We start from the raw sequence: 55595 nt of genomic DNA, 5'->3' as shown, positions 1-55595 counted from the left end.
GAGAGGGCACGTCATGAACACCGGCGTGAAGATCACCGTTTTCGCTGCCGCGCTCGCGGCCACCTTCGGTACTGCCTACGGGGTCGGCGCGGCGATCGACCCCGCCGCCGGAGACCAGGAGCCGGCAGCGCACGCGAAGCACGACCGCCCGGCACCGTCCGGCCACGGCGGCCACGGCGGCCACGGCGGCCACGGCGGCCACGCGAACGCCACTCCCGCGGGCCTGCAGATCTCCGAAGCGGGATACACCCTGGACCTCAAGACACCTCGCGTGACCGCAGGTGAAGAGAGCGAACTCCGCTTCGCCATCCGCGACCAAGACGGACACCAGGTGACGTCCTTCCGGCGCGAGCACGGCAAGGAGCTCCACCTCATCCTCGCCTCACGCGACCTGGTCACCTACCGCCACCTGCACCCCACCCGCGCAGCCGACGGCACCTGGAGCACCCCCGTCGACCTGCCCGCCGCCGGCACCTACCGCGTCTTCGCCGACTTCACCCCGGACGCCGAAGACGCCACCAACCTCACCCTGGGCGCGGACCTCGCAGCCTCCGGCGCCTACAAGGCGGCGGCCCTGCCCGAGCCCGCGGCCACCACAACGATCGACGGCTACACCGTCGCCCTGAACGGCGCCCTGCGCCCGGGCAAGGCGGGCGAGCTGACCCTCAGCGTCAGCCGCGACGGCCGCCCGGTCACCGACCTGGAGCCCTACCTCGGCGCCTACGGCCACCTGGTCGCCCTGCGCTCCGGCGACCTCGCCTACCTCCACGTCCACCCCAACGGCGAACCCAGCGACGGCACCACCAAGCCTGGCCCCGGCATCTCCTTCACCGCCACGGCGCCCAGCGCCGGGACGTACCGCCTGTTCCTCGACTTCAAGCACAACGGCACCGTCCGCACCGCGGCCTTCACCGTCCCCACCGGCAAGTCGACTCCCGCCGACGCACCGAAGCCGGCAACCGGCGAAGAGCACACCGACAGCAACCACCAGCACTGACCCCGCGAGAAGAAGGGAGAAGAGGCCGATGGCCAGCTACAGCAATCGAAAAGAGGACGTACTCAAACGACTGCGGCGGATCGAAGGGCAGGTCCGAGGTCTGCAGCGCATGGTGGAAGAAGACACCTACTGCATCGACGTCCTCACCCAGGTCTCCGCCACCACACGCGCCCTGCAGTCCTTCGCCCTGCAGATGCTCGACGAGCACATGGACACCTGCGTACGCACCGCCGTGGCGGACGGCACTGACAGCGGCGACATCGAGCTGAAGGAAGCCAGCGACGCCATCGCCCGCCTCGTGCGCTCCTGACGAAACAGGCCCATGCGCGATAACCGCACGTTCAGAATGGCCGATGGGGCGGAACTCGTCGGCCAGCAAGGCGCCTTGTCTTAGATGCGGATCAGCACCCCTTCAGACGACAACGGGTTCTTCGACCGTCGGTGAGGGCGTCGAGGACGGCGTCGTCGGGCCCGCCATCCTCGCGGTGGTCTCCACGGTCGGCAACCAGCCGGTGTCCTCGGCGGCCTTGAACGCCTTGTGCTCGGTGACGCCCGCGGCGATGCGGAAAGGTCCGCTGCTTCATTTGCTCGCTTCTGATCCATCGCCCGAGGTACACCCTGCCGGGACACAGTCGCAGGCCGACCTTCCCTTCAGAGGAACGGCACCGATCGACTCTCGATCCCAACACCCCCTTCACAGAACACCTGTTCGAAGTGAAGTATGGGAGCGATCGCGTGTCAGTTCGGCACGTCGCTCGTTAGGCAGCGCAGTCGAAGCGCCGGGTGGGAAAGACGCTGGTGACCGGCGTCCACCCGCTACGGGAGGGGACCCATGGGCGATCGCAGCACAATCGAGTGGACCGAGGCGACCTGGAATCCCACCACGGGATGCGACCGGATCTCCCCCGGGTGTGACAACTGCTACGCCTTGACGTTATCCAGGCGTCTCAAGGCCATGGGTGTTGCCAAGTACCAGACTGACGGGGATCCCAGGACATCCGGCCCGGGCTTCGGCCTCCGCCCTCACCCAGACGCATTGGCCATTCCCCGCCAGTGGAAGGCCCCACGGATGGTCTTCGTCAATTCCATGAGCGACCTCTTCCACGCCAAGGTCCCCCTGGACTTCGTCCGACAGGTCTTCCAGGTGATTGCCGAGACTCCCCAGCACACCTACCAGCTACTGACCAAGAGGGCCCGCAGGCTGCGGCGCGTTGCCGACGAACTCGACTGGCCCTCGAACCTGTGGATGGGCGTCTCCGTCGAAGACGCAGAGCGCATGGATCGTGTCGACGACCTTCGACAAGTTCCCGCTGCCGTGCGCTTCCTGTCCTGTGAGCCTCTTCTCGGTCCGCTTACCGGTCTGCAACTGGACGGCATCGGCTGGGTTATCGCCGGAGGCGAGTCCGGGCCCCACCATCGCCCCGTACAAGAGGAGTGGTTGGTGGACATCCGCGACGCCTGCAACCACGCCGGAGTGCCCTTCTTCTTCAAGCAATGGGGTGGCCGCAGCCCGAAGTCAGGGGGCCGCGAACTCGACGGAGCGACCTGGGACGAGATGCCACCCCGACTGCCTGTCGCAGCCCAATAACGGCCAAAGTCCAGCAGACGCCGTACGCACTCTGGTGGCATATGGCAACGATGTGTGACCCTCTCCCCAGCAAGGCCGACGGGAGCAGGGGGGACCGAAGGTGGCCGTACCGAAGGATGCCGTGTGGGAACGCGATCCGCACACGGCGGCCAAACATGACTTACTCAAGCAGTACTTGGCGGCATGGGCGCCGATTCTGCTGTCACGACGCGACGTGATCACTTACGCCGAAGGCTTCGCGGGTGCCGGCATCTACAAACAGGGCGAGCCCGGCTCCCCGGTCATCGCCTACGAAGTCTTCGCCGACGCTCTGCACAGGTTCCCGAAACGTATGCGCGTGATCCTCATGGAGGAGGACACCCGGCGCGTCAAAGAGTTACAACGTCAGATGGAGCTCGCCCGCTCCCGGCAAACGGATGACATCACCAAACGAATAGCGGTCGACGTACATCACGGTGATTTCCACCCGGCCCTCCTGGAGAAGCTGCGGGGCATCGGAGGGCTGGGGAAACCCCTCTTCGTCCTGCTGGACAGCTTCGGCGGACCCGACATCCCCTTCTCGCTCCTCCAAGAGCTGGGGCGCCATCCCAGCACCGAAGTGATGGTGACCTTCGAGCCCAGCTTCCTCACCCGGTTCGCCGAGAAGCACGACGGTCACCGCCAGCTCGGCGACCAAGCCTTCGGGAGCCCGGAGTGGCAAGGCGTCTTCCAGCAGTCCCCCTCGGGCAAGTTCACGTTCCTGCGCGAGCAGTACCGGAACACGCTGCGCCAGGCCGGCTTCACGCACACGCTGTACTTCGAGATGGTCGACGAGGGCGGCAGGATGCTCTACCTGATCTTCGGCACCCAGCACGAACTGGGGCTGGAGAAGATGAAAGACGCCATGTGGAAGGTGGACCCTTCCTACGGCATCCGCTACCGCGACCCCAGGGACACCCAGCAGCAGATGCTTGATCTCGTATTCGAACCGGATACAGCCCCGCTGCGTCGGATCCTGCACGACTTCATCTCCGAAGCACCCGACGGGCGAACCATCCCGGAGCTCAAGCGATACGCCCTCTTGGAGACCGTCTACCGGCCCGCCCAAGTGATCGAGGCCGTCCGTCAGCTGCGTGAGGCGGGCGCCGTGACGACGCAACCTCGTGCCATCAACGCCAAGACGAGAGTGAGCCTGGCGGCGACGCCGCCCACTACCCGTCCATCAGCCGAGCAACGTGCCCTCTGGTGAGAGGCTGCGAGGGCACATCCAGGGCACATGAGCCTGGGAAACGGCGTTGACCCGTGAGAACTACCGAAAGGTGTTTTCCCAGGTCAACGCACATTCCCGTGCGAAACACCAGGTCAGCACCCTCCCACCCCCAATCGCTGCACGAGTGGCAGGACTTCAGCCACCGGCTGCACGAGGCGGGGCATCAGCCGTACTGCCTGGTGTGGCCCTGAGCGGGGGTTCCGCAGGGTCGGCGAGGTCCGGGGTGCCCCCATGTGTTTGGTCAAATCACGATCAAGCTCACGAGTGACGAGGCACTGGTGCCGTCGCACTGACTGGAGAAGCTCCAGATGACGGGCCTCAGTCACCTTGTCGACGATCCGGCGGTCTGGGCGCCGATCCGTCGGATCGCCGGAACGCTCGACAAGGCGCTTCCCGAGCTGTTCGCGCCTGACTATGACCAGCGGCTTGAGGCCGCTCGGCAGAGGCTGCGGCCGGAGGACTGACCGAGCGGTCTGGATTCCTCACCTGGCCGCAGCTGGTTGGGGCTCGTAGAAGGTTCCGTCGCACCCTCCCCGCCGTGCGGGCGAACGATTCGTTGACCGTCCGGCAGGGCCACCCCGGTCACCCGCCATGCCGGCAGGACGGCGGCCGGATCGCCGGCCGCCTCGCCGGATCAACCCGCCGGGTCAGCCTCGGACGATGTTCTGCGCCTGCGGGCCCTTCTGTCCCTGCCCGATCTCGAAGGTGACGTGCTCCCCTTCTGTCAGCTCGCGGTACCCACTGCCGCTGATCTCGGAGTAGTGCGCGAAGACGTCAGGGCCTCCGCCGTCCTGCTCGATGAAGCCGAAGCCCTTTTCGGCGTTGAACCACTTCACGGTGCCGCTGGCCATACTGTCGATCCTTCATTCATTCCCGGGAACAGCTCTGCATCCGAGCGTGCCCCAGCCCCTGGGCAACAGGAGCCGGAACTTCGTGTACCCCTCTCCGTGCCGCCTATCCGGCACAGATGTGAAATCGGCATCGGGCGGAAGCCACTGCGGCCTTCCGGTGATCGACGGCCGGACGGAAGAGCGGGCCGGTACCTGAGACAGTGGGGGTATGGATATCGAACGCCGGAACAATGTCACCGTCACTGGCAACCCCAGGGGCCGGGCCGTGGTGCTGGCTCATGGGTTCGGCTGCGATCAGAACATGTGGCGTCTGACCGTGCCCGCCCTGGCCGAGGACTACCGGGTGGTGCTGTTCGACTACGTCGGCGCGGGCCGCTCCGACCTGTCCGCGTTCTCGGAGAACCGTTACGCCTCGTTGGACGGTTACGCCCGTGACGTGGTGGAGGTGTGCGAGGCGCTGGATCTGCGCGACGCCGTGTTCGTGGGCCACTCGGTCAGCGCGATGATCGGCGTGCTGGCCACCGCAATGGCCCCGGAGCGCATCGGGGCGCTGGTGATGGTCGCCCCGTCTCCGCGGTACATCGACGACGCGGGCTACCGGGGCGGGTTCAGCGCCGAGGACATCGATGAGCTGCTGGAGTCCCTGGAGTCCAACTATCTGGGCTGGTCGGCGACGATGGCACCGGTGATCATGGGGAACGCGGACCGGCCGGAACTCGGTGAGGAACTGACGAACAGCTTCTGCGCCACCGACCCGGACATGGCACGGGTCTTCGCCCGCACCACGTTCCTGTCCGATTCGCGGGGCGACCTGAAGGCTGTGACGGTGCCGACACTGATCCTGGAGTGCACCCAGGATGTGATCGCCCCGCGGGAGGTCGGGGCCTTCGTCCACCAGACGATCGCGGGCTCCGAGCTGGTCACGCTCGACGCCACGGGGCACTGTCCACACCTTTCCGCGCCCGAGGCCACCAACGGGGCGATCACCGACTTTCTTGCGCGCCTGCGGTGATGTGCCGCAACGGGCCGGAACCCGACTGCGAGCAGGGGTCGACCCCGTCATTCGCCGCCCTGCTGGAGGACAGCGTCGAGGAGCTCTACGAAAACGCGCCCTGCGGATATCTGTCCACGCTGATGGACGGCACCATCGCCAAGATCAACGCCACTCTCCTGCGCTGGCTCGGCCTGAAGGCCGATGCGGTGGTGGGCCGGATGCACTTCACCGACCTGCTGACCGTGGGCGGCAAGCTGTACCACGAGACGCACTTCGCGCCCCTGCTGCGGATGCGAGGCGAGATCAGCGGCATAGCCCTGGAGATCAAGCAGGCCGGAGGCGGCCGTATACCCGTGCTCGTGTCCTCCGTCGTCAAGCACGGCGAGAACGGCGAGCCCATGCTGATCCGCACCACGGTCTTCGACGCCCGGGACCGCCGTGCGTACGAGCAGGAACTCCTGCGGGCCCGTAGAGCAGCCGAGCAGGCGCACAAGCAGGCGGAGGCCGACCGGGCCCGACTGCAGGACGCCCTCGCGGTACTGCAGCAGTCACTGCTGCCCGCCACCCTGCCGACGGTGCCGGGGATGGAAGCGGCTGCCCATTACCGCACCGCCTCTCCCGACCGGCTCGGCGGCGATTTCTACGATCTCTTCGCCATCGAGGGCGACCGTTTCGCCTTCTTCCTCGGCGACGTGTGCGGCAAGGGCCCACAGGCTGCCGCCGTCACCTCACTGATCCGCTACACCCTGCGGGCCGCGGCCCTGCACGACCCCGATCCGGTGGGCGCCCTGACGACGCTCAACCACGCACTTCACGAGCGCTACACGGGTGACGACCCGCGCTATTGCACCACCATCTTCGGCATCCTCGAGCCTCACCCCACGAGGGGGGAGGTCACCGTCCGCATCGCCTCCGGCGGCCACCCGCCGGCGCTCGTCCTGCGCGCCGACGGCAGGGCCGACTTCCTTTCCACCCCCGGCGGGCTCCTCGTCGGCGCCCTGCCGACCGCGCCCTTCACCGCCGCCGCCACCACGCTCGGTCCCGGCGACACCCTTGTGCTGTACACCGACGGCCTGACCGAGGCCCGCACGGGCGAAGACCGTACCTCCCTCTACGGGGACGAGGCCCTGCTCGCCTTCGCCGCCCGTCACGCGGGCCGGTCCGCGCAGGCCGTCATCCGCGCGTTGACGGACTTGCTGGACGACTTGGGTGAGGGCCTCGACGACGACACCGCCCTCCTCACCCTCGGCGTGCCCGCCTCACTTTCACAGACAAGAAAAGCCGCATGAGCCCGCTGAGGATCACCACCCAAGACGCCGCCACCGGTCCCGTACTGAGCATCTTCGGGGACCTCGACTACGCCACCGTCGCCCAGCTGCGCGAACGGCTCACCGGCCTCACCCTCCGGCCGGGCCAGCGCCTCGTCGTCGACCTGGCCGGGCTGACGTTCTGCGACTCCAGCGGCATCACCGCCCTGATCGCGGCCCGCAACCACGCCGACGCCTTCCACGCGGACATCGCGCTCGCCGCCGTTCCCGCCCACACCCTCCGTGTGCTGCGCATGGTCGGCCTCGACCAGATTTTCCCCGTTCACCCCGACAGCGACGCCGCCACTCGGCCCTGAACCGCGAAGGACGGCGCGCTGAGTCCGTCGGTCGGCGCGGCTGGAGCAACCGAGTGCGATGGCCGTAGAAGTGGTGAAGGAACCCGGGGATTCGGCCGTGTGTTCCGTCTTTCGGCGGGCACGAGGAGCGGCGGAGGTTGATAGACATGGTTCCCTTGCTTCTCGTTCTCCTGCTTGCCCTCGTCCTCTTCGGCGCGGGCTTCGCGCTGAAGGCACTGTGGTGGGTCGCAGTGATCGTGCTGGTGGTCTGGCTGCTGGGCTTTGTCGTCCGTTCCGCCGACAGCGGGGGCCGGCGGGGCCGCTGGTACCGCTGGTAGGACAAGCAGCGCATTCGGACGTGAGCCGCCGGTGGGTCCCGGACGTCCGGGACCCACCGGAATGCTCCGTACCGGAGCCAGAGCCCCAAGGGCGGGCCCGTCCTGCCCGCACGGCGGGGGGTCCGCGCTCTCCGCGCTCACGCATACGCGGTGCGGGCCGTGCGGCAACGGAGGGGGCCCCGTCAGCCGCTGCGGCGTGCGTCGCGCGTCACGCGTCCGTCAGGATTCGGGTCGGACGACCACCGCCAACACCTTCACGCGTCCGCTGTGTTCGAAGCGGAGCGTGAAGAGCACCAGGTCGCCAGCCTCCCAGCGGACCTCGACCCTGCCGCCCCCGTCATCGCCGTCCTGGCCGTCAAGAGGGGCGCGAGACCTGACAGGGCAAGGGCTGCGTTTCCCTCTGGACCGGATACCCCCTAGGGGTATAGGTTTTCCGTCATGGACCACAGCGCGCACCACCACTCCGGTCATGGGCATGGGCATGGGCACGGTGCCACCTGGACGACCGCGACGCGGGCGACGCTGCACTGCCTCACCGGATGCGCCATCGGCGAGATCCTCGGCATGGTCATCGGTACCGCGCTGATGTGGGGCAACGTGCCGACCATGGTGCTGGCCATCGCCCTGGCCTTCGTCTTCGGCTACTCCCTCACCCTCTTCGCGGTGGTGCGCGCCGGGGTGTCCATGAAGGCCGCGGTCAAGGTGGCGCTGGCCGCCGACACCGTCTCCATCGCCGTGATGGAACTGGTCGACAACGGCATCGTCGCCCTCGTGCCGGGCGCGATGGACGCGCACCTGTCCGACGGACTGTTCTGGTACGCCCTGCTGGGCGGCTTCGCCGTGGCGTTCGTGATCACCACGCCGGTCAACAAGTGGATGATCGGCCGCGGCAAGGGCCACGCCGTCGTGCACGCCTACCACTGACCGCGGCGTGGGTATGCTCCCCGCCGTGGCCGTCCGCCGACCGAGAGCAGCGAGAAGAGCACTGTGACCCCGTACGACTCCGAGTACGAGTACGAGAAGGACGGCGCGGCCATCTACCGCCAGTCCTTCGCCACCATCCGCGCGGAGGCCGACCTCTCCGGCCTGCCCTCCGACGTCGGCCGGGTCGCGGTCCGGATGATCCACGCCTGCGGCATGGTCGACCTGGCGCGCGACCTGTCCTGGTCGCCCGGCGTCGTCTCCCGCGCCCGCGCGGCCCTGAAGGCCGGGGCGCCCGTGCTGTGCGACGTACGGATGGTGGCCAGCGGGGTGACGCGCGCGCGGCTGCCCGCGGACAACGACGTCGTGTGCACCCTGTCCGACCCCGCCGTCCCCGAGCTGGCGGCCCGGCTCGGCACCACGCGCAGCGCCGCCGCGCTGGAGCTGTGGCGCGACCGGCTGGACGGTGCCGTGGTCGCCGTCGGCAACGCGCCCACCGCGCTCTTCCGGCTCCTGGAGCTGATCGACGCGGGGGCGCCCCGTCCGGCCGCCGTCATCGGCGTACCCGTCGGCTTCGTCGGTGCCGCCGAGTCGAAGGACGCGCTGGCCGCCCACCCCTCGGGCGTGGAGCACCTCGTCGTACGGGGCCGACGCGGGGGCAGCGCGCTCGCCGCCGCCGCGATCAACGCGATCGCCAGCGAAGAGGAGTGACGGCGGCCCGGCGACGGCCGGGCAGGTGACCTAGTAGTACGGGAGCCCGCGTCCGGCCTCGGCCTCCCGGACCCATCGCGCCGCCTCTTCGGGTGCGGCCACGACCGGCACTCCCGCGGGCACCGGCGGCCTGCGCACCACGACCACGGGCAGCCCCGCCTCACGGGCGGCCGTCAGTTTCGGTGCCGTGGCGGCGCCCCCGCTGTCCTTGGTGACCAGGACGTCGATCCGGTGCCGGCGCAGCAGCTCGCGCTCCCCGTCGAGGGTGAAGGGGCCGCGGTCCAGCAGGACCTCCATGCGGGGCGGGCAGGGCGCCTCGGGCGCGTCCACGGACCGGACGAGGAACCACGGGTCGGCCAGATCCGCGAAGGCCGCCAGGCCCATGCGGCCGGTGGTCAGGAAGATCCGTCGGCCGAGGGAGGGCAGCAGTGCGGCGGCTTCCGTCAGGGAACCGGCCTCGTGCCAGACGTCCCCCTCGCCCCGCCGCCAGCCGGGCCGGCGCAGCACGAGGAGGGGGACCCGGGCGGTGGCGGCGGCGCGTGCCGCGTGGGAGGTGATGGTGCCGGCGAAGGGGTGCGTGGCGTCGACGAGCAGGTCGACGCCGTGTTCGCGGAGCCAGGCGGCGAGTCCCTCGGCGCCGCCGAAACCGCCGACGCGCACCTCGCCCGGCGGTGTCCTGGGCGCGGAGACCCGTCCCGCCAGGGAGTTCGTCACCCGCAGCACCGGCAGCGGTCCGGCAGGTCCCGCCGGGCCGGGCGCCAGCAGTTCGGCGAGGCGGCGGGCCTCCGTGGTGCCGCCGAGGATCAGCACGTGCACGGCGGTCCGGCTCCCTTCCCGCGGTTCTCGCTGGTTCTCGCTGGTTCTCGCTGTCGGTCGTGGCCCGTCGAGCCAAGCACATCCGCCGGCCGAGGGGGAGCGACGGGGGCGGGCAGCGGCCCGTCACCGGCCGCGGCGGGCCATACCGGAAGCCGATCGGAAGCGCATCGGAACTACAGAAATCTGGTTCCGGAAGCGCCGCCACTGGTCGGATCGGTCGATGCACATGGCACATCGGCCCACTCGGGACGCGTGCCGTATCCGCCCGGCCGGATACCGGCGGCAATGAGGTGACAGATGAGCAGTACACGCTTCCCGTCCGGCGCCCGGGGTTCCTACCCCGCACCGGGGCTCGCACTCACGCCCGGTCCCGTACGCAACCAGGCCCTGACCTTGATCGCGATCCCGTTCGTCCTCATAGTCGTGCTGGCCGTCGTGCTCGCCACGACCGGCCCGGACGACGGGGCACCCTCCACCGACGGGCTCTACGGCAGCGGAGCGCTGCCGGACTGGGGGTCCGACACGACCGACGACGGCACGACCGACGACGGCACATCCGACGACGGCACGACCGGCGACGGCACCGGCCCCGACGGCACGTACGGCGACGGCCCGTACGAGGACGACACCTACGACGGCGGCACGTACGGCGACGACCCGTACGGCGACGGCTCCACGGACGCCACGCCCACCGACACCCCCACGGACGACACCGCCACCGACGGGGCCACCACCGGCGAGACCGGGCCGGAGGCGACCGTGACGGCGTACTTCGACGCCATCAACAACCGCGACTTCGCCGCCGCGTGGGAGCTGGGCGGCAAGAACCTCGACCAGGACTACGACTCCTTCGTCGCCGGCTTCGCCACGACCCAGCGGGACGACGTCACCGTGACCGGCACGTCCGGCGACGACGTCTCGGTCACGGTCGTGGCCTGGGAGACCGACGGCTCGCAGACGACGTACGTGGGCACCTACACGGTCGGCGGCGGCGTCATCACCGCGGCCGACATGCGGGAAGGGAACTGAGCCAGCCATGACCACCCACGCCGCGCCGCCGCCCCCGGACGCGACCAGCAACGCCACCCGCCTGATGTGCGCGGGCACCTACCTCGACCCCGTCTACCGCAAAGGGGTCATCCGGGAGCTGCTGACCCACCGCTACCGCGTGGTGGCCCCCTCCTACGGCTACGACGCCGCGCCCGTCCTGGCGCACGCGCTGGCCGCCCACAACCTGCGCCGCAACCAGCTGATCGCCCTCGGCGCGGGCGCGGCCGTCGTCGCGCTGCTCCTGGCCGCGGACGTGCTGGGCGGCTGGACGGCCGCCCTGTTCGTCTTCTGGCTCGCCTGGGCCACGATGTTCCTGCGCCGGCTCGCCATCCTCCAGACCCTCGCCGAGCACCTGGCGCCCCCGGCGGACGACCGCACCGGGTTCGACGGCTCCCACCCGGTCACCTCGCGCCTCACCCCGGAACTGGTCGGCAAGATCAACCGCGAGCAGGCCTCGGACACCGTGTACTACGGCGGCTACAAGCCGTTCGTCGGCGCCGGCCACTCGATCAAGCGCTGGGCCAACGCGGAACTGCTGCTCGGCGTCCCCAAGTCCCGGGCCGGCGCCTTCGGCCAGGGCCTGCTCAACGGGCACGTCCCGGCCCAGCACGGCCCCGCGGACGACGCGGACGGCACGGACGGGACCGGGCGGACGGAACGCAAGCCGATCATCCCGTTCACGGTCGACGACATCACCACCCGGGTCTGCGAGGAGATGCTCGCGGAACTGCGCGACAAGCCCGCGCCGAGCCACCGCGTCGAGCTGCTCTCCGTCGACCGGCGCCGGTTCACCAAGGCGGTGCGGACCGCCGAGGGCAGCGATCCCGTCGCGGTGCTCCTGGACACGCCCGACCCGGACCGGCCCGACCACCACGCGGGGCACTGGCGGGAGGACTACGACGCCCGCCGCGAGTACCTGTGCGTCCGCATCGGCGCCTGGCAACAGGAGCTGGTCACCTCGGTGTTCATCGGCTTCGACATCAAGGGCAGCACCCTGCACACCGAGTTCTACACCTACGTGCTCGGTCCCCTGCCGGAGAGCTTCCACCTCGCCGACCGGCTGCCGGCCGCGATCGACGGCAAGCTCATGCTGCGCATCGCCTGGGACGTGACCCGCAGCGCGCCCGGCGAACTCCTGCGGCTGATCGCCAACCCGCTGCGCGAGCGGCTGCCCAGCCGCTTCGGCACCGACACCGTGCGCAAGCTGGTGGGCCAGCCCGCCGACACCAGCGAGTTCCGGCTCGGCCGCTACGCCCTGACCGCGGTGGACTGCGGCGCCCTCACCAGCGTCCGCGAGCTGGCGCCCCATCACGACTTCCACCACTTCTTCCAGGAGTCGGACACGATCAAGTACATCCAGATCATCGAGCGCCACCTGCTGCAGATCGTCGGCGACTTCCTGCGCGACCACGACGTCGACACCCGCGAGCACGACGCGAACCAGACCAACATCCTCCAGCAGAACTTCGGTGCCAACAGCACCAACAACTTCGGCGGCAACCAGAGCGTCGGCAACACCAACACCACCCAGACCTTCGGGAACAACTCCGGCGTCACCAGGGAGGCACGGCAGGCATGAGCGGGCAGCGGTTCCACGGCAACAGCTTCGGCCAGGGCAGCACCAACAACTTCGGGGGCAACCAGAGCGCCGGCAACACCGACACCACCCAGACCTTCGGCGACGACTCCCCCGTCCACGCCGCGCCGCCCGCACCGTCCACCCCGCCCGCCCAGCCGTACGCCGACGGATGGCGGCGCCCGGCCGCCGCGGTGCCCGGGGACGCCGAGCGGGCCCGGAGCGTCTTCGTCGTGCACGGCCGCGACGACCAGGTGCGGCGCGAGATGTACGAGCTGCTGCGCCGCCTCGACCTGCGGCCCAAGGAGTGGGAGGACCTGGTCCGGGCGACCGGCCAGGCCTCCCCCTTCCTCGGCGACGTGGTCGCGGGAGCCCCCGCGCAGGCCCAGGCGGCACTAGTCCTGCTCACCCCGGACGACGTCGTCACCCTCCACCCCGAGCTGCGCGGCCACCACGAACCCGACTACGAGACCCGGCCGGTGGGCCAGCCGCGCCCCAACGTCCTCATCGAGCTGGGCATGGTGCTGATGGCCTACCCGGAGCGCACGCTGATCGTCGAGGTCGGCGCGATCCGGCCGATCGCCGACATCGCGGGCCGCAACGTCATCCGCTTCGACGGCTCCGAGACGGCGCTCGGCAAAGTCGTGGAGCGGCTGAAGCTGGCGGGCTGCACGGTCAACGACACCGGCTCCGACTGGCGCCAGACCTACCCGTTCAAGCACCTGTCCGCCTACCACCGCCGGCCCTAGGGGGCATCGTTTGGATCTTGCCGGGGCCCCGGGGTCGGCAACAAGGCGCCGTCGACCGGAGTCGGCCTGATCCAAACGACACCCCCTAACCGTCCGGCGGATCCGGCGCCGCTCGGGGGACCGGCGCAACCGGCCCCCGGGGCACGTCCCGTCACCGCGGTACGTGTCCCGGGGGCCGGCGCCGTCCCCGGACCGGGGCGCTACGCGGCTCCGCCCGAGCCGGCCGCCGCCAGCACCCCGAGGAACGCCGCCACCTCCGTCAGGTCGACCCGCTCCAGCTCGGCGGGGCGCAGCACGACCCGCAGTTCGCGGCAGATCACCCGCTCCCGGGAGTGGGTGATGAAGGACAGCAGGATCAGGCGCAGCAGGCTCTCCTCGTCGAGCCCGTGCAGCCGGGACAGGCCCGAGCCGATCAACGGCACGGCGACCCGGTCCAGTTGCCCGTGCCGGTAGACGGCGTCCCACACCCGGCCGAGGCTGAGCCACAGCTCCTCGGTGCTGGAGCGCGCCACGCAGTCGTTGCCCAGCCGGCTGTGCGCCACCGCGAAGACCAGCCGCGGCCTGCTGCCCAGCACCGCCACCGTGCCCACCGGGTAGCGGTCGAGCTTGCCGTACGGCTTGTCCGCACGCGTCTCCCGGGCCACCGGCACCGCCGCGGCGAGGGCGGCGTCCAGCTCGTCGTCCAGCCGCCGCACGTCACCGTCGTACCGGCGCTCCAGCAGTTGCCCCTGCACGCTGCCGGCGCTGATCACCACGCCGTCGCGGACGTCCGTGTCGAAGGTGTCCGAGAACCCGACGACGAGGTGGGCGGACTCGTCGAAGAGGTCGCCGGGACCGACGGTCACGGACATCCGCGGCCGCCCGAACTCCTGGCACACGGCCACCGTGGGCCTGCTGCGCACCACGGCCCAGGCCAGGCACAGCAGCACCGACGCCGCGGCCACCGGCGCCGGGCCGGGAAGGGCCCCGGGCCACAGCTGCCCCACGAACTGCAGCACCGCCGACACCCCGCCGAAGGCCGCCATCACACTGCCGACGAACAGCCGCCGGGTCCGCGCGCCGCCGAACGCGCCGCGCCGGCCCCGGCGGCTCAGCCGCCCGCTCCCCCGCGGCGGACGGACGACCGGACCGGTCCCGCGCGAACCGACCGAAACCACAACTCCCCCAAACGGACAATTGATACGCTGCCGAAACCTCCCCCGCGACCACCGGTCGGGGCAGGGCGAAGCGAGTGGAGACCACTTGTATGGCGCGTATCCGTGTGAGCGTCCTGGGCCCGGCCAGGCTCGAAGTCGACGGCGTACCCGCCCGGTTGACCCCGCTGACGACACGGCTGCTGGTCCGCCTGGTGGCGGCGGACGGCGAGCCCGTCCCGGTGCGCCGGCTGCACCGGGACGTGTGGGCGCTCGACGGCGAGCAGCCGCACGCGGCCCAGCGCCACCGCAACGAGGTGCAAAAACGCGTTCTCGAACTGCGCCGCGCGCTCGATCCCGCGCAGCGCGGTGACGGCGCCCGGGTGCTGCGCACCGAGCAACTGCTGTCCGGCCCGGCGCCCGAGACGGCGTACCGGCTGGTGCTCGGACCCGACGAGCTGGACTGCGCGGAGTTCACCGAGCTGGTCGACTCCGCGCTGCTCGCGGCCCCCGCGTCGGCCGCCGACCGGCTGGCGGCGGCGCTCGCGCTGGTGCGCGGCCGTCCGCTGGCCGAGGCGGGCGACGCGGACTTCGCCCGGCCGCTGGTCCGCCTGCTCACCGCGCTGTACGAGACCGCCCGCCGCCAGCTGATCCGCAGCCGGATGGACCTGGGCCGCCACGACCTCGCGCTGCCGGTCGCCGAACGGATGGCCCGGGAGCGGCCGGACGACCAGGACGTCGCCGAACTGCTCGGCGCCCTGCGGGCCCGGCTGCGCGAGCGGCACGGGCGGGAGCTGCTGCGGCAGCCGTTCCCCGGCGCCGGTGACCTCGTGGTGGTGCGCGGCGACCTGTTCGACCAGGAGGACGCCAATCTGGTGGTCGGGTTCACCGACACCTTCGACACCGCCACCGAGCAGGATCTGGTGATCAGCCGGGAGAGCGTCCAGGGCCAGCTGGTGGAGCGGCTGTTCGGCGGCGAGCGCAAGCAGCTGGACGACCGGCTCCAGGCCGGTCTGAGGGCGTTCAGGCCGCTGCGCACCGAGCGGGTCCAGGACAAGCCGCGCGGCCGCCGGGTCCGCTATCCGCTGGGCACCACCGTCCCGCTGACGGTGGACGGCCGCCGGGTCTTCGCCGTGGCCTACTCCCGGCTCGGCAACGACCTCGTGGCCCGCTCCGGACCGGCCGACCTGCGGGCCAGCCTGGACACCCTGTGGCCGGCCGTCGCCCGCTACGGCATGTACCGGCCGGTCGCGATCCCCCTGATCGGCTCCGGTCTCGCCCGGATCGTGGAGCTGGACCGCACCCGGCTGCTGCTGATGATCGTGGAGAGCTTCGCGGAACACTGCCGCCGCGACCCGGCGACCGCCCCGGAGCTGCGCGTCGTGATCCGCCCGGCCGACCTGGAGCGGACCGACCTGTCGGTGCTCGGCACCTATCTGCGCACCGCGCGGCTCCCCGGCGCCCGCACGGGCACCGGCAACGGCACCAGCGCCGACGTCGGCGCCGGCACCGGGAGCCAGGACACCGGTGCCGGCGCCGGCGACAGCGGTGGGGCGTACGGCCGCCGGTGACGTCGACATACCTCTACGGCACCAGCGACGCCGCTTCCGGAACCAGCGGCGCACCGCTTCCGAACCGCTTCCGATCAGGATCGCGGCGCTGATCGAGCGCCGGTCCGCGACCGCACGGCGGCGCCGGTGACGCCTCCCGGGCCCCGTCCCGACCGGCATCGCCCGATCCGGTGAACCGGGCCGTCCGGGGCCCGCCGACGGCCGTCCTATCAGGGCCGCGGCGCTGATCGGGCGCCGGTCCGCGACCGCACGGCGGCGCCGGTGACGCTTCCCAGGTCCCCGTCCCGACCGGCATCGCCCGATCCGGTGAACCGGGCCGTCCGGGGCCCGCCGGCGGCCGTCCTATCAGGGCCGCGGCGCTGATCGGGCGCCGGTCCGCGACCGCACGGCGGCGCCGGTGGCACGTCCCGGGCCCCGTCCCGACCGGCATCGCCCGATCCGGTGAACCTGGGCTGTCCGGGGCCCGCCGACGGCCGTCCTACGGCGCCGGGCTCGGGCCCGGGACGCTGAGCGCGGCGAGCCGCTCCGCGAAGGGCGTGACCTCCTCGAAGGAGTCCCGCTTCGGCGGCGGGGTGTGCCCCTTCGACAGTCCCGACGACCCCGACGGCCCCGACAGCCCGGCCATCAGCGCCGCCAGCTCGGTCGCGGCCCGCTCGATCCGGGCGTCGAGCCCCGGCGCGCCCCAGTCCTCGGAGGCGGCGTACACCCCGGTGGGGACGACGACCGCCTTCAGATAGGCGAAGAGCGGCCGCAGCGCGTGCTCCAGCACCAGGGAGTGCCGGGCGGTGCCACCGGTCGCGGCGATCAGCACCGGCGTGCCGGTGAGGGCGTCCTCGTCGGTGACGCTCAGCGCGTCGAAGAACGACTTGAACAGTCCGCTGTACGACGCCGAGAACACCGGCGTGACGACGATCAGCCCGTCGGCCGCCGCGACCTCGGTGAACGCCTCCGCGAGCGCCGGTGCCGGGAAGCCGTTGGTGAAGGTGTGCGCGATCTCCACGGCGAGGTCGCGCAACTCGACCACCCGGACGTCGGCCGGAGCGGGCTCGGGTGCGGTGGCGGCCGGGGCGGCGACCGCGGCCAGCCGGTCGGCGAGCAGCCGGGTGGACGACGGCACGCTCAGCCCCGCGGAGACGACGACGAGCTTCATGCGCGTACTCCTTCCTCGGTCGGGGCGGCCTTCCGGGAGGCCAGCAGGGACGCGTGGGTCGGCGCGTCCGGCACGTCCGCCGGGCGGTCCTTGGCGAACTCCGCGCGCAGCACCGGCACGACCTCCTCGCCGAGCAGGTCGAGCTGCTCCAGGACGGTCTTCAGGGGCAGCCCGGCGTGATCCATCAGGAACAGCTGGCGCTGGTAGTCGCCGGCGTAGTCGCGGAAGGCGAGCGTCTTCTCGATCACCTGCTGCGGCGAGCCGACGGTGAGCGGGGTCTGCGCGGTGAAGTCCTCCAGCGAGGGTCCGTGCCCGTAGACCGGCGCGTTGTCGAAGTACGGCCGGAACTCGCGGACCGCGTCCTGGCTGTTCTTCCGCATGAACACCTGGCCGCCGAGGCCGACGATGGCCTGCTCGGGCGTGCCGTGCCCGTAGTGCGCGTACCGGGCCCGGTACAGCTCGATCATGCGCCGGGTGTGGTCGGCGGGCCAGAAGATGTTGTTGTGGAAGAAGCCGTCGCCGTAGTACGCGGCCTGCTCGGCGATCTCCGGGGAGCGGATGGAGCCGTGCCAGACGAAGGGCGCGACGCCGTCCAGCGGGCGCGGGGTGGAGGTGAAGCCCTGGAGCGGCGTGCGGAACTTGCCCTCCCAGTTCACCACGTCCTCGCGCCACAGCCGGTGCAGCAGGGCGTAGTTCTCGACGGCGAGGTTGATGCCCTCGCGGATGTCCTTGCCGAACCAGGGGTAGACCGGCCCGGTGTTGCCGCGTCCCATCATCAGGTCCACCCGGCCGTCGGCCAGGTGCTGGAGCATCGCGAAGTCCTCGGCGATCTTCACCGGGTCGTTCGTGGTGATCAGGGTGGTGGAGGTGGACAGCACCAGCCGCTCGGTGCGGGCCGCGATGTAGCCGAGCATGGTCGTCGGCGACGAGGGCACGAAGGGCGGATTGTGGTGCTCGCCGGTCGCGAAGACGTCGAGCCCGACCTCTTCGGCCTTGAGCGCGATGGCGACCATGGCCTTGATGCGCTCACGCTCGGTCGGCGTACGGCCCGTGGTCGGGTCGGGCGTGACGTCGCCGACGGTGAAGATGCCGAACTGCATGATCGCTCAACCTCCAGGTTGTTTAGTGTTCAACTATACCCCTGGAACGGAGCACCTCCGACCGTTATTCCGCAGGTCCGCCGCCCGGCGGGGACGCGGCGCGTGCGAAGCTGCCCGCATGTTCGTGCTCCGCTCCGCCGCGCTCTTCGTCGTCGCCGCCCTGTTCGAGATCGGCGGCGCCTGGCTGGTGTGGCAGGGGGTGCGCGAGCAGCGCGGCTGGTTGTGGGCGGCGGGCGGGGTCCTGGCCCTGGGCGCCTACGGCTTCGTCGCCACCTTCCAGCCCGACGCGCACTTCGGCCGCATCCTCGCCGCGTACGGCGGGATCTTCGTGGCCGGCTCGATCCTGTGGGGCGTGGTCGCCGACGGCTACCGCCCCGACCGCTGGGACATCGCGGGGGCGCTGGTCTGCCTCGCCGGGATGTCCCTGATCATGTGGGCCCCGCGCGACGCCGGCTGACCACGGCGCTGACTAACCTGGGCGGCGACCCGCACCACCGACCGAGGAGCAGCCCATGGCCACCGCAGCCGCCGCCCCGTCCGCCGCCTCCCGTATCGCCGTCGTCACCGGTGCGAGCAGCGGCATCGGCGCCGCGACGGCCCGGCAGCTCGCCGAGGCCGGGTACCGCGTGGTCCTCACCGCCCGCCGCAAGGACCGTATCGAGGCGCTGGCGGAGGAGATCCGGGCGACCGGCCACCAGGCGACGGCCTACCCCCTGGACGTCACCGACCGCGCGGCCGTCGACGAGTTCGCCTCGGCCTTCAAGACCGTGGGCGTCCTGGTCAACAACGCGGGCGGCGCGCTCGGCGCCGACCCGGTGGCCACCGGCGACCCGGACGACTGGCGCCGCATGTACGAGACGAACGTCATCGGCACCCTCAACCTCACCCAGGCCCTGCTCCCCAAGCTGGAGGCGAGCGGCGACGGCACGGTCGTGGTCGTCTCCTCGACCGCGGGCCTGTCCACCTACGAGGGCGGCGCGGGCTACGTCGCCGCCAAGCACGGCGAGCACGTCCTGGCCGAGACCCTGCGCCTGGAAATCGTCGGCCGCCCGGTCCGGGTCATCGAGATCGCGCCCGGCATGGTCAAGACCGACGAGTTCGCCCTGACCCGCTTCGGCGGCGACCAGGACAAGGCGGCCAAGGTCTACCAGGGCGTCGCCGACCCGCTGACCGCCGACGACGTCGCCGACACCATCACCTGGGCGGTCACCCGCCCCGCCCACGTCAACATCGACCTCCTGGTCGTCCGCCCCCGCGCCCAGGCCTCGAACACCAAGGTGCACCGGGAGGGCTGACGTCGGTTGGTAACTCACAGGACCTGTGGCTGAACACGAGCCTAGCGGTCATCAGTTCATGGACCTGAGGGTCCCCGAGTACGCGTACCTGTTCGGCTTCCTGCAAGCGGACGGACATCTCTCTCAAGGCTCAGGTCAAAAAGGCCGCTTGTCCGCGGAGATCAGCGTGCGTGACATCGATCTTCTCCGCCAGTTCCAAGAGCTGACGCCGTTCTACAGCAGTGTCAGTGAGCGCACACGGTCAACCAACTTCGCCGAGACCTCTCACACGGCGGTGTGGTCGCTGTGCTCACTGGAAGCCAGGACCCTGCTCAGCAAGCTCGGCCTTCCATACGGCCGCAAATCGCGAACCATCTCACCGCCTCACGGTGAGTTCGCGGGCCGCGACTACCTCCGAGGTGTCATCGACGCAGACGGGTCGGTGGGTTACACCGGAAAGGGCTTCCCTTTCGTCTCCCTCACCACGGCCAGCAGTGCCATCGGCCACTATTTCTGCGACTACGGCACGCAAGTAGCCGGCGTACAGCGCACGATCAAGCGCAACGCACGAGAGGGCATCTACAACGTCCTCTACGCTATGGAGGCGGCCCAGCGTCTGGCAGCAGACCTGTACTACCGCGGCTGCCTGTGCCTGAAGCGCAAGCAGGCTGCCGCCGAGTCACTCGCCGCATGGGTGCGGCCGACCGAAATGAGGTCCGCGTACACCGCGCGACGCTGGACCGCGACAGAAGACCGGATCCTGCTGAAGCTCAACAGCCCGACGGCGGCCGCCGAGGCGCTCGGGCGAACTCCGCAGAGCTGCAATCTCCGCATGTGGCGTCTTCGCTCCGGCCAAGTACCCAGGCCCAGCCAACAGTGACCAGCTGAAGGAGGCCCCCGGACTCGCCGGGGGCCCCGCTCAGCCCTTCACGCACACGAACTGCTTCAGCTTGGCCACGACCTCGACGAGATCACGCTGCTGCGCCATCACCTGGTCAATGTTCTTGTAAGCCCCCGGAATCTCATCCAGCACACCGGAGTCTTTCCGGCACTCCACCCCGTTGGTCTGGGCCTCCAGATCCCGCACCGTGAACCGCCGCTTCGCGGCATTCCGGCTCATGCGCCGCCCGGCCCCGTGCGAGGCGGAGTTGAATGCCTTCTCGTTACCGAGGCCCTTCACGATGTACGAGCTGGTCCCCATGGAGCCCGGGATGATCCCGTACTCGCCAGAGCCCGCCCGAATGGCGCCCTTGCGGGTCACCAGGAGGTCCATCCCTTCGTACCGCTCCTCCGCCACGTAGTTGTGGTGGCAGGAGATCTCCGGCTCGAAGACCGGCTTGGCCTTCTTGAACTCCTTGCGGACCACGTCCTTCAGGAGCGCCATCATGAGCGTGCGGTTGTACTTCGCGTACTCCTGCGCCCAGAACAGGTCGTTGCGGTACGCGGCCATCTGCGGAGTGTCCGCGACGAACACCGCGAGGTCGCGGTCGACCAGACCCTGGTTGTGCGGGAGCTTCTGGGCGACGCCGATGTGGTACTCGGCCAATTCCTTGCCGACGTTCCGGGACCCTGAGTGCAACGTGATCCACACAGCACCCTCTTCATCGAACAGGAGTTCGAGATAGTGGTTGCCCCCGCCTAGCGTCCCCATCTGCTTCCCAGCCCGCTCCAGCCGGAACCTGACCGCCTCCGCGACCCCGTCGAACCGCCCCCAGAAGTCGTCCCACCCGGCCGTCGCCAGCCCGTGGAAGCGGCCCGGGTCGACCGGGCTGTCGTGCATGCCCCGCCCCACCGGAATCGCCTGCTCGATCTTCGAGCGCAGCCGGGACAGGTCGCCCGGGAGGTCGTTCGCCGTCAGGGACGTCTTCACCGCCGACATCCCGCAGCCGATGTCGACGCCCACCGCCGCCGGGCACACCGCGCCCCGCATCGCGATCACGGAGCCGACCGTCGCGCCCTTGCCGTAGTGCACGTCCGGCATGACCGCGAGGCCCTTGATCCACGGCAGGGTCGCGACGTTGCGCAGCTGCTGGAGCGCGCCCTCCTCGACCGTCGCCGGGTCGGCCCACATCCGGATCGGCACCTTCGCGCCCGGCATCTCCACGTACGACATATCGTCCTCATTCCCCCGGAAAACAAACAGAAGTCTCAAAGCGCAAAACCGGCGCCAAGGGCAGCCAAAGGGACGGCTGACCGGCGTTCACGGCGGCGCGTGCGATACACATTGTCTCCAGCGGACGCCCCCGCGCGGCAAGCGAATAACCAGCGGGGACACTGGAGTACCGACCACAGCCACACCGGCGAGAGGAGCCGCATCGTGCAGCGGAAGGCCTACGTACCCGGCGTCGCCGCCCTCCTGGCGGCGTTGCTGGCCGGCTGCACCGGCGGCTCGGACGGCGGTGCCACCTCGGACGACTCGAAGGCGGGCGAGCCCGGCGTCGTGACCGAGGCGGCCGAGCCCGGCAAGTACCGCACCCTTCCGGAGCCGTGCGGCGCGGTCGGCACCAAGACGCTCGACTCCCTCCTGCCCGGCATCGAGGAGATCACCGACGAGGAGCAGCGCGAGAAGGCGTACGCGGGCGAGCCGACGCTCGCGTACGACACCGACCGCAAGGTCGGCTGCCGCTGGAAGGTGGAGTCGGCCGAGGCCACCGACCATCTCTTCGTCGGCTTCGAGCGGGTGGTGTCGTACGACAGCGCCGTGAGCGACGACAGCGAGGCCGAGCAGCTCTTCGCCCAGCAGGTGGAGGCCGCCGACCTGCCCGAACCCGTCGTCTCGGAGTCCGGGTCCGCCGAGGACTCCCCGTCGTCCTCGTCCGGCAGCCCGTCGGCGTCCGCGGGAGGCTCCGGGGACGCCGAGGACTCCGGGGAGCCGCCCACCGGCGCGGGCGGTACGCCCTCGTCGTCCTCCTCCGCCGCCGCGTCCTCCTCGTCCTCGTCCTCGTCGAGCGCGTCCTCCGACGCCACGCCCGCCGAGGTCCAGCCCCGGCTCCTGGACGACCTGGGCGACGAGGCGTTCGTGGACGACGCGCTCAGCAGCTCCGGTTCGACGGCGAAACGACGCACGGTGACTGTGGCGTTCCGCACGTCGAACGTCATGGTGACCATCGAGTACGCGGAGCAGTCGGCGACGCTCGGCGTCGTGCCGGACAGCGAGGAAATGCAGGACATGGCGCGGAAACTGGCCTCTCAGCTGGCGGATTCGCTGAGCGGCTGAGTCCCGCCGGGGCTCCCCCGCGCCCGCGCGCGGTGCCCGCGATGCGGGACCGCACGACTTCTTCACCGCGTACCGTGGCCCCCCGGACCCGTTCCGAACGCAGGAACCACGAGTGCCATGAGTGAAGGAACCATGCAGCTACGAGCCCAGCGTGACCAGCGAGACCCGCAAGCGAAGCGAGCGAAGCGACTCACCCGCGTCCTTGTCGGCGCGGCCGCCGTACCCGTGATGCTGGTGGCAGCCGGCTGCTCCTCGGACTCCGGCTCCGACGACGGCAAGGACAAGGCCGCGGAGGAGTCCGCCGCGTCCCAGTCCGCGAGCCCTTCACCGACGGTGCGGGCGGCGGCGTTCCACAAGCTTCCCGAGCCGTGCTCGGTGGTGACCGAGAAGACGCGGAAGGACCTGGTGCCCAAGGCCGACTCCGGCAAGGAGGGCACGTCCAACGACACGGCGTCCCGGGCCAGTTGCTCCTGGGACAGCCTGGACGACAACGGCGTGAAGGGTTCTCAGTTCCGCTGGCTGAGCGTGTCGATGCTGCGCTTCGAGTCGGATGTGACGCGCGGCGAGGGCAACAAGCTGGCGCACGACTACTACGAGAAGCAGCTGAAGGACGTGCAGAGCGCGGAGGGCGCGAAGAAGCTCAAGACCGCGCCGGTGAGCGGCACGGGCGACGAGGCCTCGCTGGTGCGCTACGACCTGAAGAAGAAGGAAGGCACCTTCAAGCAGCAGACGGTCGTGACCCGGGTGGAGAACGTCGTCGTCACGGTCGACTTCAACGGCGCGGGCCTGGCGGGCGACAAGACCCCGGACGCCGACGACCTGGCGAAGGACGCGCAGAAGGCGGCCAAGGAGGCGGTGGCCGCGGTGACGAAGGCCAACGGCACCGCCGGCGACGGCAAGTCGAGCGCCACGCCGTCGCCCTCGAAGTCGGACTCCAAGTCGGGCTCCAAGGCGCCCTCCGAGGGCTCGTCGAAGTCGCCGTCCACGTCGTCCTCGAAGGCGCCCGCGAAGGACAGCTGACGGTCTCTTCGGCCCACCGGCCACCCGTCCCCCGCACACATGTGCCACTCTGTTGCGCGCAACAACACGCAATGGGAGGGGAGTACGGGTGGCCGCGCCACTTCAGCTGACACGGACGCACCGGGTCCTCATCGGGATGGTCGTCTTCGGTGCCGTCGTCATCGCCGGGATCGGCTTCGCGGGGTCGTACGCGGCGGTGCGCGAGCTGGCCCTGAAGAAGGGCTTCGGGAACTTCAGTTACGTCTTCCCGATCGGCATCGACGCGGGCATCTGCGTACTGCTCGCCCTCGACCTGCTGCTGACCTGGATCCGCATCCCCTTCCCGCTGCTGCGGCAGACGGCGTGGCTGCTGACGGCGGCGACGATCGCGTTCAACGGCGCGGCGGCCTGGCCCGACCCGCTGGGCGTGGGCATGCACGGCGTGATCCCGATCCTGTTCGTGGTGTCGGTGGAGGCCGCCCGGCACGCGATCGGCCGGATCGCCGACATCACCGCCGACAAGCACATGGAGGGCGTCCGCCTCACCCGCTGGCTGCTCTCGCCGGTGCCGACGTTCCTGCTGTGGCGCCGTATGAAGCTGTGGGAGCTGCGCTCCTACGAGCAGGTCATCAAGCTGGAGCAGGAGCGGCTGGTCTACCAGGCCCGGCTGCGCTCCCGCTTCGGCCGCGCCTGGCGCCGCAAGGCGCCCGTGGAGTCCCTGATGCCGCTGCGGCTGGCCCGCTACGGCGTCCCGCTGGCGCAGACCGCCCCCTCCGGGCTGGCGGCGGCGGGCATCGAACCGTCCCTGCTCCCGCCGGCCCCGCGGCCCCAGGAGGCGGCCCCGCAGGCGGCGCCCCCGGCCGGGCAGCGGGCCGAGCTGGTCGGCGCCCGGGAGGCGGAGCCGGTGCGGGAGGACGGGCCGCCGGTGGAGCAGAACCCGTGGCTGCACGCCAGGGACCCGCAGTCGGTCGAGTACCACGGCGACTACGACCCGACGTACGACCCGGACCAGTACGCCCAGTGGGAGGCGGAGCAGCGGCAGGCCGACCAGTACCGGCAGCAGTTCGAGGAGGAGCCGCCCCCGCAGGAGCCCGCCCCGGAGGAGACCGGCGGCTTCCCCATACCGGTCGGGCCGCACCGCACCCGTGAGCTGGGGGAGGGCGGTGGCACGCCGGAGCCCGAGGGCCCGGGCGAGGACGACTACTACCAGGTCTTCAAGCAGTCGCTCAACAACGGCAGCGGCTACCCGACCCCGCGCGAGTTCGCGTACGACGTCGAGGCCACGTTCGGCGTCTCCCTGCTGGACGCCGACGCCAAGCGCATGGTCCTGCGGTTCCAGGAGCGGCACGGCGCGGAGCTGGAGGAGGAGCACATCGCCTGACGGCACCGCGTACGGCGAAGGGGGGCGCCCGGTCCTGGACCGGGCGCCCCCCTTCGCCGTACCGGCGGGTCCTACTCGCCGAGCAGGGTCCGCACCCGGTCCTGTCCCACCGCGAGCAGCAGGGTGGGCAGGCGCGGGCCGGTGTCGCGGCCGACGAGCAGGTGGTACAGCAGCGCGAAGAACGTCCGCTGGGCGGTCTTGATCTCCGGCGGCAGTTCCTTGGGCGTGGCGTCGGCGGGGAAGCCCGCCTGGACCTTGGGGACGCCGTAGACGTGGTGGGTGAGCCCGTCCAGGGACCAGTGGTCGGCCAGCCCGTCGAGCAGCAGCCGCAGCGACTGCCGGCTCGGCTCGTCCAGGGACTTGAGCAGCTCGGCGTCGGGCTCCTGGCGCACGATGGTGCGCTGTTCGGCGGGGACGTGGGTGTTGATCCACGCCTCCGCCTTGTCGTAGCGCGGCCGGGTCTCGTCCAGGGACGCGATCGGGTGCGCCGGGTCCAGCTCGCCGAGGATGCGCAGCGCCTGGTCCTCGTGCCCGGCGGTGATGTCGGCCACGGAGGCCAGCGTCCGGTACGGCAGCGGCCTGGGCGTGCGCGGCAGCTCACCGGCGGCCGTGCCGACGGCGCGCGCGTGCGCGGCGGCGTCGGCGGGGAGGGCCGAGCCGTCGGCGACCTTGGCGTCGAGGCGGTCCCACTCGTCGTACAGCCGCTGGATCTCCTGGTCGAAGGCGATCTTGAAGGACTGGTTGGGCCTGCGGCGGGCGTACAGCCAGCGCAGCAGCTGCGGTTCCATGATCTGGAGCGCGTCGGCCGGGGTGGGCACCCCGCCCTTGGAGGAGGACATCTTGGCCATGCCGCTGATGCCGACGAAGGCGTACATCGGGCCGATCGGCTGCTCGCCGCCGAAGATCCCGACGATCTGCCCGCCGACCTGGAACGACGACCCGGGCGAGGAGTGGTCCACGCCGCTGGGCTCGAAAACGACGCCCTCGTACGCCCAGCGCATCGGCCAGTCGACCTTCCAGACCAGCTTGCCGCGGTTGAACTCGCTCAGCCGCACGGTCTCGGAGAAGCCGCAGGCGGTGCAGGCGTAGGTCAGCTCGGTCGAGTCGTCGTCGTAGGCGGTGACCGTCGTGAGGTCCTTCTCGCAGTTGCCGCAGTACGGCTTGTACGGGAAGTACCCGGCGGAGCCGGAGCTGCCGTCGTCCTCGGCGGCGGCGCCGGAGCCCTCGGCGGCCTCCAGCTCGGCCTCGTCGACGGGCTTCTGCGACTGCTGCGGCTTCTTCGCCGGGGCCTTCTTGGTGCGGTACTGGTCGAGGATGGCGTCGATGTCCCGCCGGTGCTTCATGGCGTGCAGGATCTGCTCGCGGTAGACACCGGAGGTGTACTGCGCGGTCTGGCTGATCCCGTCGAACTCGACGCCCATCTCGGCGAGCGAGGCGACCATCGCGGCCTTGAAGTGCTCCGCCCAGTTCGGGTGCGGGGAGCCCTTCGGGGCCGGGACGGAGGTCAGGGGCTTGCCGATGTGCTCGGCCCAGCTCTCGTCGACGCCGGGGACACCGGCCGGGACCTTGCGGTAGCGGTCGTAGTCGTCCCAGGAGATCAGGTGCCGGACCCGGTGGCCACGGCGGCGCACCTCGTCGGCGACCAGGTGCGGGGTCATGACCTCGCGCAGGTTGCCGAGGTGGATGGGGCCGGACGGGGAGAGTCCGGACGCGACGACCACAGGTTTGCCCGGGGCACGGCGCTCCGACTCGGCGATGACCTCGTCCGCGAAACGGGAGACCCAGTCGGTGGTCTCTGTGCTCTGAGCCACGATCGGCACGTCCTCTTCCCTGAAGCTTCTGCTGAGCAGCCGGTACGGTCGCACGGCTGGCCGCTCCATTCTCCCAGCCCGGCCCGCATCCGCGAAAACCGCTTTTCACCGCATGGGATACTCGGTTTCTGTACTACCTCCAGGAACCCGAGCAGAACGGCAGCCACTCCATGGCCTCGGTCACGTCCCTCACCGCCTCCGTCCAGCAGCAGCTCGCGTCCGCCCTCACGGCCACCCGGCCGGAGGCCGCCGGCGCCGACCCGCTGCTGCGACGTAGCGACCGGGCGGACTACCAGGCCAACGGCATCCTCGCGCTGGCCAAGAAGGCGAAGGCCAACCCGCGGGAGCTGGCGGCGGAGGTCGTCGCCCGCATCACCACCGGTGACGAGCTGATCAAGGACGTCGAGGTCTCCGGGCCCGGCTTCCTGAACATCACCGTCAGCGACGGCGCGATCACCCGGAACCTCGCCGCGCGGCTCGCGGACGGCGAGCGGCTCGGCGTGCCGCTGAAGCAGGACGCGGGCACCACGGTCGTCGACTACGCCCAGCCGAACGTGGCGAAGGAGATGCACGTCGGCCACCTGCGGTCCGCGGTCATCGGCGACGCGCTGCGCGGCATGCTCGACTTCACCGGCGAGCGGACCATCGGCCGGCACCACATCGGCGACTGGGGCACCCAGTTCGGCATGCTCATCCAGTACCTGTTCGAGCACCCCGGCGAGCTGGCCCCGGCCGAGGACGTCGACGGCGAGCAGGCCATGTCGAACTTGAACCGGGTGTACAAGGCGTCTCGGGCGGTCTTCGACGCGGACGAGGAGTTCAAGGAGCGGGCCCGCAAGCGGGTCGTCGCCCTCCAGTCCGGCGACAAGGAGACGCTGGAGCTGTGGCAGCAGTTCGTGGACGAGTCGAAGGTCTACTTCTACTCCGTCTTCGAGAAGCTCGACATGGAGATCCGCGACGAGGAGATCGTCGGCGAGTCCGCGTACAACGAGGGCATGCCCGAGACCGCCCGCCTCCTGGAGGAGATGGGCGTCGCGGTGCGCTCCGAGGGCGCGCTGGTGGTGTTCTTCGACGAGATCCGCGGCAAGGACGACCAGCCGGTCCCGCTGATCGTGCAGAAGGCCGACGGCGGCTTCGGCTACGCGGCCTCCGACCTGACCGCGATCCGCAACCGGGTCCAGGAGCTGCACGCCACCACGCTGCTGTACGTCGTGGACGTACGTCAGTCGCTGCACTTCAAGATGGTCTTCGAGACCGCACGCCGGGCCGGCTGGCTCGGTGACGAGGTCACCGCGCACAACATGGGCTACGGCACGGTGCTCGGCGCCGACGGCAAGCCCTTCAAGACGCGTGCGGGCGCGACCGTGCGGCTGGAGGACCTGCTGGACGAGGCCGTGCAGCGGGCGGCGGAGGTCGTGCGGGAGAAGGCGCGGGACCTCACCGAGGACGAGATCCAGGAGCGGGCCGCGCAGGTCGGCATCGGGGCCGTGAAGTACGCGGACCTGTCGACGTCGCCGAGCCGGGACTACAAGTTCGACCTGGACCAGATGGTCTCGCTCAACGGCGACACCAGCGTCTACCTCCAGTACGCCTACGCCCGGATCCAGTCCATCCTCCGCAAGGCCGGCGAGGTCCGCCCCGCCGCCCACCCGGAGCTGGCGCTGCACGGGGCGGAGCGCGCGCTGGGCCTGCACCTGGACGCGTTCGGGGACACGGTCTTCGAGGCGGCGGCGGAGTACGCCCCGCACAAGCTGGCCGCGTACCTGTACCAGCTGGCGTCGCTGTACACGACGTTCTACGACAAGTGCCCGGTCCTGAAGGCCGAGACGCCGGAGCAGGTGGAGAACCGTCTCTTCCTGTGCGACCTCACGGCCCGCACCCTGCACCGGGGCATGGCCCTGCTGGGCATCCGGACGCCCGAGCGGCTCTGAGCGCCCTCATCGCAGCAGCGTGAGGCCCGCGGGGGCGTCGATGCCGAACTCCTCGGCCAGGACCCGGCGGGCCTGCGTCTCGTCGGACAGCTTCCGTTCGGTGACCGTGCCGTCGTCGCCGCGCGTGACGGTGACGCGGTCGCCGTCGAGGAGCAGGTGCGCGTCCGGGGTGAGGCGCTGGACGTAGGGGCGCCGGGCGAACGGGGACCGCGGGTTCGTGGCGATGTGCCAGTTGATCACCTCGTAGTCGGACGGCTCGAACGGCTCCGGGGTGAAGGCGTACTGCGCCTCCCAGCCGCCCGCCGTGTGTGCCTGGAGCACCCAGGTCTCCAGCGGCCCCCGGCGCGGCGCGTGCACCAGCCGGTGCCGGCGCCCGGCGTCGTGGAACTCGGTGTCCGCCAGCAGCGGCACCGGTTCCAGGAGGGAGCCGAGGGCGCCGAAGCCGACGTCGGCCAGGTGGGGCCGCGGGTCGCCGGGCAGCTCGGCGAGGAGGGCCATGTGCGTGCGCGGACGGTCCTCGAAGCGGTCCGCGCCGACGACGACCCGCGCGGCCAGCCGGGTCACCCGGGCGCCGAGCGCCTCCAGGGCCGCCGCGAACAGGGTGTTGTGCTCGTAGCAGTAGCCGCCGCGCCGACGGCCGTGGACCAGCTTGGCCATCAGGTCGCCGAGGTCGAGGGAGGGGGCCCGGCCGCCGAGGGCGTCGAGGTTCTCGAACGGGATGGCCCGCAGATGGGCGAGCTGCACCCCGCGGAGCGTGGCCGCGTCGGGCCGCCGCCCGCCCTGCCAGCCGATGCGCTCCAGGTAGGCGTCGAGGGAGAAGGGCGTCGTCGTCCGTGCGCTGTCGGGCATGGCCTCACCGTACGTGCGGCGACGGCGCCCCCGCCCTCGGTCATTGGTCCTACGACGTCATCGGTCCTACGACGGAAGCCGCGTCGCCCGGCGCGCCGTGCCCAGTCCCTCGCCCAGCCTGCGCAGTCCCTCCGCGATCTCGTCCGGCGTCTGCGTGACGAAGCACAGCCGCAGCGTGGCGCGGTCGGGCTCGCCGGCGTGGAAGGGGGCGCCGGGGACGTAGGCCACGTCGTGCCGGACCACTTCGGGGAGCAGGGCGGTGGTGTCGTACCCGTCGGGCAGCCGGGCCCACAGGAACATGCCGCCCTCGGGGCGGGTCCACACCGACCCCGCCGGGAGCGCGTCCGCGAGGCCCGCGAGCATGGCGTCCCGGCGCTCTCCGTAGACGGCGGCGACGCGGGCGACGTGGGCGTCCAGGTCCCGGTCGGCCAGGTAGCGGGCGGCGGCGAGCTGGTTGACGGTCGGGGTGTGCAGGTCGGCGGCCTGCTTGGCGACCGCGCAGGCCCGCAGCAGCTCGGCGGGCCCGCGCAGCCAGCCCAGGCGCAGGCCGGGCGCCATGACCTTGGAGAAGGAGCCCAGCAGCACGGTCCGGTCCCGGGCCCCCTCGTAGGAGGCGATCCACGGCACCCGCTCGCCCTCGAAGCGCAGTTCGCCGTACGGGTCGTCCTCGACGATCCACAGCCCGCACCGCCCGGCGACCTCGGCGACGGCGGCGCGGCGGGCGGCGGGCATGGTCCGGCCGGTGGGGTTGGAGAAGGTGGGGACCGTGTAGAGCAGCTTGGGGCGCTCGCGCAGCACCAGCTCCTCCAGTGCCACGGGGTCGATCCCGTCCTCGTCCCCGGGCACCGCCACCACCCGGGCGCCGGCGAAGCCGAAGGCCTGGAGCGCGGCCAGGTAGCAGGGGCGCTCGACGAGGATGGTGTCGCCGGGTTCGAGCAGCGCGGTGGCCAGGAGCGACAGGGCCTGCTGGGAACCGGTGGTGACGAGGAGGTCGTCGGCGCCGGTGGCCAGTCCGCGCGCCGAGGTGCGGGCGGCGAGCGCGGCCCGCAGGGTGGGCTCGCCCTCGGTCGTGGAGTACTGCAAGGCCCGCGCGGGCGTCTCGGCGAGGACGTCCCGGTAGGCGGCGGCGATGCCCTCCGCGTCGAACAGCTCGGGGGCCGGCAGCCCGCCCGCGAAGTTGATGACCTCGGGGCGGGCGGTGACGGCGAGGATGTCCCGTACCGGCGAACCGCCGATCGACCGGGCCCGCGCGGCGAGCGGCGGCAGCGGAGCGGCGGCGGTGGTGGCGGGCGCGGTCTCAGTCACGGTCATGCGCGCAGCCTAGGCACGTACGTGCTGCCTACAGGAAAGTTTCCGCGATCCGGACACCCGTGCGACCGGCGGCGCCGCCGGGCCGTCAGTCCTTGGCGCCCAGCCCGCCGTACACGTTGATGTCCGCGTCCGTGACGTCGTTGATGTCCTTGTACCGGACCTTCTCGATGTCGTCGAGCTCGGCGAGGTACGCCTCCTCCGGCTGCTCCGGCACCGGCGCCGCGTGGTCCGGCCGCCAGTGGTGCACCGGCACGACGCCGGGGTCGGCCAACTCCAGCCCGCTCTCCGTGAAGAACCGCTCCACGTCCTTGCGGGAGCGCAGCACGAAGGTGAACCCCCGCTCGGTGTACGTCCGCTGGACCGCGCGGATGCTCTCCGGGTTGAGGTCGTCAGTGAGGTGGCTGAGCACCAGACGGCTGCCGGCGGGCAGCGCGTCGACCAGTTCGCGGACGATCGGGTACGCCTCCGCGTCCTCGACGAAGTGCAGGATGGCGACGAGGCAGAGCGCCACCGGACGGTCGAAGTCGAGGGTCTCGGCGGCCTGTTCGAGGATCCGCGCCGGACTCTTCAGGTCGGCGTCGATGTAGTCCGTGCGCCCCTCGGGGCCGCTGGTGAGCAGGGCGCGGGCGTGGGCGAGCACGACCGGGTCGTTGTCGACGTAGACGACCCGCGACTCGGGGGCGATGCGCTGGGCGATCTGGTGCACGTTCTCGGCGGTGGGCAGCCCGGTGCCGATGTCGAGGAACTGCCGGATGCCGTCCTGACGGGCGAGCGCGGTCACCGCGCGCCGCAGGAAGTCGCGGTTGTGCCGTACGTCGAGGTAGCCGCGCGGGTTGGCGGCCAGCCCGGCGGCCGCGGCGTCGAGGTCGGCGGGGTAGTGGTCCTTGCCGCCGAGGAAGACGTCGTAGACCCGCGCCGGGTGCGCCTTGCTGCTGTCGATCCTCCTCCGCAGCTCCGCGGGGTCCTGGCTGAGGGCGTCACCGGGCATGCGCGTCCCACCTTTCGGATGTCGCCTGACGAAGCGAACCGGTTTGGTGGTCAACAACCTATCTCTCGCGCCCACTTGCCGGTGCCCCGCTGCCCCCCGGGAGGGCGCACCCGGTCCGGCCGGTCTCAGCCGCCCTCGACCAGTTCCCAGGCGCTGCTGCCGAGGGGGTATGCGTAAGAGGAGTCGTCCCGGGAGGCGCTGGTGCGGAACGGCTTGCCGTTGTCGTCGATGCGCGTCGTGCCGTGCCGGCCGCCGCTGGACCACTCCAGTTCCAGCTCCCAGCTGACGTCGTGGCCGCTGGTGTGCGCGGCGACCTGGAAGACCTCGGGGTCGGTCTCGCTGACCTTGTACGGGAAGTCCCGCTGGCCCCCGATCGGCGTCGCGGTCGGGGTGCCGAGGTCGAGCGAGACGTCGAAGGCCGTGGTGTGCACCTGGCCGCCGCAGCCGTTGCCCATCACGTACTGGTTCCAGCCCAGCGGCGGGCCGGTGCGCTTCACCCGGACGTGCAGGTCCTCCAGGACCACCGTCTGCGGGCCGGTGCCCTGCACGGTGAGGACGACCGTCTGCCGGTTCGCGGAGACCGCGTTGAGGGGGGTCGCCCAGCCGACGGCGTCCTGCTGGGGCGGCGGCTTGGGCACGTTCTTCGGACTGCGGTCGACGAGGAAGGCGTGGTCGCAGGGCACGTCCCAGTAGTACGGGGTGGTCGACACGGTGAGCAGGGGCCCGTCCGCGGGTGCCTCGCGGCTCGGCGTGGCGGTGGCCGGACGCGACGGCGACGCGGAGGGGGACCCGGACCGGGACGCGGAGGCGGAGGCGGACGGTGAGGACGTGGAGGCGCTGGCGCCGGCGCTCGGCGAGCCCGGCCCGGTCGCGCTCCCGGTCACCGACGCGGAGCTCTGCGCGACGGCCCCGGCCGGACCGTGCCGGCCGTCGTCGTCCGGGCCCGACACGAGGTTGGCCACGAGCGCCACGGCGGCGCTGACGGCGACGACGCCGGTCGCGGCGTAGAGCGCGGCACGCGGCACCCGACGGCGGCCCTCCGGGGCCGGTGGCGCCTCCCGCACCGAGGGGGCCGACCATGTCTCCGCAGCCGCCGATGCGCCGGCCGCGACCGGGCTTTCCGCGCCCGTAGCGCCCCCGGCACCTTCCGCGCCCTCGGCAGCATCGGAGCCTTCCGCGCCCTCCGCGCCCTCGGCATCCCCGCCGCCCTCGGTCTCCTCCTTGCGCACACCGCGCAACGCGTCCGCGCGGATCCAGCGGCGATGGAGTTCGAGCAGTTCCTCGGGCGTCGCCCGGCACACGCGGGCGAGGCGTTCGACGGGCGCGAACTCGACCGGAACCACCTCCCCGCTGACGTACCGGTGCAGGGTCGAGCCGCTCATGTGCAGCCGCTTGCCGAGTGCCCCGTAACTGAGCCCGGACCGCTCCTTCAACTCCCGAAGCAGTCCCGCGAAGTCGTCCCCCGCCACCGTTCCTCCCTCTTCTCGCATCCCCGTACCGCATCCCAGAGGGACGTTGTTCCCGCAGGTCAGAGCGTTCCAGGCGTCCCACCGTCCCGCATGCTCCCCCATCGCTGGCGGCCGGGACGATCAGGACCGCAAGCTGTGGTCATCCAAGCAGCCGCTCCCGTCGAACGGTCGAGCGGCTCGCCCCAACTCTCGCATCCCCAGGGGGACCTTCCATGTCCGCACGCCGCATCACCCGTACCCGTCTGTTCGCCGCCACCACGGTCGCGCTGGCCGCGCTCTCCCTCACGGCCTGCGAGGGCGACGAACTCACGGGCTCCCCGGCGCCCGACTCCGCCGCCTCCGCGACGGCCGACGCGAACAACGCCCGGCCGGCGGGCAGCGCGAAGGGCGACACCGGTAAGACCGGCTCCACCGGCTCCACCGGCTCCACCGGTTCGAACGGCTCGAACGGTTCCGCCGGGAAGGACAACGCGTCGGGCTCCGGCTCCGGCTCCAACTCTGGTTCCGACGCCGCGGCCGGGACCGACGCCGGCTCCGACGGCTCCGACGCGGACGTCCCCGGCGAGTGCTCCGCGTCCGACGTGCAGATCACCGCGGCGAACGCCCCCCGCCCGATCAACCACCTGCTGCTGACCGCCACCAACACCGGTGCGAAGACGTGCGCGCTGCCGCAGTACCCGGCGGCCCGGTTCGGCGAGGCCCAGTCGGTGCCGCCGGTCGCGGAGTCCAGCAAGCCGCAGTCGCTGACGACGCTGGCCCCGGGCGAGTCGGGCTACGCGGGCGTACGGCTGTCCTCCGGCGACGGCAGCGGCGAGAACGGCTACGAGACCAACACCCTCACGATCCCCTTCGAGGACGGCTCCGTCGCCACGGTCAAGCTGCCCGCCGGCGGCGTGTACGTCGACACCGCGCTGACGGTCACCTACTGGCAGACCGACGCGTCGAACGCGCTCGAGTACTGAAGGGGCCCGCGCACCCGCACCCCGTGTGTGCGGGGCCGCCACCGGTCGCTCAGCGCAGTGTGCGAGCGACCTCGGTCGCCCAGTACGTCAGGATGTTGCGCGCGCCCGCCCGCTTGATCCCGGTGAGGGACTCCAGGATGGCCCGGTCGCGGTCGATCCAGCCCTTCTCGGCGGCGGCCTCGATCATCGAGTACTCACCGGAGATCTGGTAGGCGGCGACGGGCACGTCCGAGACCTCGGCGACCTTGGCGACGATGTCGAGGTAGGGCCCGGCCGGCTTGACCATCACCATGTCGGCGCCCTCCTCCAGGTCCAGCGCCAGCTCCCGCAGCGAGTCCCGCGCGTTGGCGGCGTCCTGCTGGTAGGTCTTGCGGTCGCCCTTGAGTGAGGAGCCGACGGCCTCCCGGAAGGGTCCGTAGAAGGCGGAGGCGTACTTGGCGGTGTACGCGAGGATCGCGACGTCCTCCCGCCCGATCTGGTCGAGCGCGTCCCGGACGACCCCGATCTGACCGTCCATCATCCCACTGGGCCCGACGACATGGGCGCCCGCGTCGGCCTGGACCTGCGCCATCTCGGCGTACCGCTCCAGGGTGGCGTCGTTGTCGACGCGCCCCTGGTCGTCGAGGACCCCGCAGTGCCCGTGATCGGTGAACTCGTCGAGGCAGAGGTCGGACATGACGAGCAGCTCGTCCCCCACCTCGGCCCGTACGTCACGCAGCGCGACCTGCAGAATCCCGTCCGGGTCGGTGCCCGCCGTACCGGCGGCGTCCTTCTTCCCCTCCTCCGGCACCCCGAAGAGCATGATCCCGGAGACCCCGGCCTCGACCGCCTCGGCGGCCGCCTTCTTCAGGGAGTCCCGCGTGTGCTGCACGACACCGGGCATCGCCGCGATCGGCACCGGCTCGCTCGCGCCCTCCAGGACGAAGGCCGGGAGGATGAAGTCGGCGGGGTGCAGCCGGGTCTCGGCGACCATCCGACGCATCACGGGGGTGGTCCGCAGCCGCCGGGGCCGGGTGCCGGGAAAAGAACCGTACGTCGTCATACCACCTACGCTACGCCCGCCCCACCCGTGCCTTTGCCGACGACGAGTCGGCGCGGAACGGCCTCGGACCGGCCCCGGGCAACCCTTGACCTCAACCAGACTTCAGCTTCTACGGTCGACGCCATGGACTACTCACACGGCGACGCCGAACTGATCCGCCAGCCCATCGGCTACTGGAGCTGGGCGGCGTACAAGGCCGTCGTCACCCGGACCCGGGCGGCCCTGGCCGAGCTGGGCACGACCCAGCCCCAGTGGTGGGTCCTCGCCCAGGTCGGCCGTGCCGACACCCCGAAGACCCGCGCCGAGGTCTCCGGCCTCCTGCGGAACTACCTCGACGCGGGCCCGGAGGCGATGGAGTCGGAGATCGACGCGACGATCGCGGCGGGCTGGATCACCGAGACCGCCTCCGACGGCCTGCTCTCCCTGACTCCGGAGGGCAGGACGTTCTTCGAGAAGGCAGCCGCCCTCCAGGACGACCTGTGGACGGAACGCCACGCCGGAATCTCCGACGAGGAGTACCTGACCACCATGAAGGTGCTCCAGCGCTTCATCCACAACACGGGCGGCCGGGCCTGGCACCACTGACGTGTCCGATTCCTTCAAGGCAACGGCGACGGCGGCCGCTAGCGTCACCGGCATGAACAGCACCGGCAAGGAATCGCGCCACCTCGGCGTCCACATCGAGCGCAGCGCGACCGACGTCTACGCCTACGCCTCGGACCCGGCCAACCTGCCCGCGTGGGCCCACGGTCTCGGCGGTTCCGTCGAGCGGATCGGGGGTGAATGGATCGCGGACTCCTCCCTCCTGGGCCGGGTCACGGTGACCTTCACCCCGCGCAACGACCTGGGGGTACTCGACCACCACGTCACGCTGCCCTCCGGGGAGACCGTCCACAACCCGGTCCGCGTGATCGCCGACGGCACCGGGAGCGAGGTGGTGTTCACCCTCCGCCGGCAGCCGGGGACGACCGACGCCGACTTCGAGCGCGACGCGGACATGGTCACCGCCGACCTGGCGAGGCTCAAGGAGCTGCTGGAGTCCGACTAGGGCGTGGCAGCCGCCGGGGCCTGCCCGGCGATCCGCACGACGTGCTTGCCCCGAACACCCCCGGCCTCCAGGGCCCGTTGGGCGTCGGCGACCCGGTCGAGCGGGTGAACGGTGTCGACGACCGGGACGAGATCGCCCCGCTCGGCGAGCCGGGCGGCCTCGGCGAGCAGCGCGCTGTCGGGATTGCCGCTGAAGAAGCGGATGCGCCCCTTGCCGTGCACGGCGGAACCGAGCACCGTGGCGATCCCCGCGAGCGGCCGGGTGAAGTCGACGGTGACGGCGACCATCCGCCCGCCCGGCGCCAGCAGCCGGCGCACCCGGGCCTGCTGGGTGCCGACGGTGTCGAGGACGACGTCGAAGCGGCCGAGGGTGGACAGGGGTGTCTTCCGGTGGTCCAGCGCGTCCTCGGCCCCCAGCCCCCGCACGAAGTCGAGGTTCCGCCCGCCCGCGAGGGCGACGACATGGGCGCCCAGCAGCCTGCCGACCTGCACGGCGACGCTGCCCACGCCTCCGCTGCCGCCCCGCACGAGGAGCCGCTCGCCGGGCTGGAGGGCGGCCTTGTCCCGCAGCGCGGTCAGCGCCGTGGTCGCGCCCGCGAGCAGCGAGACCGCTTCCTCCGGCGTGAGGTTCCCGGGCGCCGCCGCGATGTGCCGCGGGCTGACGGCGACGTACTCGGCCATGCTGCCGGTACGCCGCCCCAGCAGCCCCCACACCCGCTCCCCCGCCCGCACCCCTCGCACCGAGGCCCCGACCTCGGCCACCTCCCCCGCGAAGTCGATGCCGCACCCCTTGGGGAAGGCCCGCCCGGTCACCAGGCGCACCTTTCCGGTCCGGTCGTGGAGGTCGCCGCCGTTGACCGCGGCGGCCCGCACCCGCACCAGCACCTCGTCGGGGCCGATGGCCGGCACCGGCCGCCGCCCGACGTAGAGCACCTCGGGGGGCCCGTAGCGGTCGAAGAGAACCGCCTTCATCTCACCCATGTCTCGTGATCCGTTTCGCGTCCGGGAAGCGCGGAGGCGAGGCCCGCGTCCGCTGCTAGGCTCACGCTAGAGCCATAAGTGGACGAGACCCTCCACTTACCCGGAAGTGAGAAACATGCCTGACCAGCCCTCTCACAAGCCGTCCGCTCCGGCGGCCGGAGAAGCCCCGGCGGAGCTGCGCGCCGACGCCCGCCGCAACCGCGAACGCGTCCTGGAGGCGGCGCGCGAGGTGTTCTCCGCCCAGGGCGTGGACGCCCCGATGAGCGCGGTCGCCCGCCGGGCCGGTGTCGGCGTGGCCACCCTCTACCGCCGCTTCCCCACCCGCTCGGCGCTCGTCACCGCCGCCTTCGAGGATCAGCTGGCCGTGTGCGCGAGCGTGTTCGAGGAGGCCATGGCGGACCCCGACCCGGGCCACGGCCTGTACACCCTCCTCGAAAAGATATGCACCACGGTGGTCACCGACCGCGGCTTCGAGACGGTCTTCATCGCCGGCTTCCCGGAGGCCCTGGACTACGACCGGGAACGCGCCGCCGCCGAGGAACGCCTGTCCCTCCTGGTCCAGCGCGCCCGCGACGCCGGCCAACTCCGCGAGGACTTCGACCCGGCCGACATCCCCCTGCTCCTCCTCGCGGTGAGCGGCCTGGCCGCCCAGCCCCCCGAAACGGCCCTCCCCGCCGCCCGCCGCCTCCTCACCTACCTCTTCCAGTCCTTCCAGGCCCACCCACCGTCCCGCCCGGGCCCCCTGCCCCCGGCCCCGGCGCTGGACCTCCTACCGCCGCGGGACTACCCCGGTCGTTGGACAGGAAGTCAGCCGCTCGTTTGACGTGCTCACGTGGCCCCGTTGGCAGGATCGGTACGTACCTCATCGACCACGACCAAGGGGGAAAACATGAGTCGACTCCGTACCCACGCCGCCGCGATCGGCGCCACCGTGGCCGCCACGGCAGCGCTCCTCGCCGGTGGCACGGCGCAGGCCGCACCCGCGCAGACCGGCCAGTCCGAGGCGTCCGCCTCGGGCTACGTTCCCGGCGCGGACGCGGTGGCCGGGCAGTGCAAGGCGTGGCTGAACAGGCGCTCCGACGGCGACGTACAGGCCGTCGGCCAGTCCTGGAACAACAACGAGTGCCTGTTCGTGCTCCAGCGCAAGCGCGTCGGCTCGGGCGGATACGGCTGGACGGCCGTGTCCCACTCGTACTGGATCCTGAACTCCAAGAAGTCGACCGGCTACCACTGGAACGGCAACAACGCCGGCTCCCGCGTCTGCCTGTGGAACTACACGACCGGCGCCGAGGACTGCGGCGCGACGGTCTGGTAGGAACACCGGTTCAGCCCGCCTCGGGCGGCGCGGAGACCGGGTGGAACGACCGCGGGGCGTCCCCGAACCGGGAACGCCCCGCAGCACCCTCAGGTCGACGACCGCCGCCTGCGCGACCCCGGCCGCCGTTCGCTCGGCCGGGTCACCGGGTCCCCCGCCTCCAGCGCCGCCGCCCGGCGCCGCAGTCCGAAGTCGGCCAGGGCCTCCGCCAGCTTGAGGACGGACGGCTCGGGGGCCATGACGTCGACCCGCAGCCCGTGCTCCTCGGCCGTCTTGGCCGTCGCCGGGCCGATGCACGCGATCACCGTGACGTTGTGCGGCTTGCCCGCGATGCCCACCAGGTTGCGGACCGTGGAGGACGAGGTGAAGAGCACCGCGTCGAAGCCGCCGCCCTTGATGGCCTCCCGGGTGGTGGCCGGGGGCGGCGAGGCGCGCACCGTGCGGTAGGCCGTGACGTCGTCGACCTCCCAGCCCAGCTCGATCAGACCGGCGACCAGGGTCTCCGTGGCGATGTCCGCCCGCGGCAGGAAGACGCGGTCGATCGGGTCGAAGACCGGGTCGTAGGGCGGCCAGTCCTCCAGGAGACCGGCGGCCGACTGCTCGCCGCTCGGCACCAGGTCCGGCTTCACCCCGAAGGCGATCAGCGCGTTCGCCGTCTGCTCGCCCACCGCCGCGACCTTGATACCGGCGAAGGCGCGGGCGTCGAGGCCGTACTCCTCGAACTTCTCGCGGACCGCCTTCACCGCGTTGACCGACGTGAACGCGATCCACTCGTAGCGGCCCGTCACCAGGCCCTTGACCGCCCGCTCCATCTGCTGCGGGGTGCGCGGCGGTTCCACCGCGATGGTCGGGACCTCGCTGGGGACGGCCCCGTAGGACCGCAGCTGGTCGGAGAGCGACGCCGCCTGCTCCTTCGTGCGCGGCACGAGGACCTTCCAGCCGAACAGCGGCTTGGACTCGAACCACGACAGCTGGTCGCGCCGGGCGGGGGCGGAGCGCTCGCCGACCACGGCTATCACCGGGCGGCCGCCGTCCGGGGACGGCAGCACCTTCGCCTGCTTCAGCGTCTGGGCGACCGTGCCGAGCGTCGCCGTCCAGGTGCGCTGCCGCGTCGTCGTACCGGCGATCGTCACCGTCAGCGGGGTGTCCGGCTTGCGGCCCGCCGACACCAGCTCGCCGGCCGCCGCGGCCACCGAGTCCAGCGTCGTCGACACGACCACCGTGCCGTCGGAGGCGCCCACCTCGGTCCAGCAGCGGTCCGACGCCGTACGGGCGTCCACGAACCGCACGTCGGCGCCCTCCGCGTCCCGCAGCGGCACACCGGCGTACGCGGGCACACCGACGGCGTTCGCGATACCGGGGACCACCTCGAAGGGCACCCCGGCGGCGGCGCACGCCAGCATCTCCTCGGCGGCGTACGCGTCGAGCCCGGGGTCCCCGGTCACCGCACGCACGACCCGCCTGCCGCCCCGCGCGGCCTCCATGACAAGATGTGCGGCATCCCGCACAGCGGGGGTGCCGACGGCCGTTGACGCCCCGTCAACAACCGTCAGCTGGGGCGTTCCTGTGCCCGGATCCGACGCATCGGCGTCCGTGTGCACTTCCGACACGCCCTGCCGCGCATGCGTGCGTACGACGTCGAGCACCTCGTGCTCGGCGACGAGGACGTCCGCGTGCGCCAGCGCCTCGACGGCGCGCAGAGTCAGCAGTCCCGGATCTCCGGGTCCGGCACCGAGGAAGGTGACGTGCCCGTGTTCCGGACCGGCGGGAAGGGTGGTGGGGCTCACTGTGCTCGCTCCCCCATCAGACCGGCCGCGCCCTGGGCGAGCATCTCGGTGGCGAGTTCGCGACCGAGTGCCAGCGCCGCCTCGTGCGTCTCGGGCACGGGACCGGTGGTGGACAGCTGCACCAGCGTCGAGCCGTCGGTCGTGCCGACGACGCCGCGCAGGCGCATTTCCTTGACAATCTGCCCGTCGGCCAGAAGGTCGGCCAGCGCGCCCACGGGTGCGCTGCAGCCGGCCTCCAGGGCGGCGAGCAGTGACCGCTCGGCCGTGACGGCGGCCCGCGTGAACGGGTCGTCGAGCTCGGCGAGCGCGGCGATCAGCGAGGCGTTGTCCGCCGCGCACTCGATCGCCAGTGCCCCCTGGCCGGGGGCGGGCAGAACCGTGTCGACCGACAGGAAGTCGGTCACCTCGTCGATGCGTCCCACCCGGTTGAGCCCGGCGGCGGCCAGCACGACCGCGTCCAGCTCACCGCCGCGGACGTATCCGATGCGGGTGTCGACGTTGCCCCGGATCGGGACCGTCTCGATCTCCATGCCGTGGGTGCGGGCGTACGCGTTCAGCTGCGCCATGCGGCGCGGCGCCCCGGTACCGATGCGCGCCCCGCGCGGGAGGTCGGTCAGCTTGCGCGCGTCCCGGGCGACGACCACGTCCCGCGGGTCCTCGCGCTCCGGGATCGCGGCCACGACCAGCCCCTCGTGCTGCGCGGTGGGGAGGTCCTTGAGCGAGTGAACCGCGAAGTCCACCTCTCCCCGCAGCAGCGCGTCGCGCAGCGCGGCGACGAACACGCCCGTGCCGCCGATCTGCGCCAGGTGCTCGCGCGACGTGTCGCCGTACGTGGTGATCTCGACCAGCTCAACGGGCCGACCGGTCACCTGGCTCACGGCGTCCGCCACCTGCCCGGACTGGGCCAAGGCGAGCTTGCTCCGCCTCGTCCCCAGCCTCAGTGCCTTCTCAGTCATGCCGGCCCTCGGTTCTTCTCAGTGGTGCTGTTCCCGGCGCGGGAGACGGAGGCCACCGTCTCCTGGTCGAGGTCGAACAGGGTGCGCAGCGCGTCCGCGTACCCGGCACCGCCGGGTTCGGCGGCGAGCTGCTTGACCCGCACCGTCGGTGCGTGCAGCAGCTTGTCGACCACACGCTTGACGGTCTGGGTGATCTCGGCGCGGTGCTTGTCGTCGAGCCCCGGCAGCCGCCCTTCCAGGCGGGCGATCTCCCCGGCGACGACCTCGGCGGCCATGCTGCGCAGCGCGACCACGGTGGGCGTGATGTGCGCGGCGCGCTGGGCGGCGCCGAAGGCGGCGACCTCGTCGGCGACGATCCGGCGGACCATGTCCACGTCGGCGGCCATCGGCGCGTCGGCGGAGGCGTCCGCGAGCGACTCGATGTCCACCAGGCGCACCCCGGTCAGCCGGTGCACGGCGGCGTCGACGTCGCGCGGCATCGCCAGGTCGAGCAGGAAGAGTACGGGCTCGGGGCGCGGCACCCCGGCGACCGGCTCCGGGCGGCGGCGCTCGGGGATGCGGCCGACGCGCGTCGCGGTCGCGGCGAGCGCGCCGATCAGCTCGGCCTCCGCCTCCGGACCGGTGCGGCCCGTCTCACGCGGCCGGTCCACCGCCGTACCGCCCGCGGCCCACGCCCCGTGCTGCTCCAGCGTCGCGGCGTCCAGGCCGGCCACGGCGGCCTCGCCCATGACGGAGAAGCCGGACGGGACGGAGGACACGGAGGAGAGGTCCAGGGGGCAGTTCTCGTCGCCGCCGGCCGCGGTACCGGTGCCCGGCAGTGGCGTTTCCGCAGCCTGCCGCTCCTGGCGTACGCCGGGGGAACCGGCGTCGGCCGCCGCGCCGGGCTCGACGGCGGGCGCGCCGGTGCGGCCCGCCACCGTCGCCGCCACGGAGTCGGCCGTGAGGACGAGACCCGTCGCGCCGGTGCAGGAGACGGCCACGTCGGCACGTGTCAGCTCGCCCGGCACCGAGTCCATCGGTACCGCGCGGGCCAGCACGTCCGTGTCGTCGCCCTCGGAGAGGATCCGCGCGAGCCGCTCGGCGCGCTCGAAGGTGCGGTTGGCGACCACGATCTCGGCGACCCCGGACCGCGCCAGCGTGGCGGCGGCCAGCGAGGACATCGAACCGGCGCCGATGACCAGGGCCTTCTTGCCCCGGGCCCACTGCTGGACGTCGGCTCCGGCGGACAGCTGCTCCAGGCCGAAGGTGACCAGGGACTGCCCGGCGCGGTCGATGCCGGTCTCGGAGTGGGCGCGCTTGCCGACCCGCAGGGCCTGCTGGAACAGGTCGTTCAGGAGCCGTCCGGCGGTGTGCAGGTCCTGGGCGCGGGCCAGCGAGTCCTTTATCTGGCCGAGGATCTGCCCCTCGCCGACCACCATCGAGTCGAGTCCGCAGGCCACCGAGAACAGGTGGTGGACGGCCCGGTCCTCGTAGTGCACGTAGAGGTGGGGAGTGAGCTCCTCCAGGCCGACCCCGCTGTGCTGGGCGAGCAGCGTGGACAGCTCGGCGACACCGGCGTGGAACTTGTCCACGTCGGCGTACAGCTCGATGCGGTTGCAGGTGGCCAGCAGCGCGGCCTCGGCGGCCGGTTCGGCGGCGACCGTGTCCTGGAGCAGCTTGAGCTGCGCGTCCGCGTTCAGCGAGGCCCGCTCCAGCACGCTGACCGGCGCGCTGCGGTGGCTCAGCCCGACGACGAGGAGGCTCATGCCGGCATCACGGCGGGTACGTCCCCGTCGGGTCCCTGGTCGGTGGAGGGCTGCTGCTTGCGGGCGGCGACGCGCGGCACCGCGCCGTCGGCGGCGGCCTCCTCGCCGGCCTTGCGCTGCTCGTGGAAGGCGAGGATCTGCAACTCGATGGAGAGGTCGACCTTGCGCACGTCGACGCCCTCGGGAACGCTCAGCACGGTCGGCGCGAAGTTCAGGATGGAGGTGACACCGGCGGCCACGAGGCGGTCGCAGACCTGCTGGGCGGCACCGGCGGGGGTCGCGATCACACCGATGGAGACACCGTCGTCCTGGATGATCTTCTCCAGCTCGTCGGTGTGCTGCACCGGGATGCCGGCCACGGGCTTTCCGGCCATCCCCGGATCGGCGTCGATGAGCGCGGCGACCCGGAAACCCCGGGAGGCGAAGCCGCCGTAGTTGGCGAGCGCGGCGCCGAGGTTACCGATGCCTACGATCACAACCGGCCAGTCCTGGGTCAGGCCGAGTTCACGGGAGATCTGGTAGACGAGATACTCGACGTCGTAGCCGACGCCCCGCGTTCCGTAGGAGCCGAGGTAGGAGAAGTCCTTGCGCAGCTTCGCGGAGTTGACCCCCGCGGCGGCCGCCAGTTCCTCGGACGAGACCGTGGGCACCGAGCGCTCGGAGAGCGCGGTCAGTGCGCGGAGGTACAGCGGAAGCCTGGCGACGGTGGCCTCGGGAATCCCTCGGCTGCGGGTCGCCGGTCGGTGTGCTCGGCTGGTTGCCACGGTGCTCCTGCGGGTAGAGCGGGGCTGTAGGCGGTCATACGTCCCTACATGACCGCCCCGTCGAATGCAGGCTATGTCTTTGTGAACGCGTGCACAAAGATGGTGTCCGATTTGCCCGGCCAACGTGACCGGGGTCACGCACCCCCGGCGCACGGGACGGGAACCGGCGCGTACACGCCCTCGTTCCTCACTCATCGGGGGCAAAGCCGCACACACTCCTCACGATCAACGCCCCCGAGACCTGGTCGCCATCGATCCTAAGCGACCATACGGACTACTTGTACTGATCGGTCAGTGCCTTGCGCAGCCGTTCCTCGTTCACACGCCAGAAGGTGTGCTGCCGGCCGTCGATCAGCACGACCGGAATCTGTTCCCAGTACTGGTCGTGGAGCCCGCGGTCCTCGGTGATGTCCTTCCCCTCCCAGGGGACACCGAGTTCGGCACAGACCTTCTCGACGACGAGCTGTGCGTCATCGCACAGATGGCAGCCGGGTTTGCGGACGAGGGTGACGAGATGGTTCTCGGAGTGCTCAGGGGGCTGCGCGGGCTTCCGGCGGAAGAGGGGGCTCATGCCGGCCATTCTCGCGCGCGCGGGCGACCCCCGGGCCTGCGGCCCTTTAACGGCACGGTCGCCCGGAGTTCACAGCCCGCGAACCTCTCGATTCCGAAGCGTCCGAACAAACTGGCTATGCTCACGGGCATGGCCGCTCTTCGATGGCTCACTCCCCGTAGGCGCTCCGCCACGGCGCGGAGCGTGTTGGCAGGCGAGGCCTCGGCGGAGGCGGCGCGCAAGTCCGCGGAGGCCGCCGAGACCGCAGACAGAACACCGGAAGCCGCTGCCGGCACCGCGGAGCCGGAGTTCCCGGTGCACGGCGACGACCGGGCGGCCGCCTTCTTCGACCTCGACAACACCGTGATGCAGGGCGCCGCGATCTTCCACTTCGGCCGGGGCCTGTACAAGCGGAAGTTCTTCGAGACCCGCGACCTCGCCCGCTTCGCCTGGCAGCAGGCGTGGTTCCGGCTGGCCGGGTTCGAGGACCCGGAGCACATGCAGGACGCCCGCGACTCCGCCCTGTCGATCGTCAAGGGCCACCGCGTCTCCGAGCTGAAGTCGATCGGCGAGGAGATCTACGACGAGTACATGGCCGAGCGGATCTGGCCCGGCACCCGCGCCCTCGCCCAGGCCCACCTGGACGCCGGGCAGAAGGTCTGGCTGGTCACCGCGGCCCCGGTGGAGATCGCCCAGGTGATCGCCCGCCGCCTGGGCCTGACCGGCGCGCTCGGCACGGTGGCCGAGTCGATCGGCGGCGTCTACACGGGCAAGCTGGTCGGCGAACCGCTGCACGGCCCCGCGAAGGCGGAGGCGGTGCGCGCCCTGGCGACGGCGGAGGCCCTGGACCTGTCCCGCTGCGCCGCGTACAGCGACTCCCACAACGACATCCCGATGCTGTCCCTGGTCGGACACCCGTACGCGATCAACCCGGACTCCAAGCTGCGCAAGCACGCCCGCGAGCTGGAGTGGCGCCTGCGCGACTACCGCACCGGCCGCAAGGCGGCCAAGGTCGGCATCCCGGCGGCCGCGGGCGTCGGCGCGGTGGCGGGCGGCACCGCGGCGGCCATCGCGCTGCACCGCCGCCGCCGCTGATCCGGCCGTCGGCCCAATCGGGATGACGTACCCCCGGGACGGGCTCTCCAGTCCCCTGTACTCACATCGAGCACAACACGCTCTGTAGTCACCCGGAATCCGAACCGTTCCGGTCACCAAGCGATCATTCTGGCGCAGCTGATCGAGCGCCAATCGGGCACAGAAGCGACGTAATCGATGATTTGAGCAACTGGGCGTAGCAGTGCCTGCACGAAGCGTTATTCTCCTCAGACGCATTCCGGTACCCCACCTTCGCTACGACGGGTGAATGGTTCCGTACTGCACGTGATGGAAGCTCTGCCTCTGGGAGTCCCGTGTACCCACACGTCGGGGTTGACGCCTCGGGCCTGGCTACGCTGCGCGCAACGGTCAAATCAGCCCATGACCTGTTGCGCGGCTTCGTCCCCACCGCGTATGCCGTCCCCGCCCTCGCCGCGGCCACCGCGCCCGCCGGTCCGTGCTACGCACTGGCCGAAGGAAGCGCCGCCGTCGGCAGACGGGCGCGGTCGTCCTCGTCCGGGGCCGCCGCCACCACCCACCGCCGCCCCGCCGCGGACAGCGACAGCGCCCGCATGATGGAGCTGGTCGAGCGGGCCCAGGCCGGCGAGGCCGACGCCTTCGGCCGGCTCTACGACCAGTACAGCGACACCGTGTACCGCTACATCTACTACCGCGTGGGCGGCAAGGCCACCGCCGAGGACCTCACCAGTGAGACCTTTCTGCGGGCCCTCAGGCGCATCGGCACCTTCACCTGGCAGGGGCGCGACTTCGGCGCCTGGCTCGTGACCATCGCCCGCAACCTGGTCGCCGACCACTTCAAGTCCAGCCGCTTCCGCCTCGAGGTCACCACCGGCGAGATGCTCGACGCCAACGAGGTCGAGCGCTCCCCCGAGGACTCCGTCCTCGAGTCCCTCTCCAACGCCGCCCTGCTGGAGGCCGTACGACGGCTCAACCCGCAACAGCAGGAGTGCGTGACCCTGCGCTTCCTCCAGGGCCTCTCGGTCGCCGAGACCGCCCGTGTCATGGGCAAGAACGAGGGCGCCATCAAGACGCTCCAGTACCGGGCCGTGCGGACCCTCGCCCGGCTGCTCCCGGACGACGCCCGCTGAGAGACGCCCACCCGAGGGCGCTCACCCTTCGCATTCCCCAAGTCACCATCGGTGAGGGTCAGTTGAGTCCGCGGTCCGAGCACCCACCGTCCGTAACCCAAGTGCCGCGCCGCTCGTTGTGCGGGATGCAGGCTCCCTGTGGTCACTCCCTGGCCGACTCCGATCACCCGATCGGATGGTTCCGGCCTGGGCGTGCAACCCTCAGGACCCCCTGGGGAGTCGACCGTGATGACGAGAGGAGGTGCCGCCAGTGATCGCGAACGTATCGGCACACCGGCGGGCGAACGCCTTCGCCCAGGCCCTGGAGGAGCAGTCGGATCCCGGGGCGGCGGCCGAGCAGTCCGGAGGGCCGGCGACCGCCGGGGCCAGCGAGGAACCGACCGAGCAGGGTCAGCTGGTGACCCTCGCCCATGGTCTGGAGACGCTGCCCCGGCCCGAGCTGGACCCCGAGGTCAAGGTCGTCCAGCGGGCCCAGCTCGTGGCCGCCTTCGAGGCCATGCTGCAAGAGGGCACCGCGAGCGGCGGGGCGGCGGACACGTCGGTACCGGAACAGCGCCGGGCGCGCGGCACCCATCGGGCCGCTCCGCTGAGCAGGTTCCGGCCCCGTTCGCGGCTGGCCAAGGGCCTCACCGCGGGCGGACTGAGCGTGAGCGTGGCCGCCGGGGCCTTCGGCGGAGTCGCCGCCGCCAGTTCGGACGCCCTGCCCGGCGACTCGCTCTACGGCCTCAAGCGCGGCATAGAGGACTTCCGCCTCGGCCTCGCCGACGGCAACGACGAGCGGGGCCGGGCCTACCTGGACCTCGCCTCGACCCGGCTCAGCGAGGCACGCCGGCTGATGGAGCGCGGTCGCAGCGGCCCCCTCGACCACGAGTCCCTCGGCGAGGTCCGCCGCGCCCTGTCCGGCATGCAGCACGACGCCTCCGAGGGCCACCGCCTGCTCAGCGCGGCCTACGCCCTCGACCCGGACTCGCTGGCGCCCATGCAGGCCCTCTCCGCCTTCTCCCAGTCCCACCGGGAGACCTGGGGAGCACTGCGCGAGCGGCTGCCCGTGCAGCTCGGGGACGTCAGTGAGCAGGTGTCGTCGGTGTTCGACGCCATAGACGACGACGTGGCCCCGCTGGAGTCCATGCTGCCCAAGCCGCCCACCGAGGACGACGACAGCGGGGACGGCGGCCGCCCCGGCGGTTCCGGCTCGACGACCACCGACACCCCCGGCTCCGGTCACTCCTCGCCGCCCCGCACGGGGGACGACGGCACGTCCGAGCGCGGGCGTTCCCAGTCCGGCCGGCCCAGCGAGTCCGCCGAGTCCGGCGACGACAGTGACGGCCTGCTCGGCGGCGGCACCGGCGGCCTGCTCGACCCGCCGAAGGACGACCGCGGCTCCACCTCCCCGCCCACGGGCGGCAACACCCCGCCCACGGAGCCGGACGTCACCCTCCCGCCCCTCCTCCCGGGCCTCCTGCCCGGCCTGGGCATCGAGGCGGAGGACGCGGACTGAGCGGTGGGGCGCCCCCGGCACCGGGGGCGCCCCAGCGTCGTACCGCTCGTCAGAAGAACACCGACCTCCGCTGCACCAGCAGCTTGTAGAGGGTGTGCTGGATTTGTTCCCTCACCTGGTCGGTCAGGTTGAACATCAGCACCGGGTCCTCGGCGGCCTCCGGCGCGTAGCCGTCCGTCGGGATCGGCTCGCCGAACTGGATCGTCCACTTCGTGGGCAGCGGCACCGCGCCCAGCGGCCCGAGCCACGGGAAGGTCGGCGTGAGCGGGAAGTACGGGAAGCCCAGCAGCCGCGCCAGGGTCTTGGAGTTGCCGATCATCGGGTAGATCTCCTCCGCCCCCACGATCGAGCACGGCACGATCGGCACACCCTGCCGCAGGGCCGTGGACACGAAGCCTCCCCGCCCGAACCGCTGGAGCTTGTAGCGCTCGCCGAACGGCTTGCCGATGCCCTTGAAGCCCTCCGGCATCACCCCGACCAGTTCGCCCTGCGCCAGCAGCCGTTCGGCGTCCTCCGCGCAGGCCAGGGTGTGGCCCAGCTTGCGCGCCAGCTCGTTGACCACCGGCAGCACGAACACCAGGTCCGCCGCCAGCAGCCGCAGGTGCCGGTCGGCCGGATGGTGGTCGTGCACGGCGACCTGCATCATCAGCCCGTCCAGCGGCAGCGTCCCGGAGTGGTTGGCGACGATCAGCGCGCCGCCCTCGGCCGGGATGTTCTCCACGCCCTTCACCTCGACCCGGAAGTACTTCTCGTACACCGGCCGCAGCAGGGACATCAGCACCTGGTCGGTCAGCTCGGCGTCGTAGCCGAAGTCGTCGACCTCGTAGTCCCCGGTGAGCCGGCGGCGCAGGAAGGACAGGCCGGCCGCGACACGCCGCTCCAGGCCGCCGTCCGCACCGCCGCCCTCCGCCGCCGGCGGGGCCGCGGGCGACTCGTCCGGCTCGGGGGCGGGGTCCTCGGCGGCGGCCCCCCGTACGGGCAGCGGCTGCACCTCACCCACCGGCCCCTCGCCGCTCACCGGCGCCGACTCCGCCGCACTGCCCCTGCGCCGGCTCCCCGCGCCGCGGCTCCCCCGCGACCGGTCGTCGTCGAACGGAATGACCTTGGCGTCCGCCATCGTTGATGCGCTCCTCAGTTGGCGCTCTGCGTCGGGAGGTGACCGCTGCCCCGCCGGGACAGCTCCGCGATCCGGTCGACGGCCCCCGCGAGGGCCTCGGGCGGCAGCAGCCCGGCACCGCGGCCGCGGGCGAAGTCCGCGAACGCCCCGGCCGTCGAGTACTTCGGCCTGAAGCCCAGCGTCTCGCGCATCTGCGTGGTGTCCACCACCCGACCGTGGGTGAGCAGCCGGATCTGCTCGGGGGAGAAGTCCGTCATCCCCAGCGTACGCACGAGCGAACCCGCCCAGGTGACCGCGGGCAGCAGCAACGGCACCGTGGGACGGCCGAGACGCCGCGAGCACTGGGAGAGCAGCAGCACACCGTCACCGGCGATGTTGAACGTCCCGCTGTTCAGCGTGCCCCGCCGGGCCTCGTGCGAGCAGACCCGCAGCACCTCGATCACGTCGTCCTCGTGGACGAACTGCAACCGCGGGTCGTAGCCGAACACCGTCGGCAGCACCGGCAGCGCGAAGTACGAGGCGAGCGGCGTGTCCGCGGCCGGGCCGAGGATGTTGGCGAACCGCAGCACGGTCACCGACACGTCCGGCCGCCGGCGCGCGAAGCCCCGCACGTACCCCTCGACCTCGACCGCGTCCTTGGCGAAGCCGCCGCTGGGCAGGGACTTGGGCGTGGTGGTCTCGGTGCAGACGGCCGGATCGCGCGGGGCGGACCCGTAGACGTTCGTACTGGACTTCACCACCAGCCGCCGCACCGTCGGCGACTTCTGGCAGGCGCCGAGCAGCTGCATCGTCCCGATGACGTTGGTCTCCTTCACCGACGTGCGGCTGCCGCTGCCCAGCGGCGTCCCCGTCACGTCCAGGTGCACCACCGTGTCCGCCCGCGTCTCGGCGAGCACCCGGCCGATGGCCGACTGCCGGATGTCCGCCTGGACGAACTCCGCGCCGCCCAGATGATGCTCGGGCGCGACGGCGTCCACGCCGATCACCCGCTCCACCTCGGGATCACGCTGGACGCGCCGGACGAACCGGCCGCCCAGCTGGCGGGCCACTCCGGTGACGAGCACGACCTTGCCCAAGATCAGCGCCTTCCTTCCGCCTGCTCCAGCCCTGCCCCAGCCCTGCTCCGGCCAACTTAGCCGGTAGGTGTTGCCCGGTGATGACCGACGGACACGGCAGATGACGAAAACACGACTGCGGCCCCCCACCGGATGCGGTGGAGGGCCACAGGACACGCTGACGGCGCAGCGTCGCTTACTTCTTGTTGCGACGCTGAACGCGCGTGCGCTTCAGCAGCTTGCGGTGCTTCTTCTTCGCCATCCGCTTGCGCCGCTTCTTGATAACAGAGCCCACGACAGTCCTCGCTCACTTCTCATCACTCGGTTGGTGAGCGCCATGGGCCCACACGACCTACGAGGGGTCAGCCTACCGGTCCGAGCGCTGAGGGTGTAATCGAGGGCCGTCAGGCCGTTTCCACCCCCACGTAGCTCTCGCGGAGGTACTCGTGAACCGCTTGCTCCGGGACGCGGAACGACCGTCCCACCCGGATCGCGGGCAGATGACCGCTGTGCACCAACCGGTACACGGTCATCTTGGACACGCGCATCACCGAGGCGACTTCCGCCACGGTAAGGAACTGAACCTCGTTCAGAGGCCTTTCGCCAGCTTCAGCCATGACACACCTGAACCTTCCGCACTCGACGGCCACCGGCTTCCCCTTCCGGTGACTCTTCGTCGCTGCGTGCTCACTCCCCAATGTAGGGGCGGGTGATGCGAATGGGGAAGAGGTGCACCCATCGCTTCCCTACCGTGACAGACACGCCCGATTGAGTACGTAGCGGGTAAGCGGTCGGTAGTACTCGGACCGCACGGCGTCATCAAGTGGAACGGCGACGGACACGGACCCCTCGGCCTGACCGACGAAGAGCGCGGGATCGTCCGTATCGGCCGGCCCGATGGCCTCGAACCCCAGCTGACCTGCTCCGCAGGCCCATCCGTGGTCCCCGATCACCAGCTCGGGCAGCGGCCCGCCGGCCTCCGCCGCGGCTGCCAGCGCGGCCCGGACCGGCAGCGGCGAGTGCGTGTGTGCGCCGGGCTCACCACCGGCGCGCCCGGCGCCGGGCTCCCGCACCAACGCGACTCCGCGGACGTAGTCGAGGTTGTACGTGCGTAGACCGAACCGGGTCGTTATGTCGACACAGAGACCCTGCGCCGGGGTGAGGACAGCACATCCCGCCGCCGACAGCGCCTCGGCCAAGGCGACGTAGAAACCGAGCAGTCGATGCGGATGCCCGGTGCCGAGCAGCACCGGGGCACGACGCCCGGCGACCGCCGCGAGCCGGTCGGCGAAGGCGTCCAGCGCCGCGAGGGTCCGGTCCGGGTCGATCACGTCCTGACCCGAGGTGTCGCGCGGATCGGCCGAAACCCCGCACGTCTCCGCCATCAGTCCCAGCAGCTCCCGCGGCTCCCAGGCCCGCTCCGGATCGATCCCGAGCAGCACCCGGGGGTCCCGCGCGGCGAACAACCGGTAACTCCGCAGACTCACCTCCCGAGAGGTCGCCACCACCCCGGCCAGCCGCACATCAAGAAGATGAGCCCGAAGAGCTCCACGGGTCAGCACACCCCCGATGCTGCCGTGTCGCTCGGCGAGCGGAGCGGGAAACGGAAGAATCTACCCACGGTCGGCGTAGCGCCGTAGCTGCGGGCAATCGTGCCGCTGGGGCGGCACGGGTGGGCGCAGCGGCACCCGGCCAGCGCCGGCCCGCGACCCCACCGCTACGCCAACAACCCCCGCAGCGGAAACACCGCCCGCCGAGCCGCCCGCACCGCCTGGTCCAACCGGTCCGCGGGGTCGTACCCCTCTTCCCACGAGGCGTACGACACCGGCCACCGCCCATCGGTCATCCGCTGCGGCCCCAGCTGCCGCGTCCGCGCGAACACCTCCTGCCGCCACCCCTCCGGAATCACCGTCTCCGGCTCCACCGGCCGCCCCGCCGCGATCCCCACCAGATGCGTCCAGGACCGCGGCACCACCTCCACCACGGCGTATCCACCCCCGCCGAGCGCCACCCACCGCCCCCCGGCGTACTCGTGCGCGAGGTCGTGACAGGCCACCTGCACCGCCCGCTGCGCGTCCAGCGACACCGCCAGATGCGCCAGCGGGTCCTCGAAGTGCGTATCGGCACCGTGCTGCGTCACCAGCACCTGCGGCCGGAACTCCGCCAGGACCTCCGGCACCACCGCGTGGAACGCCCGCAGCCACCCCGCGTCCCCGGTCCCCGCCGGCAGCGCGACGTTCACGGCCGACCCCTCGGCACAGTCCGCCCCCGTCTCCTCCGGCCACCCGGTCTGCGGGAACAGCGTCGCCGGATGCTCGTGCAGTGACACCGTCAGCACCCGCGGGTCCTCCCAGAACGCCGCCTGCACTCCGTCCCCGTGATGCACGTCGACGTCCACGTAAGCGACCCGCTCGGCCCCCAGCTCAAGGAGTCGCGCGATGGCCAGCGCCGCGTCGTTGTACACGCAGAACCCGGACGCCGCGCCCGGCATCGCATGGTGCAGCCCGCCCGCGAAGTTCACCGCGTGCGACGCTTCCCCGCGCCACACCGCCTCCGCCGCCCCCACCGACTGCCCGGCGATCAGCGCGGACACCTCGTGCATCCCCGCGAAGGCCGGATCGTCGATCGTCCCGAGCCCGTACGACCCGTCCGCCGCACCCGGGTCGGCCGACGCCGCCTTCACCGCGTCGATGTAGTCCTCGCGGTGGACCAGCCGCAGCGTCGACTCCCCGGCCGGCCGTGCCGCGACGACCTCCACCTCCCGGTCGAGCCCGAGGGCACCGACCAGACTCCGGGTCAGGGCGAGCCGGACCGGGTCCATCGGATGCTCCGGTCCAAAGTCATAGCCCGTTACTGCCTCGTCCCACATCAGCTGTGCGCGGCCGCTCATGACCGCCACCGTATCGGTCCGGCCGAACCTCGAACGACCGGGCGTACACGACCGTCACCAGCACCAACACCATCGGCACGAGCATCGCCCCGCGATAACTCCAGGCGTCCCCCAGCGCCCCCACCAGCGGCGAACCGACCAGGAACCCGACGTAGTTGAACACGTTGAGCCGCGCGACCGCGGCGTCGGACGCCCCCGGACGACCGTCCTTCTCCGCCGCCAGCCGCCCCGCCGCGGCGAACGTCTGCGGCACCAGCACACACAGTCCAAGACCCAGCAGCGTGAACCCGAGCATCCCCGCCCAGGCCCCCGGCGCCGACGCCACCACGGCGAACCCGCCCGCCGCGACGACCGCCCCGCCCCGCACCACCGCCACGGCGCCGAGCCGCCGCACCCCGAAGTCCCCGACGGCCCGCCCCACCAGCGTGGTCACCATGTAGACGTTGTACGGCACGGTGGCCAGCTGCTCCGAACTCCCCAGCACGTCCTGGAGGTACTTCGCGCTCCAGTTGGAGACGGTCGAGTCCCCGATGTACGCGAACGTCATCACCAGGCACAGCGGCAGCAGCACCTTCAAGCCGACGCCCCCGCCGACTCCGCCGCCCCCGCCCGTACTCCCGCTCTCCGCGCCGGCCCGCTCCCCGTCGACGTACCACCGGCTCCCCACCAGCGCGGCCGGCAACAGCAGCACCACGACCGGCAGATACGACACCCACAGCGCCAGGTCCCAGTGCGCGCCCGCCCACGCCAGCGAGGCTCCCAGAATCCCGCCCAGGCTGTACGCCGCGTGGAACCCGAGCATGATGCTGCGCCCGTACGCCCGTTGCAGGCTCACCCCGAGCATGTTCATCGAGGCGTCCAGCGCGCCCACGGCCAGCCCGAAGACGGCCAGGGCGACGGCCAGCACCGCCACCCGGTCCCCCGCCCCGACGCCGAGCAGCGCCAGCAGCACCACCGGCTGGGACCAGCGCAGCAGCCGGCTCGGCCGCACCCGCCGCACCAGCCGCTCGCTCACCACACTCCCGACCCCGGCCAGGATCGGCACGGCGGCGAGGAAGACGGGCAGCAGCGCGTCGGAGACGCCGTACCGGTCCTGGATGGCCGGGATACGCGTCACCAGCAGCGCGAAGGCGACCCCCTGGGCGAGGAAGCCGAACGCGAGCGAGGCCCTGCCGCGCCGCAGCACATCAGTCATGGCGGCGAGCGTAGGGCCCCGGCTTACCCGTGGGTAGATCCAACCAAAGATGAATTCTTCTCAGCTTCCAGCGACCGACACAGGTCAGGAGTCAGGGGTCAGGCGTCAGCCGCGCAGCAGATCGGCCAGCTCCCCCATGTCCCCGAAGAGCCGAGTGGCCCCGGCGAGCCTGTCGGCGGGCGTCATCGCGGTGAACCCGTACACGTCCATACCGGCCGCGACGGCGGCCCGCACACCGAGCGGACTGTCCTCGACCACGACACACCGCTCCGGCGACACTCCGCTCCGCTCCGCCGCGTGCAGGAACAGATCCGGCGCCGGCTTCCCCCGCCCCACGTCCTGGGAACTGAAGATCCGCTCGTCGTCGAACCACCGGTCCAGTCCGGTCTTCCGATGCCCCACCCGGATCCGCTCATGACTCCCCGACGAGGCCACGCAGTACGCCACCCCGTCCGCGGCCAGCTTCTCCAGCACCCCGACGGCCCCGGGAACGGGCTCCAGCTCCCGCTCGAAGGCGGCGAACACCCGTCCGTGAAACACGTCGTCGAAGTCCACGGGCAGGCGCCGCCCCGTCCGCTCCAGGACGAGGTCGTGCACGCGGTGCATGGCGGCCCCCATGTAGTCCCGCAGCGAGTCCTCATAGGACGTCGGGTGTCCCAGTTCGGTGAGATAGCCGGCGAGCAGCCGATTGGAGATCGGCTCACTGTCGACGAGAACCCCGTCGTTGTCGAAGATCACCAGATCGTAGCGCATACAGAGACCCTAAACGCAGAAAACCCCGCACCGTTTCCGGTGCGGGGTTTCCTCGCAATGATTGTTCGGCGGCGTCCTACTCTCCCACAGGGTCCCCCCTGCAGTAC

55 protein-coding genes and 1 pseudogene are annotated in these 55595 nt (G+C 71.5%); 30 read left to right on the top strand and 26 right to left on the bottom strand.

Features of this window, described 5'->3' with window-relative positions; translation table 11 throughout:
• Window positions 1–13: 13 nt before the first annotated feature.
• The 5 genes and pseudogenes from ACIRGB_RS34870 to ACIRGB_RS34850 all read left to right on the top strand — a co-directional run bounded on the left by ACIRGB_RS34870 (window position 14) and on the right by ACIRGB_RS34850 (window position 4298).
• Window positions 14–997, top strand: coding sequence for a hypothetical protein (locus ACIRGB_RS34870; RefSeq protein ID WP_403873473.1), 984 nt, complete (start codon window positions 14–16; stop codon window positions 995–997).
• A 28-nt stretch (window positions 998–1025) separates the two neighbouring features.
• Window positions 1026–1307, top strand: coding sequence for a metal-sensitive transcriptional regulator (locus ACIRGB_RS34865; protein ID WP_403873470.1), 282 nt, complete (start codon window positions 1026–1028; stop codon window positions 1305–1307).
• Between the two features lie 522 nt (window positions 1308–1829).
• A complete protein-coding gene (locus tag ACIRGB_RS34860; protein WP_403873467.1) occupies window positions 1830–2585 on the top strand; it encodes a DUF5131 family protein in 756 nt (251 codons plus the stop codon).
• A gap of 100 nt (window positions 2586–2685) precedes the next feature.
• Window positions 2686–3813 (top strand): three-Cys-motif partner protein TcmP, encoded by a 1128-nt coding sequence (locus ACIRGB_RS34855; RefSeq protein WP_403873464.1) that lies wholly within the window; start codon window positions 2686–2688, stop codon window positions 3811–3813.
• Between the two features lie 254 nt (window positions 3814–4067).
• Window positions 4068–4298 (top strand): annotated as a pseudogene (locus ACIRGB_RS34850) (hypothetical protein).
• A gap of 183 nt (window positions 4299–4481) precedes the next feature.
• On the opposite strand, the gene ACIRGB_RS34845 reads toward ACIRGB_RS34850, so the two are convergent.
• Complete coding sequence (locus tag ACIRGB_RS34845) at window positions 4482–4685, bottom strand: cold-shock protein (RefSeq protein ID WP_356367851.1); 204 nt, start codon at window positions 4683–4685, stop codon at window positions 4482–4484.
• A gap of 208 nt (window positions 4686–4893) precedes the next feature.
• Here ACIRGB_RS34845 and ACIRGB_RS34840 point away from each other — a divergent pair, with 208 nt between their 5' ends.
• The 6 genes from ACIRGB_RS34840 to ACIRGB_RS34815 all read left to right on the top strand — a co-directional run bounded on the left by ACIRGB_RS34840 (window position 4894) and on the right by ACIRGB_RS34815 (window position 9252).
• Entirely contained in the window at window positions 4894–5697 is an 804-nt protein-coding gene (locus tag ACIRGB_RS34840; RefSeq protein WP_403873461.1) for an alpha/beta fold hydrolase, read from the top strand.
• Window positions 5697–6968: a PP2C family protein-serine/threonine phosphatase gene (locus ACIRGB_RS34835; protein WP_403873459.1), complete on the top strand. Its 1272-nt coding sequence runs from the start codon at window positions 5697–5699 to the stop codon at window positions 6966–6968. The genes ACIRGB_RS34840 and ACIRGB_RS34835 overlap by 1 nt, the downstream gene beginning before the upstream one ends.
• The gene (locus ACIRGB_RS34830) at window positions 6965–7303 is read left to right on the top strand and encodes an STAS domain-containing protein (protein WP_403873456.1); all 339 of its coding nucleotides are present in this window, start codon (window positions 6965–6967) and stop codon (window positions 7301–7303) included. Before ACIRGB_RS34835 ends, ACIRGB_RS34830 begins: the two co-directional genes overlap by 4 nt.
• A 146-nt stretch (window positions 7304–7449) precedes the next feature.
• The gene (locus ACIRGB_RS34825; RefSeq protein WP_403873453.1) at window positions 7450–7620 is read left to right on the top strand and encodes a hydrophobic protein; all 171 of its coding nucleotides are present in this window, start codon (window positions 7450–7452) and stop codon (window positions 7618–7620) included.
• Window positions 7621–8058: 438 nt separating this feature from the next.
• On the top strand, window positions 8059–8544 hold the full coding sequence (locus tag ACIRGB_RS34820; protein WP_403873450.1) for a DUF4396 domain-containing protein: 486 nt from the start codon (window positions 8059–8061) through the stop codon (window positions 8542–8544).
• 63 nt (window positions 8545–8607) lie between these two features.
• Window positions 8608–9252, top strand: coding sequence for a precorrin-8X methylmutase (locus tag ACIRGB_RS34815; protein ID WP_403873447.1), 645 nt, complete (start codon window positions 8608–8610; stop codon window positions 9250–9252).
• 30 nt (window positions 9253–9282) lie between these two features.
• On the opposite strand, the gene ACIRGB_RS34810 is transcribed toward ACIRGB_RS34815, so the two are convergent.
• Window positions 9283–10068 carry a cobalt-precorrin-6A reductase gene (locus ACIRGB_RS34810; protein WP_403873444.1) on the bottom strand — a complete coding sequence of 262 codons (786 nt, stop codon included), beginning with the start codon at window positions 10066–10068 and terminating at the stop codon, window positions 9283–9285.
• Window positions 10069–10365: 297 nt separating this feature from the next.
• Here ACIRGB_RS34810 and ACIRGB_RS34805 point away from each other — a divergent pair, with 297 nt between their 5' ends.
• Genes ACIRGB_RS34805 through ACIRGB_RS34795 form a run of 3 tightly spaced genes read left to right on the top strand, consistent with a single transcriptional unit; the run spans window position 10366 to window position 13443 of the window.
• Window positions 10366–11097, top strand: a complete 732-nt coding sequence (locus ACIRGB_RS34805) for a hypothetical protein (protein WP_403873441.1) — start codon at window positions 10366–10368, stop codon at window positions 11095–11097.
• Between the two features lie 7 nt (window positions 11098–11104).
• Window positions 11105–12697 (top strand): hypothetical protein, encoded by a 1593-nt coding sequence (locus ACIRGB_RS34800; protein WP_403873438.1) that lies wholly within the window; start codon window positions 11105–11107, stop codon window positions 12695–12697.
• Entirely contained in the window at window positions 12694–13443 is a 750-nt protein-coding gene (locus ACIRGB_RS34795) for a TIR domain-containing protein (protein WP_403873435.1), read from the top strand. Before ACIRGB_RS34800 ends, ACIRGB_RS34795 begins: the two co-directional genes overlap by 4 nt.
• A 200-nt stretch (window positions 13444–13643) precedes the next feature.
• Here ACIRGB_RS34795 and ACIRGB_RS34790 read toward each other — a convergent pair whose 3' ends face one another.
• A complete protein-coding gene (locus ACIRGB_RS34790) occupies window positions 13644–14600 on the bottom strand; it encodes a macro domain-containing protein (RefSeq protein WP_403873432.1) in 957 nt (318 codons plus the stop codon).
• A gap of 89 nt (window positions 14601–14689) precedes the next feature.
• On the opposite strand from ACIRGB_RS34790, the gene ACIRGB_RS34785 reads away from it, so the two are divergent.
• Window positions 14690–16147 (top strand): macro domain-containing protein, encoded by a 1458-nt coding sequence (locus ACIRGB_RS34785; protein ID WP_403873429.1) that lies wholly within the window; start codon window positions 14690–14692, stop codon window positions 16145–16147.
• Between the two features lie 478 nt (window positions 16148–16625).
• On the opposite strand, the gene ACIRGB_RS34780 is transcribed toward ACIRGB_RS34785, so the two are convergent.
• Window positions 16626–17297, bottom strand: coding sequence for an FMN reductase (locus ACIRGB_RS34780; RefSeq protein WP_403873426.1), 672 nt, complete (start codon window positions 17295–17297; stop codon window positions 16626–16628).
• Window positions 17294–18397, bottom strand: coding sequence for an LLM class flavin-dependent oxidoreductase (locus tag ACIRGB_RS34775; RefSeq protein WP_403873423.1), 1104 nt, complete (start codon window positions 18395–18397; stop codon window positions 17294–17296). Before ACIRGB_RS34775 ends, ACIRGB_RS34780 begins: the two co-directional genes overlap by 4 nt.
• Window positions 18398–18515: 118 nt before the next feature.
• Here ACIRGB_RS34775 and ACIRGB_RS34770 point away from each other — a divergent pair, with 118 nt between their 5' ends.
• The 3 genes from ACIRGB_RS34770 to ACIRGB_RS34760 are packed head-to-tail and all read left to right on the top strand — an operon-like array spanning window position 18516 to window position 20551.
• Complete coding sequence (locus tag ACIRGB_RS34770; protein WP_403873420.1) at window positions 18516–18854, top strand: YnfA family protein; 339 nt, start codon at window positions 18516–18518, stop codon at window positions 18852–18854.
• Between the two features lie 55 nt (window positions 18855–18909).
• Window positions 18910–19692 (top strand): SDR family NAD(P)-dependent oxidoreductase, encoded by a 783-nt coding sequence (locus ACIRGB_RS34765; RefSeq protein ID WP_403873417.1) that lies wholly within the window; start codon window positions 18910–18912, stop codon window positions 19690–19692.
• A gap of 25 nt (window positions 19693–19717) precedes the next feature.
• Window positions 19718–20551: a hypothetical protein gene (locus ACIRGB_RS34760; RefSeq protein ID WP_403873414.1), complete on the top strand. Its 834-nt coding sequence runs from the start codon at window positions 19718–19720 to the stop codon at window positions 20549–20551.
• 39 nt (window positions 20552–20590) lie between these two features.
• On the opposite strand, the gene ACIRGB_RS34755 is transcribed toward ACIRGB_RS34760, so the two are convergent.
• On the bottom strand, window positions 20591–21784 hold the full coding sequence (locus tag ACIRGB_RS34755; protein ID WP_403873411.1) for an RtcB family protein: 1194 nt from the start codon (window positions 21782–21784) through the stop codon (window positions 20591–20593).
• Window positions 21785–21988: 204 nt separating this feature from the next.
• On the opposite strand from ACIRGB_RS34755, the gene ACIRGB_RS34750 reads away from it, so the two are divergent.
• The 3 genes from ACIRGB_RS34750 to ACIRGB_RS34740 all read left to right on the top strand — a co-directional run bounded on the left by ACIRGB_RS34750 (window position 21989) and on the right by ACIRGB_RS34740 (window position 25268).
• The gene (locus ACIRGB_RS34750) at window positions 21989–22888 is read left to right on the top strand and encodes a DUF3558 domain-containing protein (protein ID WP_403873409.1); all 900 of its coding nucleotides are present in this window, start codon (window positions 21989–21991) and stop codon (window positions 22886–22888) included.
• Window positions 22889–23005: 117 nt separating this feature from the next.
• Window positions 23006–23908: a DUF3558 family protein gene (locus ACIRGB_RS34745; protein WP_403873406.1), complete on the top strand. Its 903-nt coding sequence runs from the start codon at window positions 23006–23008 to the stop codon at window positions 23906–23908.
• Window positions 23909–23996: 88 nt separating this feature from the next.
• Complete coding sequence (locus tag ACIRGB_RS34740) at window positions 23997–25268, top strand: DUF2637 domain-containing protein (protein ID WP_403873403.1); 1272 nt, start codon at window positions 23997–23999, stop codon at window positions 25266–25268.
• A gap of 71 nt (window positions 25269–25339) precedes the next feature.
• On the opposite strand, the gene lysS is transcribed toward ACIRGB_RS34740, so the two are convergent.
• Window positions 25340–27088 (bottom strand): lysine--tRNA ligase, encoded by a 1749-nt coding sequence (gene lysS, locus ACIRGB_RS34735; protein WP_403873401.1) that lies wholly within the window; start codon window positions 27086–27088, stop codon window positions 25340–25342.
• A gap of 161 nt (window positions 27089–27249) precedes the next feature.
• On the opposite strand from lysS, the gene argS reads away from it, so the two are divergent.
• Window positions 27250–29010, top strand: a complete 1761-nt coding sequence (argS, locus tag ACIRGB_RS34730; RefSeq protein WP_403873398.1) for an arginine--tRNA ligase — start codon at window positions 27250–27252, stop codon at window positions 29008–29010.
• A gap of 6 nt (window positions 29011–29016) precedes the next feature.
• Here argS and ACIRGB_RS34725 read toward each other — a convergent pair whose 3' ends face one another.
• The 4 genes from ACIRGB_RS34725 to ACIRGB_RS34710 form a co-directional block, all read right to left on the bottom strand.
• Entirely contained in the window at window positions 29017–29859 is an 843-nt protein-coding gene (locus ACIRGB_RS34725; RefSeq protein ID WP_403873396.1) for an arylamine N-acetyltransferase, read from the bottom strand.
• A 66-nt stretch (window positions 29860–29925) separates the two neighbouring features.
• Entirely contained in the window at window positions 29926–31170 is a 1245-nt protein-coding gene (locus ACIRGB_RS34720; RefSeq protein ID WP_403873393.1) for a PLP-dependent aminotransferase family protein, read from the bottom strand.
• An 85-nt stretch (window positions 31171–31255) separates the two neighbouring features.
• Window positions 31256–32158 (bottom strand): SAM-dependent methyltransferase, encoded by a 903-nt coding sequence (locus ACIRGB_RS34715; protein WP_403873390.1) that lies wholly within the window; start codon window positions 32156–32158, stop codon window positions 31256–31258.
• Between the two features lie 125 nt (window positions 32159–32283).
• The gene (locus ACIRGB_RS34710; RefSeq protein WP_403873387.1) at window positions 32284–33627 is read right to left on the bottom strand and encodes a helix-turn-helix domain-containing protein; all 1344 of its coding nucleotides are present in this window, start codon (window positions 33625–33627) and stop codon (window positions 32284–32286) included.
• A 212-nt stretch (window positions 33628–33839) separates the two neighbouring features.
• On the opposite strand from ACIRGB_RS34710, the gene ACIRGB_RS34705 reads away from it, so the two are divergent.
• Complete coding sequence (locus ACIRGB_RS34705; RefSeq protein ID WP_403873384.1) at window positions 33840–34589, top strand: DUF4232 domain-containing protein; 750 nt, start codon at window positions 33840–33842, stop codon at window positions 34587–34589.
• Window positions 34590–34638: 49 nt separating this feature from the next.
• On the opposite strand, the gene hemB is transcribed toward ACIRGB_RS34705, so the two are convergent.
• A complete protein-coding gene (gene hemB / locus ACIRGB_RS34700) occupies window positions 34639–35631 on the bottom strand; it encodes a porphobilinogen synthase (protein ID WP_403873381.1) in 993 nt (330 codons plus the stop codon).
• A 123-nt stretch (window positions 35632–35754) separates the two neighbouring features.
• Between hemB and ACIRGB_RS34695 the strand changes: the two genes are divergently transcribed.
• Entirely contained in the window at window positions 35755–36216 is a 462-nt protein-coding gene (locus ACIRGB_RS34695; protein ID WP_403873378.1) for a MarR family winged helix-turn-helix transcriptional regulator, read from the top strand.
• Between the two features lie 52 nt (window positions 36217–36268).
• Complete coding sequence (locus ACIRGB_RS34690; protein ID WP_403873375.1) at window positions 36269–36679, top strand: SRPBCC family protein; 411 nt, start codon at window positions 36269–36271, stop codon at window positions 36677–36679.
• On the opposite strand, the gene ACIRGB_RS34685 is transcribed toward ACIRGB_RS34690, so the two are convergent.
• Window positions 36676–37659, bottom strand: a complete 984-nt coding sequence (locus tag ACIRGB_RS34685) for an NAD(P)-dependent alcohol dehydrogenase (protein WP_403873372.1) — start codon at window positions 37657–37659, stop codon at window positions 36676–36678. The genes ACIRGB_RS34690 and ACIRGB_RS34685 overlap by 4 nt on opposite strands.
• 115 nt (window positions 37660–37774) lie before the next feature.
• On the opposite strand from ACIRGB_RS34685, the gene ACIRGB_RS34680 reads away from it, so the two are divergent.
• A complete protein-coding gene (locus ACIRGB_RS34680; RefSeq protein WP_403873370.1) occupies window positions 37775–38482 on the top strand; it encodes a TetR/AcrR family transcriptional regulator in 708 nt (235 codons plus the stop codon).
• Window positions 38483–38548: 66 nt separating this feature from the next.
• Window positions 38549–38974 carry a hypothetical protein gene (locus ACIRGB_RS34675; RefSeq protein ID WP_403873367.1) on the top strand — a complete coding sequence of 142 codons (426 nt, stop codon included), beginning with the start codon at window positions 38549–38551 and terminating at the stop codon, window positions 38972–38974.
• An 89-nt stretch (window positions 38975–39063) separates the two neighbouring features.
• On the opposite strand, the gene ACIRGB_RS34670 is transcribed toward ACIRGB_RS34675, so the two are convergent.
• The 5 genes from ACIRGB_RS34670 to ACIRGB_RS34650 form a co-directional block, all read right to left on the bottom strand.
• Window positions 39064–40761 carry a uroporphyrinogen-III synthase gene (locus ACIRGB_RS34670; RefSeq protein WP_403873365.1) on the bottom strand — a complete coding sequence of 566 codons (1698 nt, stop codon included), beginning with the start codon at window positions 40759–40761 and terminating at the stop codon, window positions 39064–39066.
• Window positions 40758–41717 carry a hydroxymethylbilane synthase gene (gene hemC, locus ACIRGB_RS34665; RefSeq protein WP_403873362.1) on the bottom strand — a complete coding sequence of 320 codons (960 nt, stop codon included), beginning with the start codon at window positions 41715–41717 and terminating at the stop codon, window positions 40758–40760. The genes ACIRGB_RS34670 and hemC overlap by 4 nt, the downstream gene beginning before the upstream one ends.
• Window positions 41714–43462, bottom strand: coding sequence for a glutamyl-tRNA reductase (locus ACIRGB_RS34660; protein WP_403873359.1), 1749 nt, complete (start codon window positions 43460–43462; stop codon window positions 41714–41716). Before ACIRGB_RS34660 ends, hemC begins: the two co-directional genes overlap by 4 nt.
• Window positions 43459–44226, bottom strand: a complete 768-nt coding sequence (locus ACIRGB_RS34655; RefSeq protein ID WP_403873356.1) for a redox-sensing transcriptional repressor Rex — start codon at window positions 44224–44226, stop codon at window positions 43459–43461. Before ACIRGB_RS34655 ends, ACIRGB_RS34660 begins: the two co-directional genes overlap by 4 nt.
• A gap of 274 nt (window positions 44227–44500) precedes the next feature.
• On the bottom strand, window positions 44501–44806 hold the full coding sequence (locus tag ACIRGB_RS34650; protein WP_403873353.1) for a glutaredoxin family protein: 306 nt from the start codon (window positions 44804–44806) through the stop codon (window positions 44501–44503).
• A 120-nt stretch (window positions 44807–44926) separates the two neighbouring features.
• Here ACIRGB_RS34650 and ACIRGB_RS34645 point away from each other — a divergent pair, with 120 nt between their 5' ends.
• The 3 genes from ACIRGB_RS34645 to ACIRGB_RS34635 all read left to right on the top strand — a co-directional run bounded on the left by ACIRGB_RS34645 (window position 44927) and on the right by ACIRGB_RS34635 (window position 48478).
• The gene (locus ACIRGB_RS34645; RefSeq protein ID WP_403873350.1) at window positions 44927–45871 is read left to right on the top strand and encodes an HAD family hydrolase; all 945 of its coding nucleotides are present in this window, start codon (window positions 44927–44929) and stop codon (window positions 45869–45871) included.
• Between the two features lie 314 nt (window positions 45872–46185).
• On the top strand, window positions 46186–46980 hold the full coding sequence (locus tag ACIRGB_RS34640; protein ID WP_198601573.1) for an ECF subfamily RNA polymerase sigma factor, BldN family: 795 nt from the start codon (window positions 46186–46188) through the stop codon (window positions 46978–46980).
• Window positions 46981–47230: 250 nt separating this feature from the next.
• Window positions 47231–48478 (top strand): DUF5667 domain-containing protein, encoded by a 1248-nt coding sequence (locus ACIRGB_RS34635; protein ID WP_403873347.1) that lies wholly within the window; start codon window positions 47231–47233, stop codon window positions 48476–48478.
• 49 nt (window positions 48479–48527) lie between these two features.
• Here the strand turns inward: ACIRGB_RS34635 and ACIRGB_RS34630 are convergent, their stop codons facing one another.
• The 8 genes from ACIRGB_RS34630 to ACIRGB_RS34595 all read right to left on the bottom strand — a co-directional run bounded on the left by ACIRGB_RS34630 (window position 48528) and on the right by ACIRGB_RS34595 (window position 55488).
• Window positions 48528–49595 (bottom strand): lysophospholipid acyltransferase family protein, encoded by a 1068-nt coding sequence (locus ACIRGB_RS34630; RefSeq protein ID WP_403873344.1) that lies wholly within the window; start codon window positions 49593–49595, stop codon window positions 48528–48530.
• 14 nt (window positions 49596–49609) lie between these two features.
• Window positions 49610–50671 carry an NAD-dependent epimerase/dehydratase family protein gene (locus tag ACIRGB_RS34625; protein WP_403873341.1) on the bottom strand — a complete coding sequence of 354 codons (1062 nt, stop codon included), beginning with the start codon at window positions 50669–50671 and terminating at the stop codon, window positions 49610–49612.
• Window positions 50672–50846: 175 nt separating this feature from the next.
• Window positions 50847–50945, bottom strand: a complete 99-nt coding sequence (locus tag ACIRGB_RS34620; protein ID WP_003948845.1) for a 30S ribosomal protein bS22 — start codon at window positions 50943–50945, stop codon at window positions 50847–50849.
• 109 nt (window positions 50946–51054) lie between these two features.
• Window positions 51055–51267 (bottom strand): helix-turn-helix domain-containing protein, encoded by a 213-nt coding sequence (locus tag ACIRGB_RS34615; protein ID WP_361373057.1) that lies wholly within the window; start codon window positions 51265–51267, stop codon window positions 51055–51057.
• Window positions 51268–51396: 129 nt separating this feature from the next.
• A complete protein-coding gene (locus ACIRGB_RS34610; protein WP_403873337.1) occupies window positions 51397–52212 on the bottom strand; it encodes a phosphatase in 816 nt (271 codons plus the stop codon).
• Between the two features lie 155 nt (window positions 52213–52367).
• On the bottom strand, window positions 52368–53540 hold the full coding sequence (locus ACIRGB_RS34605) for an acetoin utilization protein AcuC (protein WP_403873334.1): 1173 nt from the start codon (window positions 53538–53540) through the stop codon (window positions 52368–52370).
• Entirely contained in the window at window positions 53491–54735 is a 1245-nt protein-coding gene (locus ACIRGB_RS34600) for an MFS transporter (protein WP_403873331.1), read from the bottom strand. The genes ACIRGB_RS34605 and ACIRGB_RS34600 overlap by 50 nt, the downstream gene beginning before the upstream one ends.
• 105 nt (window positions 54736–54840) lie before the next feature.
• Complete coding sequence (locus tag ACIRGB_RS34595) at window positions 54841–55488, bottom strand: HAD family hydrolase (protein ID WP_403873328.1); 648 nt, start codon at window positions 55486–55488, stop codon at window positions 54841–54843.
• Window positions 55489–55595: the final 107 nt, after the last annotated feature.

The organism is Streptomyces sp. NPDC102490 (assembly GCF_044765285.1).
Taxonomy (GTDB): domain Bacteria; phylum Actinomycetota; class Actinomycetes; order Streptomycetales; family Streptomycetaceae; genus Streptomyces.
The sequence above is the reverse complement of the archived record's forward strand: the minus strand, read 5'-3'. Positions and strand labels throughout refer to the sequence as shown.

Bases quoted from the DNA above. Each gene is read 5' to 3' on its own strand.
- ACIRGB_RS34845 (WP_356367851.1), bottom strand. From the start codon at position 4,685: ATGGCCAGCGGCACCGTGAAGTGGTTCAACGCCGAAAAGGGCTTCGGC.
- ACIRGB_RS34785 (WP_403873429.1), top strand. From the start codon at position 14,690: ATGGCGCGTATCCGTGTGAGCGTCCTGGGCCCGGCCAGGCTCGAAGTC.
- argS (WP_403873398.1), top strand. From the start codon at position 27,250: ATGGCCTCGGTCACGTCCCTCACCGCCTCCGTCCAGCAGCAGCTCGCG.
- ACIRGB_RS34755 (WP_403873411.1), bottom strand. From the start codon at position 21,784: ATGTCGTACGTGGAGATGCCGGGCGCGAAGGTGCCGATCCGGATGTGG.
- ACIRGB_RS34600 (WP_403873331.1), bottom strand. From the start codon at position 54,735: ATGACTGATGTGCTGCGGCGCGGCAGGGCCTCGCTCGCGTTCGGCTTC.
- ACIRGB_RS34715 (WP_403873390.1), bottom strand. From the start codon at position 32,158: ATGCCCGGTGACGCCCTCAGCCAGGACCCCGCGGAGCTGCGGAGGAGG.
- ACIRGB_RS34695 (WP_403873378.1), top strand. From the start codon at position 35,755: ATGGACTACTCACACGGCGACGCCGAACTGATCCGCCAGCCCATCGGC.
- ACIRGB_RS34805 (WP_403873441.1), top strand. From the start codon at position 10,366: ATGAGCAGTACACGCTTCCCGTCCGGCGCCCGGGGTTCCTACCCCGCA.
- ACIRGB_RS34630 (WP_403873344.1), bottom strand. From the start codon at position 49,595: ATGGCGGACGCCAAGGTCATTCCGTTCGACGACGACCGGTCGCGGGGG.
- ACIRGB_RS34820 (WP_403873450.1), top strand. From the start codon at position 8,059: ATGGACCACAGCGCGCACCACCACTCCGGTCATGGGCATGGGCATGGG.
- ACIRGB_RS34720 (WP_403873393.1), bottom strand. From the start codon at position 31,170: ATGACCGTGACTGAGACCGCGCCCGCCACCACCGCCGCCGCTCCGCTG.
- ACIRGB_RS34840 (WP_403873461.1), top strand. From the start codon at position 4,894: ATGGATATCGAACGCCGGAACAATGTCACCGTCACTGGCAACCCCAGG.
- ACIRGB_RS34675 (WP_403873367.1), top strand. From the start codon at position 38,549: ATGAGTCGACTCCGTACCCACGCCGCCGCGATCGGCGCCACCGTGGCC.
- ACIRGB_RS34870 (WP_403873473.1), top strand. From the start codon at position 14: ATGAACACCGGCGTGAAGATCACCGTTTTCGCTGCCGCGCTCGCGGCC.
- ACIRGB_RS34780 (WP_403873426.1), bottom strand. From the start codon at position 17,297: ATGAAGCTCGTCGTCGTCTCCGCGGGGCTGAGCGTGCCGTCGTCCACC.
- ACIRGB_RS34660 (WP_403873359.1), bottom strand. From the start codon at position 43,462: ATGAGCCTCCTCGTCGTCGGGCTGAGCCACCGCAGCGCGCCGGTCAGC.
- ACIRGB_RS34650 (WP_403873353.1), bottom strand. From the start codon at position 44,806: ATGGCCGGCATGAGCCCCCTCTTCCGCCGGAAGCCCGCGCAGCCCCCT.
- ACIRGB_RS34645 (WP_403873350.1), top strand. From the start codon at position 44,927: ATGGCCGCTCTTCGATGGCTCACTCCCCGTAGGCGCTCCGCCACGGCG.
- ACIRGB_RS34865 (WP_403873470.1), top strand. From the start codon at position 1,026: ATGGCCAGCTACAGCAATCGAAAAGAGGACGTACTCAAACGACTGCGG.
- ACIRGB_RS34830 (WP_403873456.1), top strand. From the start codon at position 6,965: ATGAGCCCGCTGAGGATCACCACCCAAGACGCCGCCACCGGTCCCGTA.
- ACIRGB_RS34835 (WP_403873459.1), top strand. From the start codon at position 5,697: ATGTGCCGCAACGGGCCGGAACCCGACTGCGAGCAGGGGTCGACCCCG.
- ACIRGB_RS34795 (WP_403873435.1), top strand. From the start codon at position 12,694: ATGAGCGGGCAGCGGTTCCACGGCAACAGCTTCGGCCAGGGCAGCACC.
- ACIRGB_RS34615 (WP_361373057.1), bottom strand. From the start codon at position 51,267: ATGGCTGAAGCTGGCGAAAGGCCTCTGAACGAGGTTCAGTTCCTTACC.
- ACIRGB_RS34770 (WP_403873420.1), top strand. From the start codon at position 18,516: ATGTTCGTGCTCCGCTCCGCCGCGCTCTTCGTCGTCGCCGCCCTGTTC.
- ACIRGB_RS34825 (WP_403873453.1), top strand. From the start codon at position 7,450: ATGGTTCCCTTGCTTCTCGTTCTCCTGCTTGCCCTCGTCCTCTTCGGC.
- ACIRGB_RS34705 (WP_403873384.1), top strand. From the start codon at position 33,840: ATGTCCGCACGCCGCATCACCCGTACCCGTCTGTTCGCCGCCACCACG.
- ACIRGB_RS34680 (WP_403873370.1), top strand. From the start codon at position 37,775: ATGCCTGACCAGCCCTCTCACAAGCCGTCCGCTCCGGCGGCCGGAGAA.
- ACIRGB_RS34690 (WP_403873375.1), top strand. From the start codon at position 36,269: ATGAACAGCACCGGCAAGGAATCGCGCCACCTCGGCGTCCACATCGAG.
- ACIRGB_RS34860 (WP_403873467.1), top strand. From the start codon at position 1,830: ATGGGCGATCGCAGCACAATCGAGTGGACCGAGGCGACCTGGAATCCC.
- ACIRGB_RS34765 (WP_403873417.1), top strand. From the start codon at position 18,910: ATGGCCACCGCAGCCGCCGCCCCGTCCGCCGCCTCCCGTATCGCCGTC.
- ACIRGB_RS34745 (WP_403873406.1), top strand. From the start codon at position 23,006: ATGAGTGAAGGAACCATGCAGCTACGAGCCCAGCGTGACCAGCGAGAC.
- ACIRGB_RS34595 (WP_403873328.1), bottom strand. From the start codon at position 55,488: ATGCGCTACGATCTGGTGATCTTCGACAACGACGGGGTTCTCGTCGAC.
- ACIRGB_RS34725 (WP_403873396.1), bottom strand. From the start codon at position 29,859: ATGCCCGACAGCGCACGGACGACGACGCCCTTCTCCCTCGACGCCTAC.
- ACIRGB_RS34605 (WP_403873334.1), bottom strand. From the start codon at position 53,540: ATGAGCGGCCGCGCACAGCTGATGTGGGACGAGGCAGTAACGGGCTAT.
- ACIRGB_RS34800 (WP_403873438.1), top strand. From the start codon at position 11,105: ATGACCACCCACGCCGCGCCGCCGCCCCCGGACGCGACCAGCAACGCC.
- hemC (WP_403873362.1), bottom strand. From the start codon at position 41,717: ATGACTGAGAAGGCACTGAGGCTGGGGACGAGGCGGAGCAAGCTCGCC.
- hemB (WP_403873381.1), bottom strand. From the start codon at position 35,631: ATGACGACGTACGGTTCTTTTCCCGGCACCCGGCCCCGGCGGCTGCGG.
- ACIRGB_RS34685 (WP_403873372.1), bottom strand. From the start codon at position 37,659: ATGGGTGAGATGAAGGCGGTTCTCTTCGACCGCTACGGGCCCCCCGAG.
- ACIRGB_RS34775 (WP_403873423.1), bottom strand. From the start codon at position 18,397: ATGCAGTTCGGCATCTTCACCGTCGGCGACGTCACGCCCGACCCGACC.